56 protein-coding genes and 5 pseudogenes are annotated in these 49,317 nt (G+C 58.8%); 31 read left to right on the forward strand and 30 right to left on the reverse strand.

Going from position 1 to position 49,317, the window contains the following annotated elements:
• Nucleotides 1-35 precede the first annotated feature (35 nt).
• The 4 genes from ASG68_RS12965 (at nt 36) to ASG68_RS32370 (ending at nt 3,067) form a co-directional block, all read left to right on the forward strand.
• Nucleotides 36-1,205: an ATP-dependent DNA ligase gene (locus ASG68_RS12965; protein WP_244484215.1), complete on the forward strand. Its 1,170-nt coding sequence runs from the start codon at nt 36-38 to the stop codon at nt 1,203-1,205.
• A gap of 213 nt (nt 1,206-1,418) precedes the next feature.
• The gene (locus ASG68_RS12970; protein ID WP_062602016.1) at nt 1,419-1,694 is read left to right on the forward strand and encodes a YozE family protein; all 276 of its coding nucleotides are present in this window, start codon (nt 1,419-1,421) and stop codon (nt 1,692-1,694) included.
• 101 nt (nt 1,695-1,795) lie between these two features.
• Nucleotides 1,796-2,353 (forward strand): hypothetical protein, encoded by a 558-nt coding sequence (locus ASG68_RS12975; RefSeq protein ID WP_062602019.1) that lies wholly within the window; start codon nt 1,796-1,798, stop codon nt 2,351-2,353.
• A 540-nt stretch (nt 2,354-2,893) separates the two neighbouring features.
• Nucleotides 2,894-3,067 (forward strand): DUF2382 domain-containing protein, encoded by a 174-nt coding sequence (locus ASG68_RS32370; RefSeq protein ID WP_244484216.1) that lies wholly within the window; start codon nt 2,894-2,896, stop codon nt 3,065-3,067.
• Between the two features lie 293 nt (nt 3,068-3,360).
• On the opposite strand, the gene ASG68_RS12985 is transcribed toward ASG68_RS32370, so the two are convergent.
• The 9 genes and pseudogenes from ASG68_RS12985 to ASG68_RS13020 all read right to left on the reverse strand — a co-directional run bounded on the left by ASG68_RS12985 (nt 3,361) and on the right by ASG68_RS13020 (nt 8,543).
• Nucleotides 3,361-3,852: a pyridoxamine 5'-phosphate oxidase family protein gene (locus ASG68_RS12985; RefSeq protein ID WP_062602023.1), complete on the reverse strand. Its 492-nt coding sequence runs from the start codon at nt 3,850-3,852 to the stop codon at nt 3,361-3,363.
• A 71-nt stretch (nt 3,853-3,923) separates the two neighbouring features.
• Nucleotides 3,924-4,400, reverse strand: coding sequence for a DUF3833 family protein (locus ASG68_RS12990; RefSeq protein WP_062609799.1), 477 nt, complete (start codon nt 4,398-4,400; stop codon nt 3,924-3,926).
• Nucleotides 4,401-4,431: 31 nt separating this feature from the next.
• Nucleotides 4,432-4,587: a hypothetical protein gene (locus tag ASG68_RS31385; protein ID WP_156373646.1), complete on the reverse strand. Its 156-nt coding sequence runs from the start codon at nt 4,585-4,587 to the stop codon at nt 4,432-4,434.
• A 108-nt stretch (nt 4,588-4,695) separates the two neighbouring features.
• A complete protein-coding gene (locus tag ASG68_RS12995) occupies nt 4,696-5,061 on the reverse strand; it encodes a hypothetical protein (protein ID WP_062577338.1) in 366 nt (121 codons plus the stop codon).
• Between the two features lie 365 nt (nt 5,062-5,426).
• Nucleotides 5,427-5,550 (reverse strand): annotated as a pseudogene (locus ASG68_RS32375) (IS110 family transposase); the annotation flags it as partial.
• Nucleotides 5,551-5,893: 343 nt separating this feature from the next.
• Nucleotides 5,894-6,298, reverse strand: coding sequence for a VOC family protein (locus tag ASG68_RS13000; RefSeq protein ID WP_062602027.1), 405 nt, complete (start codon nt 6,296-6,298; stop codon nt 5,894-5,896).
• 331 nt (nt 6,299-6,629) lie between these two features.
• Entirely contained in the window at nt 6,630-7,373 is a 744-nt protein-coding gene (locus ASG68_RS13010; protein WP_062609801.1) for a hypothetical protein, read from the reverse strand.
• A 136-nt stretch (nt 7,374-7,509) separates the two neighbouring features.
• Nucleotides 7,510-8,085: an SMI1/KNR4 family protein gene (locus ASG68_RS13015; RefSeq protein WP_062602030.1), complete on the reverse strand. Its 576-nt coding sequence runs from the start codon at nt 8,083-8,085 to the stop codon at nt 7,510-7,512.
• A 149-nt stretch (nt 8,086-8,234) separates the two neighbouring features.
• Nucleotides 8,235-8,543 (reverse strand): hypothetical protein, encoded by a 309-nt coding sequence (locus tag ASG68_RS13020; RefSeq protein ID WP_062602032.1) that lies wholly within the window; start codon nt 8,541-8,543, stop codon nt 8,235-8,237.
• 160 nt (nt 8,544-8,703) lie between these two features.
• On the opposite strand from ASG68_RS13020, the gene dinB reads away from it, so the two are divergent.
• Nucleotides 8,704-9,792 carry a DNA polymerase IV gene (dinB, locus tag ASG68_RS13025; RefSeq protein WP_113569433.1) on the forward strand — a complete coding sequence of 363 codons (1,089 nt, stop codon included), beginning with the start codon at nt 8,704-8,706 and terminating at the stop codon, nt 9,790-9,792.
• A gap of 18 nt (nt 9,793-9,810) precedes the next feature.
• On the forward strand, nt 9,811-10,578 hold the full coding sequence (locus ASG68_RS13030) for an exonuclease domain-containing protein (protein WP_200943216.1): 768 nt from the start codon (nt 9,811-9,813) through the stop codon (nt 10,576-10,578).
• On the opposite strand, the gene ASG68_RS30640 is transcribed toward ASG68_RS13030, so the two are convergent.
• The 4 genes and pseudogenes from ASG68_RS30640 to ASG68_RS32390 form a co-directional block, all read right to left on the reverse strand.
• Nucleotides 10,494-11,153, reverse strand: coding sequence for an alpha/beta hydrolase (locus ASG68_RS30640; RefSeq protein ID WP_320416515.1), 660 nt, complete (start codon nt 11,151-11,153; stop codon nt 10,494-10,496). The two genes, ASG68_RS13030 and ASG68_RS30640, sit on opposite strands and share 85 nt — an antisense overlap.
• A gap of 78 nt (nt 11,154-11,231) precedes the next feature.
• On the reverse strand, nt 11,232-11,540 hold the full coding sequence (locus ASG68_RS32380) for a zinc-binding dehydrogenase (protein WP_244484221.1): 309 nt from the start codon (nt 11,538-11,540) through the stop codon (nt 11,232-11,234).
• A gap of 50 nt (nt 11,541-11,590) precedes the next feature.
• Nucleotides 11,591-11,929: pseudogene (locus ASG68_RS32870) on the reverse strand (zinc-binding dehydrogenase); the annotation flags it as partial.
• A gap of 56 nt (nt 11,930-11,985) precedes the next feature.
• The gene (locus ASG68_RS32390; RefSeq protein ID WP_244484217.1) at nt 11,986-12,192 is read right to left on the reverse strand and encodes a hypothetical protein; all 207 of its coding nucleotides are present in this window, start codon (nt 12,190-12,192) and stop codon (nt 11,986-11,988) included.
• Between the two features lie 271 nt (nt 12,193-12,463).
• Between ASG68_RS32390 and ASG68_RS13045 the strand changes: the two genes are divergently transcribed.
• Nucleotides 12,464-13,204: an SDR family NAD(P)-dependent oxidoreductase gene (locus ASG68_RS13045; protein WP_062609803.1), complete on the forward strand. Its 741-nt coding sequence runs from the start codon at nt 12,464-12,466 to the stop codon at nt 13,202-13,204.
• 556 nt (nt 13,205-13,760) lie between these two features.
• Here ASG68_RS13045 and scpB read toward each other — a convergent pair.
• On the reverse strand, nt 13,761-14,468 hold the full coding sequence (scpB, locus tag ASG68_RS13050) for an SMC-Scp complex subunit ScpB (RefSeq protein ID WP_062602038.1): 708 nt from the start codon (nt 14,466-14,468) through the stop codon (nt 13,761-13,763).
• 2 nt (nt 14,469-14,470) lie between these two features.
• Complete coding sequence (locus ASG68_RS13055) at nt 14,471-15,424, reverse strand: DUF1403 family protein (protein ID WP_062609861.1); 954 nt, start codon at nt 15,422-15,424, stop codon at nt 14,471-14,473.
• A 124-nt stretch (nt 15,425-15,548) separates the two neighbouring features.
• Between ASG68_RS13055 and ASG68_RS13060 the strand changes: the two genes are divergently transcribed.
• Both ASG68_RS13060 and ASG68_RS13065 read left to right on the forward strand, forming a co-directional pair.
• The gene (locus tag ASG68_RS13060; protein ID WP_062609805.1) at nt 15,549-16,694 is read left to right on the forward strand and encodes a site-specific integrase; all 1,146 of its coding nucleotides are present in this window, start codon (nt 15,549-15,551) and stop codon (nt 16,692-16,694) included.
• Nucleotides 16,695-16,859: 165 nt separating this feature from the next.
• Nucleotides 16,860-17,267 carry a hypothetical protein gene (locus ASG68_RS13065; RefSeq protein ID WP_062609807.1) on the forward strand — a complete coding sequence of 136 codons (408 nt, stop codon included), beginning with the start codon at nt 16,860-16,862 and terminating at the stop codon, nt 17,265-17,267.
• Here ASG68_RS13065 and ASG68_RS13070 read toward each other — a convergent pair.
• The 4 genes and pseudogenes from ASG68_RS13070 to ASG68_RS13085 all read right to left on the reverse strand — a co-directional run bounded on the left by ASG68_RS13070 (nt 17,259) and on the right by ASG68_RS13085 (nt 19,372).
• Nucleotides 17,259-17,498: a hypothetical protein gene (locus ASG68_RS13070; protein WP_062609809.1), complete on the reverse strand. Its 240-nt coding sequence runs from the start codon at nt 17,496-17,498 to the stop codon at nt 17,259-17,261. The two genes, ASG68_RS13065 and ASG68_RS13070, sit on opposite strands and share 9 nt — an antisense overlap.
• Before the next feature lie 58 nt (nt 17,499-17,556).
• Nucleotides 17,557-18,135: a cysteine hydrolase family protein gene (locus ASG68_RS13075; protein ID WP_062609811.1), complete on the reverse strand. Its 579-nt coding sequence runs from the start codon at nt 18,133-18,135 to the stop codon at nt 17,557-17,559.
• 118 nt (nt 18,136-18,253) lie between these two features.
• Nucleotides 18,254-19,083: pseudogene (nadE, locus tag ASG68_RS13080) on the reverse strand (ammonia-dependent NAD(+) synthetase).
• Between the two features lie 46 nt (nt 19,084-19,129).
• Entirely contained in the window at nt 19,130-19,372 is a 243-nt protein-coding gene (locus tag ASG68_RS13085) for a hypothetical protein (protein WP_062577381.1), read from the reverse strand.
• 114 nt (nt 19,373-19,486) lie between these two features.
• Here ASG68_RS13085 and ASG68_RS13090 point away from each other — a divergent pair, with 114 nt between their 5' ends.
• Nucleotides 19,487-20,020: a DUF4142 domain-containing protein gene (locus tag ASG68_RS13090; RefSeq protein WP_062609813.1), complete on the forward strand. Its 534-nt coding sequence runs from the start codon at nt 19,487-19,489 to the stop codon at nt 20,018-20,020.
• A 722-nt stretch (nt 20,021-20,742) separates the two neighbouring features.
• Here ASG68_RS13090 and repC read toward each other — a convergent pair.
• The 3 genes from repC to repA form a co-directional block, all read right to left on the reverse strand.
• Complete coding sequence (repC, locus tag ASG68_RS13095; protein WP_062609815.1) at nt 20,743-21,957, reverse strand: plasmid replication protein RepC; 1,215 nt, start codon at nt 21,955-21,957, stop codon at nt 20,743-20,745.
• Nucleotides 21,958-22,144: 187 nt separating this feature from the next.
• Nucleotides 22,145-23,176, reverse strand: coding sequence for a plasmid partitioning protein RepB (gene repB / locus ASG68_RS13100; protein ID WP_062577388.1), 1,032 nt, complete (start codon nt 23,174-23,176; stop codon nt 22,145-22,147).
• On the reverse strand, nt 23,173-24,435 hold the full coding sequence (gene repA / locus ASG68_RS13105; RefSeq protein WP_112405108.1) for a plasmid partitioning protein RepA: 1,263 nt from the start codon (nt 24,433-24,435) through the stop codon (nt 23,173-23,175). The genes repB and repA overlap by 4 nt, the downstream gene beginning before the upstream one ends.
• A gap of 336 nt (nt 24,436-24,771) precedes the next feature.
• On the opposite strand from repA, the gene ASG68_RS13110 reads away from it, so the two are divergent.
• From ASG68_RS13110 to ASG68_RS13170, 13 genes and pseudogenes are all read left to right on the forward strand, one after another.
• Nucleotides 24,772-25,395 carry an acyl-homoserine-lactone synthase gene (locus ASG68_RS13110; RefSeq protein WP_062609817.1) on the forward strand — a complete coding sequence of 208 codons (624 nt, stop codon included), beginning with the start codon at nt 24,772-24,774 and terminating at the stop codon, nt 25,393-25,395.
• A gap of 9 nt (nt 25,396-25,404) precedes the next feature.
• Nucleotides 25,405-26,383, forward strand: a pseudogene (gene trbB, locus ASG68_RS13115) (P-type conjugative transfer ATPase TrbB).
• Nucleotides 26,373-26,756 carry a TrbC/VirB2 family protein gene (locus tag ASG68_RS13120; protein ID WP_062609818.1) on the forward strand — a complete coding sequence of 128 codons (384 nt, stop codon included), beginning with the start codon at nt 26,373-26,375 and terminating at the stop codon, nt 26,754-26,756. Before trbB ends, ASG68_RS13120 begins: the two are co-directional and overlap by 11 nt.
• The gene (locus tag ASG68_RS13125; protein WP_062577398.1) at nt 26,749-27,048 is read left to right on the forward strand and encodes a conjugal transfer protein TrbD; all 300 of its coding nucleotides are present in this window, start codon (nt 26,749-26,751) and stop codon (nt 27,046-27,048) included. The genes ASG68_RS13120 and ASG68_RS13125 overlap by 8 nt, the downstream gene beginning before the upstream one ends.
• A gap of 10 nt (nt 27,049-27,058) precedes the next feature.
• Nucleotides 27,059-29,515: a conjugal transfer protein TrbE gene (locus ASG68_RS13130; protein ID WP_062609820.1), complete on the forward strand. Its 2,457-nt coding sequence runs from the start codon at nt 27,059-27,061 to the stop codon at nt 29,513-29,515.
• Nucleotides 29,487-30,290, forward strand: a complete 804-nt coding sequence (gene trbJ / locus ASG68_RS13135; RefSeq protein WP_062609822.1) for a P-type conjugative transfer protein TrbJ — start codon at nt 29,487-29,489, stop codon at nt 30,288-30,290. Before ASG68_RS13130 ends, trbJ begins: the two co-directional genes overlap by 29 nt.
• Nucleotides 30,287-30,487, forward strand: a complete 201-nt coding sequence (trbK, locus tag ASG68_RS13140) for an entry exclusion protein TrbK (RefSeq protein WP_062602065.1) — start codon at nt 30,287-30,289, stop codon at nt 30,485-30,487. Before trbJ ends, trbK begins: the two co-directional genes overlap by 4 nt.
• Nucleotides 30,481-31,662, forward strand: a complete 1,182-nt coding sequence (gene trbL, locus ASG68_RS13145) for a P-type conjugative transfer protein TrbL (RefSeq protein WP_062602067.1) — start codon at nt 30,481-30,483, stop codon at nt 31,660-31,662. Before trbK ends, trbL begins: the two co-directional genes overlap by 7 nt.
• A 19-nt stretch (nt 31,663-31,681) precedes the next feature.
• On the forward strand, nt 31,682-32,344 hold the full coding sequence (locus tag ASG68_RS13150; RefSeq protein ID WP_062609824.1) for a conjugal transfer protein TrbF: 663 nt from the start codon (nt 31,682-31,684) through the stop codon (nt 32,342-32,344).
• Between the two features lie 17 nt (nt 32,345-32,361).
• Entirely contained in the window at nt 32,362-33,174 is an 813-nt protein-coding gene (gene trbG / locus ASG68_RS13155) for a P-type conjugative transfer protein TrbG (RefSeq protein WP_062609827.1), read from the forward strand.
• Between the two features lie 3 nt (nt 33,175-33,177).
• Complete coding sequence (gene trbH, locus ASG68_RS13160; protein WP_062609829.1) at nt 33,178-33,618, forward strand: conjugal transfer protein TrbH; 441 nt, start codon at nt 33,178-33,180, stop codon at nt 33,616-33,618.
• A gap of 11 nt (nt 33,619-33,629) precedes the next feature.
• The gene (gene trbI, locus ASG68_RS13165; RefSeq protein WP_062609831.1) at nt 33,630-34,913 is read left to right on the forward strand and encodes an IncP-type conjugal transfer protein TrbI; all 1,284 of its coding nucleotides are present in this window, start codon (nt 33,630-33,632) and stop codon (nt 34,911-34,913) included.
• Nucleotides 34,914-35,198: 285 nt separating this feature from the next.
• Complete coding sequence (locus ASG68_RS13170; protein WP_062609833.1) at nt 35,199-35,903, forward strand: autoinducer binding domain-containing protein; 705 nt, start codon at nt 35,199-35,201, stop codon at nt 35,901-35,903.
• Between the two features lie 2 nt (nt 35,904-35,905).
• Here ASG68_RS13170 and ASG68_RS13175 read toward each other — a convergent pair whose 3' ends face one another.
• The gene (locus tag ASG68_RS13175) at nt 35,906-36,196 is read right to left on the reverse strand and encodes a transcriptional repressor TraM (protein WP_062609834.1); all 291 of its coding nucleotides are present in this window, start codon (nt 36,194-36,196) and stop codon (nt 35,906-35,908) included.
• Between the two features lie 286 nt (nt 36,197-36,482).
• On the opposite strand from ASG68_RS13175, the gene ASG68_RS13180 reads away from it, so the two are divergent.
• The 3 genes from ASG68_RS13180 to ASG68_RS13190 all read left to right on the forward strand — a co-directional run bounded on the left by ASG68_RS13180 (nt 36,483) and on the right by ASG68_RS13190 (nt 37,855).
• Entirely contained in the window at nt 36,483-36,731 is a 249-nt protein-coding gene (locus ASG68_RS13180) for a helix-turn-helix domain-containing protein (protein WP_062609836.1), read from the forward strand.
• Nucleotides 36,732-36,851: 120 nt separating this feature from the next.
• Nucleotides 36,852-37,484, forward strand: coding sequence for a DUF433 domain-containing protein (locus tag ASG68_RS13185; protein ID WP_062609838.1), 633 nt, complete (start codon nt 36,852-36,854; stop codon nt 37,482-37,484).
• Nucleotides 37,481-37,855, forward strand: a complete 375-nt coding sequence (locus tag ASG68_RS13190; RefSeq protein WP_062609840.1) for a DUF5615 family PIN-like protein — start codon at nt 37,481-37,483, stop codon at nt 37,853-37,855. Before ASG68_RS13185 ends, ASG68_RS13190 begins: the two co-directional genes overlap by 4 nt.
• Before the next feature lie 167 nt (nt 37,856-38,022).
• Here ASG68_RS13190 and ASG68_RS13195 read toward each other — a convergent pair whose 3' ends face one another.
• Genes ASG68_RS13195 through traA form a run of 4 tightly spaced genes read right to left on the reverse strand, consistent with a single transcriptional unit; the run spans nt 38,023 to nt 43,702 of the window.
• Entirely contained in the window at nt 38,023-38,643 is a 621-nt protein-coding gene (locus ASG68_RS13195) for a TraH family protein (RefSeq protein WP_062609842.1), read from the reverse strand.
• 16 nt (nt 38,644-38,659) lie between these two features.
• Entirely contained in the window at nt 38,660-39,823 is a 1,164-nt protein-coding gene (locus ASG68_RS13200; RefSeq protein WP_062609844.1) for a conjugal transfer protein TraB, read from the reverse strand.
• Complete coding sequence (gene traF / locus ASG68_RS13205; protein WP_082554015.1) at nt 39,813-40,379, reverse strand: conjugative transfer signal peptidase TraF; 567 nt, start codon at nt 40,377-40,379, stop codon at nt 39,813-39,815. The genes ASG68_RS13200 and traF overlap by 11 nt, the downstream gene beginning before the upstream one ends.
• Nucleotides 40,376-43,702: a Ti-type conjugative transfer relaxase TraA gene (gene traA, locus ASG68_RS13210; protein WP_062609848.1), complete on the reverse strand. Its 3,327-nt coding sequence runs from the start codon at nt 43,700-43,702 to the stop codon at nt 40,376-40,378. The genes traF and traA overlap by 4 nt, the downstream gene beginning before the upstream one ends.
• 254 nt (nt 43,703-43,956) lie before the next feature.
• On the opposite strand from traA, the gene traC reads away from it, so the two are divergent.
• The 5 genes from traC to ASG68_RS13240 all read left to right on the forward strand — a co-directional run bounded on the left by traC (nt 43,957) and on the right by ASG68_RS13240 (nt 48,243).
• The gene (gene traC, locus ASG68_RS13215; protein ID WP_062577436.1) at nt 43,957-44,253 is read left to right on the forward strand and encodes a conjugal transfer protein TraC; all 297 of its coding nucleotides are present in this window, start codon (nt 43,957-43,959) and stop codon (nt 44,251-44,253) included.
• A 4-nt stretch (nt 44,254-44,257) separates the two neighbouring features.
• On the forward strand, nt 44,258-44,473 hold the full coding sequence (gene traD / locus ASG68_RS13220; RefSeq protein WP_062609850.1) for a type IV conjugative transfer system coupling protein TraD: 216 nt from the start codon (nt 44,258-44,260) through the stop codon (nt 44,471-44,473).
• Nucleotides 44,460-46,463 (forward strand): Ti-type conjugative transfer system protein TraG, encoded by a 2,004-nt coding sequence (gene traG, locus ASG68_RS13225; protein ID WP_062609852.1) that lies wholly within the window; start codon nt 44,460-44,462, stop codon nt 46,461-46,463. Before traD ends, traG begins: the two co-directional genes overlap by 14 nt.
• A gap of 169 nt (nt 46,464-46,632) precedes the next feature.
• Complete coding sequence (locus ASG68_RS13230; RefSeq protein WP_413814013.1) at nt 46,633-47,058, forward strand: thermonuclease family protein; 426 nt, start codon at nt 46,633-46,635, stop codon at nt 47,056-47,058.
• Nucleotides 47,059-48,030: 972 nt separating this feature from the next.
• On the forward strand, nt 48,031-48,243 hold the full coding sequence (locus tag ASG68_RS13240; protein ID WP_320416516.1) for a WGR domain-containing protein: 213 nt from the start codon (nt 48,031-48,033) through the stop codon (nt 48,241-48,243).
• Nucleotides 48,244-48,284: 41 nt separating this feature from the next.
• On the opposite strand, the gene ASG68_RS31910 is transcribed toward ASG68_RS13240, so the two are convergent.
• The 3 genes and pseudogenes from ASG68_RS31910 to ASG68_RS31395 form a co-directional block, all read right to left on the reverse strand.
• Nucleotides 48,285-48,455, reverse strand: a complete 171-nt coding sequence (locus ASG68_RS31910) for a hypothetical protein (protein WP_200951804.1) — start codon at nt 48,453-48,455, stop codon at nt 48,285-48,287.
• Nucleotides 48,456-48,758: 303 nt separating this feature from the next.
• On the reverse strand, nt 48,759-48,923 hold the full coding sequence (locus tag ASG68_RS31915) for a hypothetical protein (RefSeq protein ID WP_200951805.1): 165 nt from the start codon (nt 48,921-48,923) through the stop codon (nt 48,759-48,761).
• Nucleotides 48,924-49,237: 314 nt separating this feature from the next.
• Nucleotides 49,238-49,317: pseudogene (locus tag ASG68_RS31395) on the reverse strand (DUF736 domain-containing protein); the annotation flags it as partial.

Consider the following 49,317-nt stretch of genomic DNA (forward strand, 5'->3'; position numbering starts at 1 on the left):
GTGCCTTGCGCTGCTGACCGGCAAGCCGCCGAAGGGTGACTCGCCAACCCGCCCTGCCCTTCGACCCGATGCCGGACAGGATAGAGCCGTGCCTTGCGCTGCTGACCGGCAAGCCGCCGAAGGGTGACGACTGGGCTTTTGAAATCAAGTGGGATGGATACCGGCTGGCGGCACACGTCGAGCCGACGAAGGTCCGGATCCTGACACGAGGTGGGCATGACTGGACGTCACGTTTCACCGGTATCGCCAACGCCGCGAGGAACCTTGGCGCGGCAACGATGATCCTYGATGGGGAAGCGGTCGTGCTTGATGACCAAGGCCGACCTGATTTCGGCGCGCTTCAGGCAGCGCTTGGCGGCCGAGGTGGGAAACGCGACGCCAGAGCGGATGGGGAAGCGGTCGTGCTTGATGACCAAGGCCGACCTGATTTCGGCGCGCTTCAGGCAGCGCTTGGCGGCCGAGGTGGGAAACGCGACGCCAGAGCAGCCATCTTCTACGCCTTCGATTTGCTCTACCTCGACGGCCACGACGTTTCGCGAATGGACCAGGCCGAACGCCGAATGCTGCTTGAGACTGYCCTGACAGACCCGGATGGTACGATCCGGCTTTCCGAGGAGATCGAGGCAGACGGTGAAGTGCTATTTCAAAGTGCTTGCGAGCACGGTCTTGAGGGYATCATTGCCAAGCATCGTCACCGACCATACCGATCGGGCCGGCAAGGCGATTGGCTCAAGATCAAATGCGTGCAGAGCGAGAGCTTCCTGGTGATTGGYTATGAACCGTCGACGACAATGCCAGGCGCGATTGCAAGCCTCCTGTTGGCGGCAAGGAAGGGTGACGGCCTTGTCTATGTYGGCTCTGTCGGGACCGGCTTCAAAGGCAGCGTGGCGCGGGAACTCAAAGCGCAGCTCGACAGTATTCGCGAGGCGAAACCGGCGGTACRCGCAAAGGCACAGGGCGYTGTCTATGCCCGACCGGAGTTGACTGCGGAGATTGAATTCCGCGCTTGGACCGGAGACGGCAAGCTGCGGCACGCTTCGTTCAAGGGCCTTCGTGAAGCTGCGGACCGCCGACCGGAGTTGACTGCGGAGATTGAATTCCGCGCTTGGACCGGAGACGGCAAGCTGCGGCACGCTTCGTTCAAGGGCCTTCGTGAAGCTGCGGACRCTTCAGCCATATATGAAATAACGACGAGTGACGAATAGCCCGGAACCTAAATTGGATTACGACAGTTCGACTGCTGACTGCCAAATTTCTCCCCGATTGTCAGGCAGTCATCTGGTAGGATATTCCCCCGCTTCGGCGGGGGTTTTTTCGTTCATCGTTCAACTCTGCAATGGCGAAGCTTAGTTATATTGCGGAACGTACCTAAGGAGTTACAGAGATTATATATTAGTAGCCTGTTTTTCGAGCATACGATGTCATTCAATGACTATTTGAAAAATCGCCAAACCTTCAACACACCGGCCGGTCATTTTACCCGCAGTGCTCGGCTAGATCCGAACATGCCCGATGCTTCCACCTGGCAAGATCTGAAGCAGTATCTTGAGGGTGACTCACTGCTGTCGACCAACCTTACCGCAGCCTACGAAGTGTGGATGGCTTATCAGAAATCATTGCAAAAGGTTGTGAAGCGAAGCCGCGGTCGTCCCCCGAAGAACGACAAACGACAGTCAAACGAAATTTGGGACTGACCCCACCTGAACGTGCGGCGCGGGCTAGACGGCGACCGGGGGTGATGTAATGTCGTCGAGCCGCGCGTCGCGGCGGATGCATACGCATAAGTGGCGTTTACATGAACTTTCCAATAGTCGCGACAGTCATATCCATGGTTCTCGGCCTCTCAGTGACCCGCCTCCTGACCGGCTTTGTCACCATTTTCCGTATCCGCAGGACGTCAAAAATTGACTGGGTGCCACTCGCTTGGAGCAGCGTCCTATTCATCATGCAGTTGCAGTATTGGTGGGCAATCAATCAGTTGTCGACGCTGCAACCGACGTTTTATTTCGGCGAATTCATCTTCCTTGTTCTGATGACCCTCATGCTTTTCCTGACAGCAGCGCTTCTCTTGCCCAGTCGTGGCGAGGACGAGGCTAATGGACTGCGCATTTATTTCGAGCAGGACGGGCGCTTCGCGCTGATCTCCTTGACTGCTTTTCTTGTTTTTGGGTTCCTTGTTAATGTCTTCGGCTTCAAAAGCCAGCTAGAAGCAGCTTGGGCGTTCACAGACATTCCGATGATCATCCTCCCCGCTACAGCGTTCTTTCTACGCGAGCGAAAATACTATGCTGCTATAGCCGCACTCTATCTCCCGTTGTGCGCTTTAGACGTCTGGATTTCGCTGACGTCGTAGATGCAAAGAGGCCAGGAAGCTTACTTGGCGGACAATATCGCATCATGTCTGTTTTTTGGTTCCAAAACCCGAGTGTGTTTATAAAGTTAGATGCATCGTGGGGCGGGTAGTAATGTACGCGTGTGCAATCAGAGTCCCAGGACCAAGAGACATTGCAATGCTGACGCCATGGCGGCCTTGGATGAATATATGCGGCTTCTAGCCTTCGGGTTACACGCCAGGGCAATTCATGTCACTCGAAAAGCATTCTGAACACGGCTCATTTACCTGCAGAGATGGCAAATACATCCGATGGATATCACGTGGCGCAAAGTAACGCGATAGCTCCGAGACTCGCCTCGCGCAGCAGCAGGTCGACGTAACACGTTTCCCTTCGATTCCGAGATCAACGAACCCCCCGAGATCCGCATCGAGGGTAACACCACCATCATTCCTGTCATCGAAGAGCGGCTCGCCAAGCGGCTGTTTCTTGTTGAGGAAGCGCAAATCCGTCGCCTTCCAGGACAGTACGATCTCGGCGAAGAGCGTCATGAGGAGGCGGTGGTCTCGAAGAAAGGGCGCGTCGCCGAGGAGATAGGCATCAACAAAAAATCGGCCGGACGCACTGAAACCATCAGCGACAGCGTCCGCAAGACGAAAGTGGAAGTTGATGATCATCGTATCGAACAGAGGCAGGATGGCTTCAGCCAGAGCCAGGGCTACAAGCGCACGTAATAGACATATCTGGAATCGAGATCACCAACCCGTCCGGAGCCGTAGTCGCTCTTGTGTCGGTCGAAGACGCTGCGATTAGTGAACTCGACACGAAATCGCCGGGATAGGTATCTTTAGCTATGTTGCCTGTCGGATAGCCTAGACATGCTAAAGGAGCTCGACCCGTTTTCGCGGAGCGCCCTTAGGACCCGTACGGTTACAACGCTCGACATCCGTATCGCAGCAGGTATTCGTCATGTTCGGGTGGTGAAGCCTCGATGCGCATCCGGCTAGGCGAATTCGAGGCCAGCACCTCATTTCAAGGTTACCTCCGCAACATTGTCTTTGTAATCCTGCTTTGGATCCGAACCGAGCAGCATCTTAATCCCAGCCCAAATGCTGGACCCGTCCTTCCAGATCTCCGCGCGTTCAGCATCGAAGCGAAGCAGCACGAGTTTCGGATCATCCTTGCCTCCTTCGTACCAGGCAGCGACATACCTGTTCCAGAGGCGGTCGATGACGACGCGCTCGTTATCGACAATAAGGTCGCCGTGAATGGCCGCAAATAAATCGTGCCCCTTGGATGCGAAGGTCGCGACGGCGCGGTGAGTAGCGGTGACCTGTTTGACAAGCTCGGATTCGGTGGAAGTGAAAAACCAGATTGGCCCGCCGTCGCGTTCGCCGTCGAGTTGAGCCGTCATCGGTCGAGTGTGACCTTCATCGACGCCAGCAAGTCCAAGCATGACCGTCATGTCGGATTTCAGTGCCTTCCAGAATCTCGCTTGCAGTTCCGGCTCATCGGTCATTGGCCTGTTCTCCTGTTTGGGTTTTCAACGATCTTGTGACCGCCTGGTAGGTGTTGCCTCAGTGGCGGTGATCAAATCTTCTGATAAAACGCGGACAGCCGCGCTACCTCGATGCCAAGTTTCGTCAGCGACGCGTGCGCGGCCATCACGGTTGGTTCGATCAGCCAGAACCAGTCTGTAAAGCCGAAGCTCGTCTTGGAACCATCTTTAGCGGGAACGGCGCGCGTGTACTTCCAATTGAAAGCACTCCCAGCCTGACTGCCTTGAGCCAGGCCTTCGATAAGGGATTCTCGTCCTTCGTAGTCGGCATCGGACCGCTTGATGATCGTCCAGATGAGCGTGTCCGTGTGGCCATCGTCGAATCTGTAGACCTCTTTCAGCGCGAGCGTATGCGCCTTCGGATCGTAGATGCCTTCTGCGTCGATCGTAAAACGGTTCTCGAAAGCACCGAAACGGCTGAGCGTCGTCCCCCATCCTTTCAGTTTTCCGTGAAAAAATTCCTCGAGCTTGAACACAGGCGTGGTCACGGCGAAATCTTCAATCTTCATGATATCTCCTGAGTTTGACTGACCCGACGTGTCACAGATCCTCGTCGCTGAGCAAGACGGGATTGCCGTCTTCTGTCAGCGCCGATAAACGTGCGTCCGCCGCCTCGCATAAAGCAATCAAGATCTCCGCCCTGGTCCAACCGACGAGATGCGCCTCTTCCTCGATGAGTTGGACCGCGTAGCTCATGGCTTGGCTACAGGACGCACTTCGATCGGGATGTCCTAGAGGTACGGGAGGAGGATCGATCATGGTGCAATTGACTTTGTGTGGGGGCGGAGATGGCGGCGATCGGGGTCAATGAATGCGACGCAACATCCTGCGATAGCTCCTCGCGTAAGGTTGACCGTCACGTCTACGAGAAGCCGAATAGACGACGAGAAGCGTGCCAAGCAATGCCGCCGCGACCGTCGCGATAGGATGGCTGGACACAGAAGAGCCTACGTCGCGTCGAACGCCTCTCATTCCCTTGCCGGCAAGGTGCCCTGCGGCCCGCAGTTTGGATTTCAAAGCTTCCACTTCGCTACGAAGCGCGGAAATCTGGTCCTCCGGCTCAAAATGTTTCTGGTCCTCGACGCCGACGGTTTGATGTGCGACGTCGATAACGGCCTTCGGAATCGGTTGACCGAGGTCGGGTTTCGTTTTGGGGTCCTGTGACGGCATTTTTTCCTCCAACGGATCGAGTTGTCTCTGAAACGCGTGAGGGAGCAGAATGATCCACCCCGCCGGCGCCGGCTCTACGTTTCCTGAAGCTCATCTTGGTGGCCCACCCCAAGGTCGATGTCGTGTTGGGTGTGTTTCGGCCCTTTGACTGCGTGGCTTAGTCAAGTCTGCTTTGTCCTTGTCGGGGTCATGGTCGTTTTCGAGGTCATGGCCTCATGATGATGTTCGGGTCGGATGCCTCAACGTGTGGAGCGCTGTGCAGTCGTAGCTGCCAGCAACCGAAACAACGAGGTCGCCGCAACCGCCGTCCCGGCGGGACATGACAGGTCTTGGACAGCCCTGCGATTTCGGATCAAGTTGAGTTCTCAGGCCGGCTCCTTAACCCATTGTAACGAGGTGCCATCCGTCCAAATGCAGTGCAGAATGACTGCCAGTTTTCGAGCGACCGCGAGCTTTCTTCATTCCATTGCGTTTGGCCAGTCGAAGGCCGTTCGCCGCTCACTGACCAGAAAACCAGCTGACGACATGAGAGGAAAGGCCATGACGAATCGGCCGCAGCCGAAAATGAAATCGGATATACGCGTGACACGAAAAGCAATACCGGACCTTGGGATGGGAATACGTTCCCCCTTCGGGGAAGCCCGACGATATCGTGAATGCTGGAACCCGCGACATTCGATGAGAGACCAAATGCTATCGGTCGTCTTGCCATCTTATCGATTGAGGCGGCTAAACGCATCGAGAGCGTAGCCGAAATCTCCCGCCTTTCGCCCACACGTCTTGCCGAGGGGCGTGTGCCACTGTAGCGCGATAAACTGGCGTTACCCGGTTGCTACGCCGCGCCGTTGATCTCGACGACGTTGTAATCTGGGTCGCGGAGGTAGAGCTGGGGAAAGCCCGCTAAGCCCGTCCGGAACACCAGCATGTGCTTCGGATCGCCAGCGGGCACGTCTGAGCTGAAGCCAAGGGCGCTCAGCCTTTCCAAAACGCCCTCGAAGTCATCGGCATTGAAAGCGAAATGCCAGTCGTTGCGGTCTATGGCGGCATTGCGCCGGAAACTTCCCCCGGGATGTACGACCAGATGTACTTGGTTCCGCCCGCACGAGAGCCAGGCTCCGCCAACCGGGAAGTCGGGCCGGCTGAGCTCTGTGAGACCGAACACATCGCGGTAAAACGGCAGTGATAGTTCCAGGTCGGATGTGATGATCGAAACGTGATGCAAGGCGAGGTCAGGCATGTCGGCTCCCCCATCGGTTAAGCGAGAAAAAGGTAACAGAAGCAGGCCATGGCATGCGCGATATCGTTTGCACCGCTCTCCATCTTTTGCCTCAAGCTGTCGGTAATCTTGACGCTCTCCTCTCGGCAGCGCTCGGCGTAGCCTTGGAAGTGGTGCAGTGACTTCGAGTGATCCGTGATGGCCCAGATGTGAGGAACCATCGACACCGCGCAATGCATTGCTTGAAGAGGTTTGAACCTTCGACCTGCCAATGCAGTTCACTCACCACTGATTTCATTTCTGATTAATTGAGCTTGTTCAGGTCGGACTGCTGGCCTTCGGCAGGAAAGCTTCATGCAAACACTAGCAAAATGTCCGGATGCGGCAGCTCGACGGTCTTCGGGCGGTAGGTATCAAGAAACGCAAGTGCCTCTCGGAAGTCTTCTTCGTCGGAGAACTCTCCCCGCATCTCCTTCAGATCGTCATCCGTCATCGCCCCATGCATCTGCGCCCAGATATCCTGCCCAAGCTTCCAGATGACAGACTTCTGTTCACCGGAAAGCGAAGCCGCGGCGTTCCTCCAAAACCGTGCCAGCTGCAGGCGATCGGCTCCCAACGTCAGCGTCGTGAAAAATTCCCCGTCGCACGTCAGATCTGCGTCCGCATAATGCCTGAAGCAGGTCTTATCCCAGTCGCTCAGCGGATGGGAAAGACGCCCCTCCAGCTTTTCCTCAAAACCGGTTTTCCGCATCGTGCTGCGGTAGCGGTTCAAAAGTTCCTCGCGCCAAAGTGAGGCGGATCGCGAAGCACCAAGAACATTTGCCAGATCCGGCCAGGTTCGCTCCCAGGCGTCGAGCTCAGGCAGAATTGTATCGGCATCGCACGGGAAAGTATTTCCCCACGTCTCGAAACCCGCCCTCACCTGCGGTCCAAGCGATCTCCCGACCCTGTCAAGCGCTGCCTGCCATAGTTCCCGCGAGGCATCGGGATCGAAATTGCTGGTCGTGACGGCTTTACGAAGCTCTTCTTGGAGAGCTGGAAAGTTTGCGCTTCGCAGACCGAGATCGGTCATCGCATCAGCGTCAATCACGTCCATGCTTGGCAGGACGACCAGATTCCGCCAAGCTCTACTCTCTGGCAATCGGTTAATCATCATTATCTCACGGCGCATCATCATAGAAAATTGACTTGTAGACGTTCACCCGTGGTCCAACGACCAGAGGGTGTTGCACTCATCCCTCCGCGGTCGCGCCTTCGAAGGTGCGTGGCAGCTTTTCATATCCCGAGCCGAGCAAGGTCTTGACATCGTCGGTCTGCGTTCTGCGAATGAACTCGATCAGGCTCGTTCCGGCGAAACGGATTGAGAGGCAGGCACGGTCGATGACGTGGAAATTAAACACGCCGTCCTTGTCGCGCCGCCAGCACAGGTATTCGCCATTGATGCTGTTGCCGTAGAAACGCAGGTCGTCGAAAAAGCTGGAGACGTTCTGGCTTTCTTCGTCATAAGGCTCGAGGCAATCGAGATCGCCAACCTCGGCGCCGTCTTCCCGAAGTTGATCAACCAGCCAGTGAACCTGTTCGTGGAGGGCGTCTCCGCGAACGACAAGCCCGCCATGGCCGAACATGTTGAACGGCATTTCGATGACGAAAAGGCCGTTGGTCGTGCCATAACCGAATGTCTCGGCGAAAGTCTTGTAGGACGGTGGCAGCGCCCCGATCTGCGCCTCGACTGCGGAGATTTCTTCGGCAGACGCTGTACGCGTAACGCTCGAACGATTGAAAAGTTGAGTGACGTCGTCGGTTATCACGAACTTTCTTCCACTTTCTGCTCTACCGCAAGACCATTCGGTACGATGCGCGAGTTGAGAGCATATCGGAAAAGCTCCAGGCCGCCTGCAAGGCCATTGGTGTATGGAGTTGGCGATCACGGCTGGACCTAGGAGCCGGCCCGGCTCGATCAACGCCCGGAAACCCGGATTGCGTCCAGATCACCAAAACTCCGCTGCACCGCTGCGATCTTGTCGGCCGCGATATCGGCCGACACCTCGATTTCACTTTCCAAAGGTGCATCAGTCCGCGCATCGCCATTGCTTCCGACGTCGCCGCCTGAAGGTGCGGATCCCGCAGAGTTTTCCGAAGCGACCGGCTGCACGAAAATATCGGGCCGGGAAACTCCATGTTGCTGCACAAGATGTTCAATCGCAAGGTCCGCGGCCTCGCGGGTCTTGAATGTCGCGCGGATGGTCGTGGTGCTATCGTCAGACATGAGTTTCTCCTGCGTTTTGGTCATCGTATACCAAACGTCGCTCGGGTCGGGTTGTTTCGGTACCAATGGAAAACTCAATCTGCACGGGTTGGATTCGCGCCGGGCGGCTGCTATGTTCTCTCTTTGTTTTCTTCTGCGTTGAACGACCCGCATGAACGTCATGACCGCACGATCCGCTCGCAAGATCATCCATCTCGACATGGATGCCTTCTACGCGTCGGTGGAACAGCGCGACAATCCGGAACTGCGCGGCAAGCCCCTCGCCGTCGGCGGAGCGGCTGCTCGTGGTGTGGCTGCCGCGGCAAGCTACGAGGCCCGCGAGTTTGGTGTGCGGTCAGCCATGCCGTCGGTGACGGCGGCTCGGAAGTGCCCAGAGCTGATTTTCGTGAAACCACGGTTCGAGGTCTATCGCGCCGTCTCGCAACAGATCCGCGAGATCTTCGCCGAATACACGCCGCTGATCGAACCGTTGTCGCTTGACGAAGCCTATCTCGACGTGACGGAAAATCTCAAGGGCATGCCTATCGCCACTGAGATCGCACTGGAAATCCGTGCGAACATAAAGGCCGTCACCGGTCTCAATGCATCGGCCGGCATCTCCTACAACAAGTTCCTCGCCAAGATGGCGTCGGACCTCAACAAGCCGAACGGCCAGGCCGTCATCACCCCTAAGAACGGACCGTCCTTCGTCCAAGGGCTCGCAGTCAAGAAGTTTCACGGCGTCGGCCCAGCCACCGCCGAGAAGATGCACCGCCTTGGCATCGAAACCGGCGCCGATCTCAAATCGAAATCGCTGCAGTTCCTGACAGAGAACTTTGGGAAATCCGGTCCCTATTTTTATGGCATCGCTCGCGGCATAGACGAGCGTCCTGTCCGGCCCGACCGGATCCGGAAATCGGTGGGCGCGGAAGATACGTTCGTCGACGACATCGACGATCTCGCTCTCGCAACCACCGAGCTAAAACCGTTGGCGGAGAAAGTCTGGTCGCATTGTCAGGCAAAATCGATCAGCGGCAAGACGGTGACCGTGAAGATCAAGTATTCGGACTTCACACAGGCAACACGAAGCAGGACGGGCACGTCTCCTGTCACGGGCATTGCTGAGATCATGGAGGCGGCATCGACGCTGCTTGCCACCGTCTATCCGTTCAAGCGTCCGGTTCGCCTGCTTGGCGTGACGCTCTCCTCACTGACCAACGATGAGACAGAGCATGACGAGGAACAACCGCAGCTCGATCTGGCTTTATGATCGGGTTCAACAAGAGGATTGATCAGGATCTCCGAAAGCCATTTACCCAGAGTTCGCGTCATCGATCTTGAGACCGGCGGCAATGGCCCGAACGATGTCTGCGAAATAGGTTGGCAGGATGTCGTTCTGGATGACGATGGCTTGTGGCTGGTGACCGAGGAGCGTGGAGCACTGCTGGTCAATCCCGGACGGCCGATGACACCGGATACAATTGCCGTGCATCATATCCTTGACAGCCAGGTGGCCGATGCGCCGTTCTGGAAGGAGATCGCCGCAAGTGTACTGCGACCTCCGGGGCGGCTGGTTGCGCTTGCGGCGCACCGGGCGGGCTTCGAACAGCGCTATTGCACGCCTCGCTTTACCGGCGGCACACCCTGGATCTGCACCTGGAAGTCTGCGCTGCGAGTCTGGCCCGAATTGCCGCGCTTTTCCAACCAGATGCTGCGCTACCAGCGCATGCCGGAGGGTCTCGTACATGAGATCGGCCTGCCGGCCCATCGTGCCCTTCCCGACGCCTACGTCACGGCGCATCATCTCCGCGACTTGTTGAATGCGACATCTCTGGATCAGCTCCTGGCCTGGAGCCGCGAACCCGGCCTACTGCCCCGCGTTCCCGCCGGCCCGGACCGCGGCAAAGGCTGGGATCGGATCTCTCATCAAGCACTTGAGGACTTCGCGCGTGATCGCGATATCGACGTCCGTTACAGTGCCGGGACGGAGTTGGCACGGCGCGGAGAACGCCAGGAAATGGAGCGGCTCGAACCTGCCCAGGGGACACTTCTGTGACGAAGCGATCTGACGACACCTCCTACCCGATAGAACCCGACGGCCTCCAGCAGCTCGGGATCGGTAATTCCAGCGGCCTTGGCCTCCGCGAGACTATCGGGAATCCAAGGATCTCGCCGCGGCTCGGCACCACGGGCCTGCGCAGTGCGCTCTGCTGCGACGTCCCGAAGGGTCTGACGGAAGTCGGGAAGCAGGCGACGCATCGCTTCGCCGATGTCGTTGGCAACGACCGTGCCTACCGCCTTGAAGCGCGGTTCGGTCTGGGCTGCCTTGATCGCGTATCCGCCGCCTGCGCAGATCCCGAGAAGCCTGATCCGCGCCTCGTCGATGTAGGGTAGTGTCGTCAGATGATCGACCGCGCAGTGAATGTCTTCGACGCGAACGGACGGATCTTCGAGATCACGTGGTTCACCGCCGCTCTCGCCCTGGTATGACGGGTCGAAGGTAAGCGCTATGAAGCCGTCTGCGGAGAGCCTTTCGGCGTATACGGCGCCGATCTGCTGCTTGACGCTGCTGCCCGGCGTCGAAAGGACGATCGCGGGATATCTGCCACCCTCGTCGAAGTCCGGCGGCAGGGGACATTGCCGACGACCTCGATATCTCTGTTCCTGAACGAAACCCGCTTGATCATACGGTGGCCCTTCTTTCTCTGTTCATGGGGTCATCACGACCCGCCCGAAGGGCCTGGCCGTTTCGGCGTATTCGTGCGCGTGCGCAGCGTCTTCGAGCGCGAAAGATCGGTCGATCGCGACGTCGATCTTTCCGGCTGCGGCGGCAGCAAGGAGATCGTCGACGCTGCCGTGCACCGAAGGCCGTTCGAAGATGGATCCCATAAATACCCCGTGCAGCGTCTGATTATTCTGCATCGGCAGCCATAGATCGACATCGAGCTTTCCGCCGCCAGCATTGCCAAGGAAGACGAGACGCCCTTCCGGTGCGAGCGCGGAAAGCGAAGCTTGCAAGTGGAGCCGACCGGGTCGATGGCCAGATCGACGCCCTTCCCATTGGTTAGTCGGCGCGCTTCTTCTACGACGTCGTACTGAAGTCGGTCGATGACGAAGGTGGCGCCGAGTTCAATTAGAGGGGCCTGCCTTTCGCTCCCGCTCGTCACCGCGATCACGGTCGCCCCTGCCCGCTTGGCGAGCTGTACCGCCGCGAGCCCTACGCCTCCAGCCGCAGCGTGAATAAGAATGGTTTCGCCCATCCCGATAGCGCCTCGGGAAACCACGCTGTGATAGGCGGATCCGAAGGAGATGGGCAGCGCGGCCGCCTTTGCGATATCCAGGCCCGCGGGCACCAGCCACGTTCGCGAAGCGGTGACAGCCCAAATTTCCGAGTGCGATCCCTGCATGCTGAAGGCGGCGACATTGTCGCCAACGGCACGGGTGGTCACGTCCTTGCCCACGCTCACGACGTGCCGGCCGCTGCATATCCGACCACCCACAGAGGGTTTACCTGTGACGTCGATCTGCGATTGATCAGATCTCCGCCTTCGATCGAGATCGCTTCCAGCCTTATGAGGACTTCGTTCGACCTGCAGACCGGATCAGGCACGTCGACGTATTTGAGCACAGACGGTGGTCCCGGATTGTCGTAGACGGCGGCCTTCATCATCACTCCATTCTTCAATCAACTTGTAGAGACATTTAGGTTGTCCGTGCTCCCGAAAAAGGGTTCGCCATCGGGAACGTCGTGTTGCGCGACCTGCAACGAGCGGGATCGGACGCGGTCGCCGTTCCCCACCGTGCAACAAGCTGTCACATTCATCGCCACTTCAACCGCTGCCCCATGGCCACGAAATAGGCGGGACATCCTGTCGGGCGCATCCGTATAGCTGCGGCTCTCCCGACTTCAAGACCGACGAAGAAGAAAGGAATCGACGCAAATGATCGATTTGAATGGAAAGCGTGCTTTGGTCACGGGCGGCTCGCGCGGTATCGGCGCGGCCATCGTGGAAGCGCTTGCGAAGAATGGTGCGGATGTGGCGTTCACCTATCATAGTTCGAGCGAGAAGGCCGTGGCGGTTGCCCGGTCCGTCGAAAGCCACGGCCGTCGAGCCGTCGCCATCCAGGCCGACAGCGCCGATCCGCAGGCGATCGCGCGGGCTGTCGAGGACGCCATGGCCTCGCTCGGTGGGCTGGACATCCTCGTCAACAGCGCAGCGATCGGCCATTCAGGCAACATCGCCGATCTGAACCTGGACGAATATCAAACACTCATGGACGTTAACGTAAGAGCGCCGGTGCTATTCGCAAAAGCGGTCATCCCGCATTTGCGCGACGGCGGCCGTATCATCACGATCGGTTCCGCGCTCGGCGAGCGGGTGCCCTTTCCCGGTGTAACGCCTTACGCCATGTCGAAGGCGGCACTGAAATCGTTCACGCGTGGCCTCTCGCGTGAGCTTGGGCCGTCCGGCATCACCGTGAACCTGGTGCAGCCTGGGGCGACGGACACGGATGCCAATCCGGCCGACGGCGCGGCTGCAGACTTCCAGCGAAGCCTGACGTCGCTCGGGCGCTACGGCGAGCCAAGGGAAATCGCGAATGCCGTGGTGTTCCTCGCAAGTCCCGCTGCGAGCGTCATCACAGGCGCAGCCCTCACCGCGGACGGCGGCGCGATCGCTTAAGCCACATCTTGATCAAGCATGGCCTTCGACGAAGAATGGCCATGCTCCTTAACAACGTCGGACATGAGCCAGCGCGAGAGAGCATCCAAACGACTCGCTGACGGTGCCAACCATGAAGTTCCTTCCCACGAATTAGAGCAGTCCCATAGAGCCCCAGGCAGACGTCGCTGCTCGACTGCCTCAACGAGGACGTTTGCCACGGAACGATCCGGCATGGAAAGAAACCTGCTTCACGGAACTTTTGTGCGCTGCAGCACTTATGGATAGTGAACCGCGAACGGACGCGACCATGTCAGACCTGAAGCTTGGTGAACCCATCCCAACAGGCATTCCCGGCATTGTGCCAGTCAATAGCGCGGAGGTACAAGACGCGGCCGAGGCGATCCTAAGGCTTTTAAAGAGGGCGTAGGCGGCGTCGCGGCCTCCTACTCCGACAGCCCCTTATTCGATCAGTTGCTGCTGTTCCCGATGAAGATCGGCCTCTCGATGGCGCTGGCCTCGACGGCGATGCTCGTCAGCCCGATCGCGATGACGAAGCGGCTGCAGACGACCGGCATCACTCAATAAAGGACGGTTCTTCGTCCGTGTCGCTTTCGCCGCCTTCCGAGGCGGGGATTTCGTTTTGAACCGCATGTCGACTGAGCAGGCCGGCGTCCTCAAGCGCTTCGATATCCGGCAGGTCGCGCAACGTCTCCATGCCGAAAGCGGAAAGGAAATGCTGCGTCGTCACATAGGTGTATGGCGCGCCCGGCGTCGGGCTGCGCGGCCCCGAGCCGATGAAACCCGCGCCACGCAAATTGCTGATCGTGTCGCGGCTGACTTCCTTGCCAAAAATCTTTGACAGCTCGCTGCGGGTGACTGGCTGGAAATATCCCACGGCCATCAACACCATCGCCTCGAACTCCGACAGGGCTGCAGTTCCTCCCCTTGTCGGCGCCGACGACGCGCGAATCGTCTCGGCGAACCGCGGCCGGGTTCGGTGCTGCCAGCCGCCGGCGACCGACACCAGCTCGTATGGTCGATCCCTCAGCTCCTCGATGAGATCATCGATCAGCAGATCGATGCTGCAATCTTTTCCCACCACCCGCGCCAGCATCTCGCGGCTGACCGGCTCGGCCGAGGCAAAGATCACCGCCTCAACCCGCATCATCCATTCCCGCCAGCGCATCTCGGCCGGGAACTGATCCAATTCGCGATCATAAAGGAGTACGTCTGCAGCGTTTGCCTTCCGACGAGACGGCTTGAGTGCAGGAGATCCGGCCATGATCACAACCCAAAAATTCGGAAGGAGGAGCGGCCGGAGAGTTCGCGCACCGCCCCGAAACTTTCCAGACGCTCGAACAGCCGGTTGGCCGCCCAGCGCGACAGTTTTGAGCCGGGCGCGGACGCCGGCACGGCATCCTCTGTCAGCAACCGGCGGATCACCGGCTCGGCGCCCTTCGTTCGTACCTTCGGGGCCACGGCCAGCAACTGCGCGGCGCGGCGATCGATCTCGACGGCGGACCGCAGCGCTGCCTCAACACCGTCGACCAGCGCCAGGCAGATCGCTTTCGGATAGCCCGGCTCGCCTGGTCGGACGCGACCGCGGCCATCGATGGTGCGGAACGCCGGACCAAGACGCTCGGGGAGTAACAGCGGGACAGGTCTTGGCCAGTTTAGTTTTTGCGCCAGCACGAGCTCGGCAAGACCAAGCGCCAAAACTTCGGCGTCCGGGCGAACGGCAGAGATCGCCGTTATCAGGTCCGCCACCGCGAAGGGTGCTGCTCGCCGGGACTGATTTGCAGAATTGACCATGTCGGGGATCGAGGCAAGGATGTTGTCCCACATCATCCCCAGCAGCGCGACAAGCTCCTTAACGAACGGTGTGGCAGGCGTCCCAGTCCGGCGCGTCACAATTCTTGTGGCCCAAAATAGCTTGCCGGCAGGGCCGGGATCGTTGCCCGCAGCCGTTAGCAGAACCGCGTCTCGCAGTGCCAGTTCGTCTTCGTTTCGGCCGACCATTTTGGCGGCGATGGAAGCGGATTTTAGGGCGAGACGATCGCGCCAGCAGCCGATCCACGGCGGATCGACGCGAATCAGATCGTCCAGCGATTTCAGAGCGATACCGGCGGCGAAGGCAGCGTCGGCTTCGGTGATATCGCGGCCGCGACAGGGCATCCACGCCGGTAGGCTGGGCGACCAGACAGGGGTGGTTGGAGGGGAGGGCGCGAGCGAATCCATGCCGACAAACATAAATCAAGTGCGCGGTTTGTACCAGAAATATCGCGCTTAACCGCACGGCCTGGGAGTAACATAAAATGTCCGATAATCTTGCATTATCGGACGTTTCCGTCATTATAGAGAAATGGGCCAAATCATCGACCAAAAGACCGAAATTCACGACCAGGAGACCTCAGCGCCGTCTATCAGCACAGCGTCCGGCGGTGATATTTCCGCGACGGAGGTGTCGGGCGACGGCCCCCTCCCCTCTCTTGTCAGCGAGGACCAGACGCCAGCCCATCTCGCCAGCCTCGCCGACCGCGCCCGCAGTTATGTGGAGGCCGCCAGCTCCGCCAACACGCGCAAAGCCTATGCCTCGGACTGGAAGCACTTTTCTTCGTGGTGTCGGCGGTCGAACCTCACTCCCCTCCCCCCGCATCCGCAAACCGTCGGGCTTTATATCACGGCCTGCGCTTCCGGCAGTGCCATTGGCACGCCTACAAGAGGTGCCAAGGCCAACTCTGTCTCAACCATCGAACGACGCCTCTCCTCGCTCAGCTGGAACTATTCACAGCGCGGACTCTCGCTTGATCGCAAGGACAGACACATTGCCACGGTGATGGCTGGCATACGCAACAGTCACGCGCGGCCTCCAGTGCAAAAGGAAGCGGCCATGGCTGAAGACATCATCGCGATGGTCGAGACGCTCGATCGCGGCTCTCTGCGCGGACTGCGCGACCGGGCTATGCTGCTCATCGGTTATGCCGGCGGTCTTCGGCGCTCCGAGATCGTTGGTCTCGATCTGAGAGCAGATCAGACGGAAGACGGCCGCGGCTGGATCGAGATTCTCGACAAAGGCATGCTTATCACTCTGCGCGGCAAGACCGGTTGGCGGGAGGTCGAGGTCGGCCGAGGTTCTTCCGACGCCACGTGCCCAGTCGCGGCCGTCGAGACCTGGATCAAGTTCGCCAGACTAGCGCATGGCCCTCTCTTCCGCCGCGTCACAGGACAGGGAAAGGCGGTTGGATCGGAACGATTGAATGACAAGGAGGTGGCCCGGCTTGTGAAACGATCGGCGAGCGCTGCCGGCGTTCGAGGCGATCTGAGTGAAATCGAGCGGGCTTTTAAGTTTTCCGGCCACTCGCTGCGAGCCGGCCTGGCCTCGTCGGCTGAGGTCGATGAGCGTTACGTTCAGAAACAGCTTGGGCATGTATCAGCTGAGATGACTCGCAGATATCAGCGGCGGCGTGATCGCTTCCGTATCAATCTGACCAAAGCTGCAGGGTTATAGCGCCCACCAAGACCTCCGCAAAAGTCGGACGCTAAACCCAAACTTTTCGGGAGAGTGCGACAAAGGTGAAAGGCTGCTTTCGGTCCGTAGCGGACTTCCAATCGCGCCCCTAGATGGCTAATCTTCGCCGAAGAATGAATGCGACCGTGACCATCAGGACGCTCAATGTCAGAAAGCTCGGACATCCACGTATTTACAGCTCTCTTCGCGACCAATGATGGGGCCTCTGCCTTCGGGCATCCTCACTGGGAACCGGAACCAAGTCAGGATGCTTCAGACGAGGAATACACGGCTTGGGAGGATCGAAACCCTATCTGGCCAATGAAGTCCGAGTTGGGCTGCTCTATCGACAACGATTTTGTTGAGATCATCTGGAAGAGCGGCGAAGAACCAGATTGGGAGTACCTCGTTTCGAGGATGGAGCTCACGCAGGTCGCGGAGATCAGACGCCAGACGGAGAAGGCAAATACCCTTGTCTTGATTGATCATACGGCCATTGAAGGCGGACCGCCAGAGTTCGGGTCCACCAGTCGGCTGACCTATCACGGGCGTTATAAAGCCTCTTCACAGTAATCCTCCCAGCGGGCCAACGCCTGTCGCTCTTACGCCAGATACACCTATCTCGTCGACATCGCCCAATTCGAGCACCATCCGCAGATCGAGTGGTGCCAAAACAGCAACATACGACGCGAGCATCGTCGAAAGGTCGTGAGCTCCGATCATGATGTCACTGAAGATGTTCGTCCCTCTCAGGAAAAGCTGGGTAAGGCGCTTGAGATCTATGATCCAGTTATTGATGAACACTAGTCCCCTGCCCCGTCAGCCAAGGAAAGAGTCTTCTACCCAACTGGCCTTCGCTCTCTCATGCGCGGCTCAAAAATCCCTCCGTCGGTAAGATCTCCAACTGCACGGAGAACCGATCACCTAGCAATTCAAGCGAAGCGTCATGGGTATCGTCCGCCCCACTGCAAACTGCGTCCTTTAGCAGAATGACACGATACCCCAGGTCTATGGCTCCAATGGCTGCTGCCAGAACACACACATCAGTTTCGCCGCCTGATATAGCAACGGTTTCAACCCCCTCCCCCGCCAGCACTCGGTGCAGTTCGCCGGTCGTCCACGGCGAATAGGTCATCTTGTCAAAGACCCTCGCGGGAGGAACCAACGCCTTTAGCGGCGGAATGAGGTCGACCATCTCCCGTCCGAGCCTTTCAAGGGTCATCGCGTCCCACTTTTCGTAGTAGCTCCGCCACATGCCGTGCATGTCCACTGCCCGCTTGGGCGGCACAAACCGTGAGAATACGGTCCTCTGCGGGTAGTGCTTTGCGATTTCCTCGATTTGGGGTGAGACATGTTGCATCCACGGCACATGCCATGGCGTGTCCTCCGCGAACATCCGCTGCATATCGATGCAAAGGTGGATCCAGTTATTCTTGTTCATCGCGTCCTCCGTCCGCCATGAACCTGTATCTTACGCAGGAGTTCCCTTTGCTGCACACGGGTTGATTTCGCGTCAGTCTTGAACACAAGCGCTTGCATTCGCAATCCGCAAAGACATGTTACGCCGACTCGGCAGCCGCGGCCACCGGCAGGGCACGCTTGTGCCCCGTCGCACGATACGTCCTTAGGATTCTTAGTCGCGACGCCTCGGCGATCGCCTTGCCTTCCAGGAAATTGTCGATCTCCTCATAGGTCACACCGTAAACGTCTTCGTCCGGACGAAGGGGCGCGTCGGATTCGAGGTCCGCAGTCGGGACCTTGAACACAAGTTCCGAGGGTGCTCCCATATGCTCGGCGATGGCTCTCACCTGACGCTTCGTCAAACCCGCAAGCGGCAATATGTCGGCCGCGCCGTCCCCAAATTGGTGAAGAACCCCATGAGGGCCTCTGCAGCCTGATCCGTTCCGATGACCAGACCACCAGTTGCGCCGGCCAAAGCATATTGCGCGATCATCCGCTGACGCGCCTTGATGTTACCGAGATGAAATTGTCTCCGGGCTGGCTCGACCAGATCCCCGCCTTCAACCATGACTGCATCGAGCATCGCGTCGGCGGCTGGCTTGATGTCGACTGTGACGACCCGATCCGGTCCGATTACCGCGAGAGCCCTTTGTGCGTCCGATTCGTCAGCCTGGACGCCATAGGGCAATCTGACAGCGATGAATTTGGCATCGTATCCATCAGCGCGGAGTTTTGAGACCGCCTTTTGCGCAAGGAGGCCAGCGGCGAGAGAATCGACCCCCCCGCTTATGCCCAGGACGAAACTCCGGCACGATGAATGGCGCAGATAGTCGCTCAGGAAGTAGGCGCGCTGTTCCACCTCGCGGTCCGCGTCGAAGTCGACGGTCACTCCGAGATCTACCGATATCGATTGCTGTTCTTCGTCCATTGGCACTCCCCTAAAGCGTTGTGCTATTGATGTTTGAGCACTTCTATCACAGCAGAGGCTGGTCTTGTTTCCAGTCGCGGTAGGAGGCCAGCTTTTGCCCGGGAAACCGGCGCTCGATTTCGTCTTCTACCAGCGCTATTCGGGAAAGCGTTTCCTCGCGGTCGTCGACATCATCCTCGCTATGTTTTTCAAGCGAGCTCATGGCGGCAAACACTTCATCGCTCGTCATCGCCTCAAGTCGAGATGCGAAATCCGAGACATCTTCCTGCAAAATATCTTGGGCGGTCATTGTAAGGCTCCTTCGTTTCGTTAGGAAACCGTAAGAGATTGAAAGTGTTCCCATGGCTTGGAACCATGCAGCGTCGCGTTGGTTATCGCGCCACTGCCAACAGGAGTCTTTCTTATGAAAAAAGGAATTATCCTCGCATCCATCCTTCTCGCCACCACCGGGTCCGCAGCATTGGCGCAGTCCACCGCCGAGAAAACCGGGGTCAACTCAGTCATGGGCGTTGCCCCCAAGACCGAAGATTTTGTGCTGGAGGCTGCAAGCAGCGACATGTTCGAGATCGAGTCCAGCAAGCTTGCCCTTGAGCGTTCAGACGAGAAGACAAAGGCGTTCGCACAGCAGATGCTAGCCGACCACCAGAAGACATCTGACGAGTTGAAGGCCATGGTGACGTCTGGCGAGGTGAAGGCCACCATCCCGACCGCCATGTCGTCCGCTCATCAGGGCATGCTCGACGACCTGAAGAAACTTCAGGGTGACGATTTCACCAAGCAATATAATTCTGACCAGGAAGACGTGCATGAGGATGCGGTCGACCTCTTCAAGCGCTATGGCGACGAAGGCGAGGATGCCGAGTTGAAGGCCTGGGCGGCAAAAACCCGACCAGCGCTCGAACACCATCTACAGATGGCAACGGACATGAACAAGTAACAACCCCTTGCTCGGATGGATCAGCCCCTTGTCGGAGTCATCAACTCCGACAGGTACGTCGTAGTATAATGGATAAGAATCTGGGCGCGTTTAGGTGAGGTCATCCACAATCCAATCGAGAACATATGGCTGGCTGCGGACGATCCCACCTTCATATCGAGATGCGTTGAGACCTGTTGGAGTCAACGCCCTTAGCCCCTACAACTCCAGCAAGGTGGGTGCGCGAGAAATCCTTTAGCCTATTCGCGGCCTCAAGATTGGCGAAGTTGTCATCGTGGTCGTCGACGCAATCGTGCACGAGGTGACATCAGCTTTCTGACTCGCCAGTTACAGCGGCCGCGTTGATCAGATGTAAATTCGAGCATTTTGCCATTGCACCGAAAAGCTCCGCGGGCGTGACTATGATTGTTTTGGTGGCGAAGCCCTCCCTTGTATTTTTGGCTTGCGCGGTGGCGGGCGTCCCGCTGTCTTCGTGAGGTCAAACGCTTTGGTCTTCGTCGCCCAAAACATCTTTTCCCCCAATTCTACTCGTATTGAATATGCGTTCCTTTATCGACAGACATTGGAGTGGTGTCGAGCTCTCTCCGGCGCATCTGTTCATAGTTCCTTTCACCCCCGCTTGCTGGCATCACGCCATTTGCTCTTACCAGGCCTAAGGTTGTGCTCACAAACCCTGACAGCTGTCAGGGTTTGTGAGCCGCTCGCAATTTCTCACCATTATTTCATCCTGCCTTAAATCCACCATCGCCGGCCCCTTTAACAAGCGCCATCAGCATCGGTCCAAGTGAAAATTCATCCCTTGCCGCCTTGCGTGTCAGCTCACGGAGATATCCTCCCGGGGAGGTTATGTGGCCTGTCCGCTCGAGGATACAACCGACCGCGGTGGCCGCATTTTCCGGCCCCATCACTTCACAGGCTTCCTGATAGGCTGATGGGCTGATGCCGAGCATTGACCGGACTACCACTGCGGCACCCATCAGGTCGCGCCAATTGCTGATCGTTCCGCCCGGCCCATACATGGCAATCTCGGGGCAGGCCCGCATAACCATGCCAAGCGGAAAATTCCGGATTGGCTGCCGCTTCGGCCGATTATCGACCACCGCCTTTGCGCCCTGCTCGTTTCTGGAGCTAGGTTCAAGTTCATTGATGGATTCGGTTTTTGAATTCTGTATGTGACGCCCATTGTGATCACCATTGGTGCTATTATTTTTGTTTTTCTGCTGTATTTCCAGTATGTTGACGATCTCTTGCTGCAAGAGCTCCATCTCGTCGAGGATTGAACTCACGTCGCCGAGTGTGGGAGACCGCGGAATCCTACCCACAAGGCCGATGTACGTCGCTTCGATGCTTTCCCAATTGCCCGACGCGCCTTCCTCGATCGCAGCAGAAATCAGCTTTCGAACGTCGCGCCGGCATATCGTCAAATTTTCCCTCGCCCGGCGGAGGGCGAAGCGATCGGAAACGACCCGCTGGGCCATCATCGCGAGCTCATCCACTCGGATGAGTAACGGCGATAGATCAAAGCCAAATGCGCTATCGATTGCACCCGCCTTGTCCTTGCGGGCGTAGCGCTTCCCGTTCGCGCTGTCCTTGCGAACGATTAGTCCGGCTTCGACGAGAAGCGACAAATGTCTGCGAAGCGTAGCGCCTGCGATGCCGTGCGCTCGAAGTGTCAATTGCGCGTTGGACGGAAAAACAATGAGCTGCGCATCTTGGCGCAATTCGTTGTCCGGATAGAAGCTCAGGAGTGCATCTAGGACAGCAAGGCTGCGATCCTGCAGCCCAAGCAGTTCCCTTGCTTCAGAGGCATCCCGAAAGACCTTCCATTTGTCCGCCGTCTTGCCTGGCTTGATTTCCCTAGTCTCGATTTGCCGCCTCACCAAGGCAAGCGTCATCGGCCGCCGCCCAAAGGGCGTCGTCACACTTCCAATCTGCATTTTTTCACCTTCAAAAAGGCAAAAGAAACATGCTCACCAAATTACGGTGCCAAAGACTCTTGACTGGGATTCGGGGAAATGCGATTCTCTAGTTGTCACACATGAGAGAGGCTTCCACGACGGCAACGTTGGGGGGCCTTTTTCTTTTGCGGTTCTTCCTTTCTTCACACTCAAACCTTGACAGCTGTCAGGGTTTCTCATTTCCCCGCAGACGGGCAAAACGCTCAGTAAGCGCTGGGAGCTCCGCCTCAACAAACTTTAAAAATTCAATTCCGAGTGAGCCCTCAGCCGAAATTCGAACCTCCTTAGAGCTCGACAACAAGGCACCGAGCTTCATCCCGGTATGATCCGTAATAGGGCTTGGCTCGGGACGACCAGTCGATGGCGGCTTGATGGCGTTCAACGCACGTTGAAACCTTTGATCGGAGGTCTCAGTCGTATCGCCCTTGTTAACGAGCGCTACCCGCAGCACATCAAGCGTTCCAGAGTTGCCCGCAACCGTCTTGGCAAGATCGAGCCAGCGGGGCCGTCCGATCTTCGGTGCCCGCCCAATGGCCTCGATTATATCTGCGGGAATCATCCTGTAGACATTCCGCATTCGTGCTAGTTCTGCATCTTCGATCGAAAGCGCCGCGTAGATATGCCGAGGCTTGATCCCCGCATCATCCATTCGCGAAGCAAAAAGCGCACGCTCGATCCAGGTCAAGTCTTGGCGACCCGCGTTTTCGATGCCTTGCGCGAGAACGAGGTCGAGGTCGGAAATCTCGACCTCGATTGCTCGAACGGGCTTGCCGATCTGCTTGGCAGCAAGCCAGCGGCGGTGACCATAGACAATCTGATACCGACCGGGTGACGACGGGTGCTTCCGGACCTGGACGGGAACCTTTTGTCCCTCAGTTTCAATCGACCGCTTGAACGCCTCAAAACTCGAGGCATCATCATCTGGCAGCCTGTCGGGGTAAGGGGAGGGGTCGATGAGGGAAGGATCCAACTCTCGAATAGCCCCGCCGCCAGACTCAACAAGATCCTTCAACCGGTCTCGTTCTGATCTGATGTCCTCAATCGCCCGATGGGCCGCGCCTACGACACCTGCCCCCACACGATTGCCGGACGACGGAGCCGGTGGGTCAGGCTGCTGATCGGTTGTCTGGCTGTTCTCAAGCTCAGCGGAAAGCAGTCCGAAGCTGGCGACAATCGATTTGCGAGGGGATTTGCTCATGCCCGCCCCCAGCTATCATTGATGAGGCGAATTATCGCCTCGTTCACAGCGTCTACGGCCTCCCGGGCGCGCTTTTGGGTATCGCGACCGATTTGTCCCATCTCAAGCTCGTATACCGAGCGTTTCGCTAGCCCGGCCGCCTCGACCGCCGTGCTTTCGATGGCGGTTGGCAACAGGACATCAGAGCCGAACAAGTGTCTAAGCATAGCAACGACCTGTGATTGGGGAGCGTCATTTGGGTTGTGCCGTGTTACCAAGTACCGAACGAAGTCTTGGTCCAACTGGGCGCCGCTCTCATTAAGGACACTAATAAGATCGCCCATCATGAGAAGAAATTGGCTCATCGATGCGACGTCCAGCATCGCTGGATGGACCGTTATGATCATGCTCGTCGCCGCATAGATCGCGCTCAGCGTTAAAAACCCGAGCGACGGCGGAGTGTCGAGAATCACCACATCGTAATCCGCCTCGACTTCAGAGAGAGCAAGCTTCAATCGCTCGAAGAAAATTGCGCCCGAGCTCGACTTGTTCGCCAAAATCCGTGGCGTTTCGTGCTCATACTCCATGACTTCCAGATTTCCGGGAATGAGGTCAATGCCATCGAAGTATGTCTTGCGGATAATATCGCGGATCGGACGGCGTTCGGTCTCATCGTAGCGCAGCGCGGCGTAGATTGTTTCATTTGACCCAACGTCGATCTCTGGCTGAGCACCAAACATAGCTGACAGGGATGCTTGAGGATCCAAATCCAATGCAAGGACGCGATAGCCGTGAAGCGCGAGATAATGGGATAGATGCACGCAAGTCGTGGTCTTTGCGCTGCCGCCCTTGAAGTTGGCGATTGCAATGACCTGGAGATGTTCGCCCGCGCGACGACGAGGAAGGAATCGCAAGGCGTCCACAGGTTTCTGCATCGCGAACAATTCACGCAATTCATTGATCTGGGCGAGCGTGTAGACGCGATGGTTATTATCCAATCTGCTGGGAACCGGTCCACGTCCTTCGGTGGACATGAGTTTCAGGGTGGAATCGGGTATAGACGTCAGCTTCGACACTTCGTTGGTCAGAAAGGGACGCAGGGTCTTTTCCGACTTTGGTGGATACATACGAGTTCTGAGCTGCTGCAATTGCCCCGACAGAAGCCCGGCATGGCGCATGATTTTGCTGCCGGCATCTTCCTTCGAGCCAACAACTGCTTCTACTCGGTTTGCTATCGCCATCTGTCCCTCTTGGCGGCTTTCTACCGGTTTACCGGCCATCGCCCGCCAAAGATAGAACACGATTCTCCCAACTGGTCCAGAAGTTTAGGGTTAATACAAAGTAATGGCTGGGGACAATCTGAACAAACTTGTACGGATTTTTTCTTTCCCGCTCCGGTAGTTAGCCTCAGATCTGGATCCCCTAGATCCCGGTTTGTTCCCCCGTGAATCCTACAAATCCGAACAGTATAACGGCAGGGAGATCAGGAGTTTTTTTCGCGCTACACTCATCATGAACAGCGACTCACGTCGCCACGCGCATGTTGAATCCTACAACTGCCCCTTGATACCAATCTGTGCTGATTTCTTCGCTGTCCAACAATGACGGAGAAAATCATGCAGGTTCTTGCGCTCTCAACGCCCCGGACGCTCCAGGAGGCGCATCTCCTACACATCCACTACCAGCTTCGTGCGCGGGTCTTTTCCGATCGCCTGGGTTGGGAAGTGGACGTAACGGCGGGGTGCGAGTCGGATGGTTTCGACGCGCTTCGGCCGACCTATGTTCTTGCCATCGCCGAGACTGGCCAACTGGCGGGGTGCGCGAGGCTCCTTCCTACACTTGGTCCAACAATGGTAGCCGACGTTTTCCCGTCGCTTCTCCCCGACGGTCAACTCAACGGTCATGCCGCGATGATCGAGAGTTCTCGTTTCTGCGTCGACACGGCCCTAGCGGAGGGGAGGGGGGACGGTTTCATCCATGAGGCCACACTGACTATGTTCGCCGGCATCATCGAATGGTGCTTCGCGAATGGCTACACCGAGATTGTCACTGTGACCGATCTCCGATTCGAGCGCATCCTTGCTCGCGTCGGATGGCCGCTGCGACGTCTGGGCGAGCCAAAGAAGATCGGCGTGACGATGGCCGTAGCGGGCACGCTGCCCGCCAATGCGAAGACGTTCCTCAGGCTCCGTCCTTCCAAGTACCGTTCCGAACTCAGCCCTCTCAGCCAGGCGGCGTAGGAGAAATCCGTGAACCAGCTTCGCTCTCATCCCAGGCTTGTCCGCAAACTTCAGGAGGCGCTCGGCGATCAGCTTTGTGTTGCTCTGGACGACGCGACTGTCGTCGAAATCATGCTCAATCCGGACGGAAAGCTGTTCATCGAACGCCTCGGTCACGGCGTTGCCCGCGCTGGCGAGATGTCATCCGCTGCCGCGGAGATGGTCATTGGCACAGTCGCGCACGCGCTTCAGTCAGAGGTCGACACGGAACATCCAATCATATCCGGCGAGCTGCCTATCGGTGGCCACCGCTTCGAAGGTCTGTTGCCCCCTGTTTGTAGCCAAGCCTGCCTTCACGATTCGACGGAGGGCATCGCGCTTCATTCCGCTCGAAGACTATGTTCGCACCGGCGTGATGACAGAATACCAGGCCTCGACGATCCGCAGTGCCATTTCCGCGAGGCTCAACATCATCATTTCCGGGGGAACAGGCTCCGGTAAGACGACGCTTGCGAATGCTGTCATCCACGAGATCGTCAAATCTGCGCCGGAGGATCGGCTCGTCATTCTTGAGGACACCGCGGAAATCCAATGCACGGCCGAAAACGCTGTTCTCCTCCATACCAGCGATACAATCGACATGGCGCGGCTCTTGAAGAGCACAATGCGGCTGCGTCCGGACCGGATCGTCGTTGGCGAAGTTCGCGACGGCGCGGCCCTGACATTGCTCAAGGCCTGGAACACCGGCCACCCGGGCGGCGTGGCGACAATTCACTCGAACACCGCCATGTCGGCGCTGCGTCGGCTTGAACAGCTGACAGCGGAGGCAAGCCAGCAGCCGATGCATGAGGTGATCGGAGAGGCCGTCGACCTGGTCATTTCAATTGAGCGGACGCCAGGGGGGCGGCTTGTTCGCGACATCATTCAAGTCGAGCGGTTCATCAACGGACGGTACGAGATCGAATCCGATCAGCTCACCGAAGAACAGGAGGCGCGCCATGTCGCGTAAGGATACCCTCATCGCCGCCGCACTCGTGGCGGCGCCAATCATTCTTGCCTCTGCCGCGCCGGCGCTCGCCAGTTCCGGCGGCAGCCTCCCATGGGAAGGGCCACTGCAGCAGATCCAGGAGTCGATAACCGGCCCGGTCGCGGGTGCGATCGCGCTTGCAGCCGTGGCCATTGCCGGCGGCATGCTCATCTTCGGCGGCGAGCTCAACGATTTCGCGCGGCGTCTTGTGTATGTCGTGCTCGTCGCCGGCATCCTGCTCGGCGCGACCAACATCGTCGGCCTGTTTGGCGCGACCGGCGCTTCGATCGGGCTGACGGACGAGCAGATCACCTCGATCGGTTCGAACGGAGGAGGGAAGGGAGAGCATGGCTGAGTCCCTCTCCGGCCTGCGGCGTAACCGCATCCACCGCGCGCTGTCGCGCCCGAACCTGCTGATGGGCGCCGACCGGGAGCTGGTGCTGATCACCGGTCTTGCAGCCGTGATCCTGATCTTCGTCGTACTGACGGTTTATTCGGCGATCTTCGGGGTCGCCGTCTGGGTCGTGATCGTCGGGCTGCTCCGGATGATGGCGAAGTCCGACCCCCATATGCGGCAGGTCTATATCAGGCACATTTCCTACAAGCCCTATTACAAGGCGACCACTTCGCCGTGGCGCCGGTATTGAGGTGGCGCCCATGGTAGCTCTCAAACGCTTCCGGGTGACCGGACCATCTTTTGCCGATCTCGTTCCCTATGCCGGGCTCGTCGACAATGGTGTCCTCCTTTTGAAGGACGGAAGTCTGATGGCCGGCTGGTATTTCGCTGGCCCGGACTCCGAAAGCGCGACCGACCTCGAGCGGAACGAGCTGTCGAGGCAGATCAATGCCGTTCTGTCGCGGCTCGGAAGCGGGTGGATGATCCAGGTTGAGGCCATCCGCATTCCGACGGTCGACTATCCCACAGAAGACCGTTGCCATTTCCCCGATCCGGTGACCCGCGCGATCGACGCTGAGCGGCGCGCGCATTTCGCGCGCGAGCAGGGGCATTTCGAGAGCAAGCATGCGCTGATCCTGACCTACCGGGCACTTGAGTCCAAGAAGACTGTACTCAGCAAATACATCTATTCGGACGAGGAGAGCCGGAAGAAATCCTACGCGGACACAGTTCTGTTCGTGTTTCGTAATGCGATCCGGGAAATCGAACAGTATCTCGCCAACACGCTTTCGATCCGGCGAATGGAAACCCGCGAAACGGTCGAAAGGGGAGGGGAGCGAACTGCCCGATACGACGAGCTGCTCCAGTTCGCCCGCTTCTGCATTACCGGCGAGAGCCATCCGATCAGGCTTCCCGATGTTCCGATGTATCTCGACTGGATCGCCACCGCGGAGCTTGAGCACGGACTGACACCGAAGGTCGAAAACCGCTTCCTCGGCGTCGTTGCGATCGACGGTCTGCCGGCCGAAAGCTGGCCCGGTATTCTGAACAGCCTAGACCTGATGCCGCTCACCTATCGGTGGTCGTCACGCTTCATCTTCCTTGATGCCGAGGAAGCCCGGCAAAAGCTCGAGCGCACGCGGAAGAAGTGGCAGCAGAAGGTCCGGCCGTTCTTCGACCAGATATTCCAGACACAAAGCCGATCCGTCGATCAGGATGCTATGACCATGGTGGCCGAGACCGAAGATGCCATCGCGCAGGCCTCGTCGCAGCTGGTTGCCTATGGCTATTACACACCGGTCGTCGTGTTGTTCGACAGCAATCGCGAGGCACTGCAGGAGAAAGCGGAAGGGGTCCGCCGGCTGATCCAGGCGGAGGGTTTTGCGGCGAGGATCGAAACGCTCAACGCCACCGACGCCTATCTCGGTAGCTTGCCGGGCAACTGGTATTGCAACATCCGTGAGCCGCTGATCAACACCAGCAATCTCGCCGACTTGATTCCGCTGAATTCGGTATGGTCCGGAAACCCGGTTGCGCCATGCCCCTTTTACCCACCGAATTCCCCGCCTTTGATGCAGGTTGCGAGCGGCTCGACAGCGTTTCGTCTGAACCTGCATGTCGATGATGTCGGCCACACGCTGATCTTCGGGCCGACCGGTTCTGGCAAGTCGACGTTGCTCGCCCTGATCGCCGCACAGTTTCGCCGGTACGAACATGCGCAGATCTTCGCCTTCGACAAAGGCAGTTCACTTCTGCCCCTGACGCTCGCAGCCGGTGGCGATCACTATGAGATCGGCGGCGACAATGCCGAAGAGGGGAGGGCGTTGGCCTTTTGCCCATTGTCCGAACTCAAAAGTGATGCCGACCGGGCTTGGGCGACGGAATGGATCGAGATGCTGGTCGGCCTGCAGGGCGTCACCATCACCCCAGATCATCGCAACGCTATCTCTCGACAGATCGGCCTGATGGCGAGCGCATCCGGTCGGTCGCTCTCGGATTTCGTCAGCGGCGTGCAGCTACGCGAAATCAAGGACGCACTGCATCATTACACCGTCGATGGCCCGATGGGCCAGCTCCTCGATGCGGAAGAGGACGGCCTCACACTCGGCGCCTTCCAGACCTTCGAGATCGAGCAGCTGATGAATATGGGCGAACGCAATCTCGTGCCGGTGCTGACCTACCTGTTCCGCAGGATCGAAAAACGTTTGGATGGGTCGCCGAGCCTGATCGTGCTCGACGAGGCGTGGCTGATGCTCGGCCACCCTGTATTCCGCGACAAGATTCGCGAGTGGCTCAAGGTGCTCCGCAAGGCGAATTGCGCCGTCGTTCTCGCGACCCAATCAATCTCCGATGCAGAACGATCCGGGATTATCGACGTGCTGAAGGAATCCTGCCCGACAAAGATTTGCCTTCCGAACGGCGCCGCCCGCGAGTCTGGGACGCGTGAATTCTACGAGCGCATCGGCTTCAACGAGCGGCAGATCGAGATCGTCGCGACCGCCATGCCGAAGCGCGAATACTACGTCGCCACGCCAGAAGGCCGGCGGCTCTTCAACATGTCGCTTGGGCCAGTCGCGCTGAGCTTTGTCGGCGCGTCGAGCAAAGAGGACCTTAAACGCATCCGCGGACTGAAATCCGAACATGGCCGCGACTGGCCGATCCACTGGCTTGAAACGAGAGGAGTTCACGATGCCGCATCGCTACTCAAGTACGTATAGATGGTTTGCATGCCTGGCGGCCGCCTCGCTCACGATCGTAACCGCAGGTCCGGTGCAAGCCGGGACAGCCACCGGCGCTGCGACGGAATGGACGCAGCTCGCCAACAATGCGCAGCTCGTAGATCTCATGAAAAGCTCCGGCATCCAGGTCGACAATCAGCTGACGCAGATCAGCCAGCTTGCAGAGCAGATCCAGAACCAGTTGAAGATCTACGAGAACATGCTGCAAAACACTGCGCAGCTTCCTGACCATGTCTGGGGGCAGGTCGAAAGCGACCTCAACCAGCTGCGCAGCATCGTCGACCAGGGAGAGAGCATCGCCTTTTCGATGGGGAATGCGGACGACGTTCTTCAGCAGCGCTTTCAGAGTTATGCCGATCTCAAGACGAATTTGCCTGATAACGCAACGTTCTCCTCAACCTACCAGTCCTGGTCGAACACCAACCGGGACACGATCGCCAGCTCGCTGAAAGCGGCTAGCCTCACGGCCGACCAGTTCGATAGCGAGGAAGATACGATGTCCTCGCTGCGGTCGATGTCCGAAACGGCTGACGGGCAGATGAAGGCTTTGCAGATCGGCCACGAGATCGCCGTTCAGCAAGTCGCGCAAATGCAGAAGCTGCGCGGTCTCGTCTCCCAACAGATGACAATGATGGGAACCTGGCTGCAGACGGAACAGACCGACAAGGACCTGGCGCAGGCGCGGCGGGAAAAGTTCTTCAACGCCGAGGTCAGGAGCGTTCCGGAAGGCCAGAAAATGGAGCCGCGTTGGTGAGCCGCTCCATCCTGATTGCCTTGCTGTTGGCAGTTGCCGCTGCATCATCTGCAGCGACAGTGCTGATCGTCAATTCCCGAAACACAGGAATACCTGCGCTCACCGAGGAGCAGCGCGCCGTCCGGGAAAAATTCTTCGGCTCCGACAAGGAACTGCCGCCGATCAAGGAAGGCCAGGAGATGCGCCCGAGATGGTGAAGGTAACTGTTGCGCGTTCTTTCCTGATTACAGGTCTCTTTTTCCTCGCCTATGCTGTTCCCGCATTCGCGCAGGAGGGGCAGGTCCTCACGGAACTGGAAAATCAGGTCTCCTCCGCTGCGAAGGGGTGGGAGACCACCATCATGGAGGCGGCGAAATCCCTATTCTGGATTCTCGCAACGATCGAGGTCGGCATTGCGGCCGTCTGGCTGGCGATCCAATCGGCCTCGCTGGACAGCTGGTTCGCCGAACTGGTGCGGCGGATCATGTTCATCGGGTTCTTCGCATTCGTTCTGACCCAAGGTCCGACCTTTGCGCGAGCGGTGGTTGACAGTCTTTTCCAGATTGGCGCCGGCACTGGTTCAGCGTCGCCCGCCGAAGTGTTCGATGCAGGCATCCGGGTCGCCTCGCAGATGTCGGAGCAGGCACAGTTCGGGGTGTTCGAAGACAATGCGCTTGCGATCGCGGCGGTGTTGGCGATGGGCATCGTCGTTATCTGCTTCTCACTGGTCGCAGCGATTTTCGTGTCGGTCATGGTTGAGATGTATGTCGGCCTGCTCGCCGGCATGATCATGCTCGGACTGGGCGGCTCTTCCTTCACGAAAGACTTTGCCATTCGATACCTCGTCTATGCCTTCGGCGTCGGCATGAAACTCATGGCCTTGGTGATGATCGCCAAGATCGGATCGAACGTCCTGCTTGGGCTCGCTCAAGCTCCGACTGCCTCGTCGGATCAGTTCGTCACAACCTTGGCCATCGCCGGTATTTCCGTCGTGGTTTTCATCATCGCCATGTACGTCCCGAACATCATCCAGGGCGTCGTCCAGGGCGCATCGGTTTCCGGAGGAATGGAAGCGATCCGCCACGGCGGGCAGGCGGCGTCTTTCGCCGCCGGTGCTGGCTTCCTCACCGCCGGAGCTGCCGGCGCGGGGTTTGCAGCGACTCAAGCTGCACGAGCTGGCGGTTCATCCGTTGCAGGAGCCGCTCTTCGCGGCGTGGGTGCGAGCTTCACTTCCGGCGCGCAAGCAGCCGGATCTGCCGCGAAGGAAAAGGCAATCGGCTCTCCCGGCGCTTATGCCGGGTCCATTCTCGGACTGGCCAATGCGAAGCTCGATGAACAGCGCGGCGGTCATAGCGGACCGAAGCCTCCTCCCGAACGCAACGACAAACCATAATCGAGCAAGGGAAGAATAAATGGCAGCGAACCGCACCCCGGAAAACCCGTATCTTGCCGCCCGTCAGGAATGGAGCGAACGCTATGGCTCCTATGTGAAGGCCGCAGCCGCATGGCGCATTGTTGGTGTCCTCGGTCTGGTTATGGCCGTCATCGGCTTCAGCTACGCGATGTATCTCAGCACCCAGGTCAGGCTCGTGCCTTACATCGTCGAGGTCGACAAGCTCGGAACTGCGGTCACGGCAGGTTTCCCCAAGCAGATCGAGTATGCCGATGTCCGCGTGGTGCGCTCCACACTCGGTAACTTCGTCACGAGCTTTCGCTCGATCACGCCGGATGCGGTGGTGCAGAAGCAATATATCGACCGCACCTACGCCCTTCTTCGCACGTCCGATCCGTCAACCGAGAAGGTCAACGCCTGGTTTCGAGGCAATTCTCCGTTCGAGAAGGCAAAGTCCTCGACGGTTGCCATCGAGGTCAACAACATCGTGGCGCTTTCGAACCAAACCTATCAGATCGACTGGACGGAATACGAGCGGGACCGCAAGGGCAAGGAAACCGGCACACGCCGTTTCCGCGGCATCGCAACGGTCGCGCTCACCGCGCCACAGGATGAGGCGACGATCCGCCTCAATCCGATCGGCCTCTACGTCCGGGATTTCGACTGGACAGCACAGCTTTAAGGGCAGGGATTCTTTCAATGAAAAAAACGGGATTGATCGCAGCCGCGGGCTGCTTCGCCGGACTCTTGCTTGCGGCGGGCGCGCAGGCGCAAAGCATGACGAGCAACGAGGTAAAAGGAACAAATCTTTCCAGAAAGTGGCGCGGCACGCCGGGACTGGTCACGACAGGTCCGGACGGAAAGGTCATCTTCCTGTTCGGCGAGACCCAGCCGTCCGTCGTCTGCTCTCCTCTACAGGTCTGCGACATCGAACTTCAGGGAGGCGAGATCGTTCGCGACGTCCTCGTCGGTGACACCGTGCGCTGGAAGGTAGAGCCGGCCACCTCAGGCGCGACGGGCGGACAGGCTATCCATCTGATCGTCAAACCATCGGAGCCAGATCTTCTCACCTCGATGGTCATCACCACGTCACGGCGAACCTATCATATCCAGCTCAAGTCCCATCCCAGCCAGTACATGGCGCGCGTTGGTTTCGAGTACCCCGAGGACACATCCACCAAGCTCGCCGACATCAATGCCCGTCTCGAAACCGGAGGCATTCCCGGCACGGCGCCGGACAAGCTGAACTTTTCCTATTCAATCAGCGGCGGTGCTTCGTGGAAGCCGAAGCGGGTCTATTCGGACGGGGTGAAGACCTACATTCAGTTCCCGAAGTCGATTGCCGGCCAGGATGCGCCGGTGCTCTTCGTCGTCTCGGGCGGCCAGAACCGCATCGTCAACTATCGCATGAAGAACAACATGATGACCGTCGACTATGCGATCGACAAAGCAATCCTCGTCTCCGGTGTCGGTTGGAGGCAGCAGAAGATCACCATCCGGCGGGGAGGCTGAACCATGCGGAAGCTGTTCGCATTCTTCATCGCCACCGCGCTGCTCTCCAGTTGCCAAACGACCGACGACGCACTCACCACCAGCTCAACCCCGCTCGCCGTCTCCGGACCCGTGGCAAGCGCGATCGCCGGTGACATGGCAAGCCGTCTGGCTGAGCAGATCGGTCCCGCCGGTGCTGCGACCACGATCAAATTGGAGAAGGACAGGTCGGAATTCGCGACCGCCCTCGAGGCGGCGCTGAAAGGGTGGGGCTATACGGTCGTCACCGACGGCAAGATCGCCAAAGACGTGAAGCCGGTTGAACTTGCTTATGCAATCGAGAGCTTCGACGGCGAAGTCTTTGCCCGAGTCTCGACACCTTCGATCGCTCTCGGGCGGGCTTATACGCCAACAGCCGCCGGCGCCACGCCGGCCAGTCCGCTTTCGATCATGCAGCGCAACTGACGGAGAGCAATATGGTCCAGTCGCTCCAACTTGGCGCGTCAGCTCAGGCCAACGATCAAAATGGCATGCGCCGACTCAACCGCCTGCCGATCATCGTCGCCATCATCGTCATCGTTCTGTTCGTCAGCGTCGTCGTGATTGGTCTGTCGCTACGGGGGCTTTCCTTCAATCGCGGCGACATCGAGGGGGCTTCCAACACCCCTGCGACCAGTTTCGGCGACCAGCTCAAACGGGGCGTAACTGACGGCATCATCGGCGAGCCAGAAAAGCAGGAGGTGTTTCAGCCAACGCCCGTCGTCGTGGAGAAGAAGGAAAAGCAGGAGCCCGTCGTCGAGCGCCGACCAGTTGAGCGACAAGACCGCCGACAAAGGCTCGAGTCCGAAGAGGAGTGGAAGGCTCGCCTGAAGCGCGAGCAGGATGAACAGTATATGCGCGAGGCGCAGCGGCAGCGGATGGCGCGTTTCCAGGCTCGTTCCGCGGCGCTCGATTCGCCGCAGAAGGTAGACATCTCCGATGTCGAGAAAGCTGCAAACTCCGCCAATGACAACGGCGGCCAGCCGAGAAATGCCGTGGCGAACAGCGCAACAGACCTTTATGCCGCCGCCATGAAATCCGGCCTGATGGGACAGAACGGCGATCAGAACGGGCAGACGTCGAAAGAGGATTTTTTCAATCAGGACATCAAGGATCTCGGCTATCTGCCAAACCAGGTCGTGCCGCAGATGTCACCCAATGAATTGAAGCGCGGTTCGGTCATCCCGGCGACATTGATCACCGGCCTCAATTCCGACCTGCCAGGCCGGATTACTGCTCATGTCAGCCAGAATGTCTACGATAGCGCAACCGGCTATCGTCTTCTCATACCCCAGGGAGCGAAGCTCTTCGGTCGCTACGATTCCAAGGTCTCATTCGGCCAGGAACGTGTTCTCGTCGTCTGGACGGACCTCATTTTCCCGAACGGATCTACCCTGCAGATCGGTGGTATGGCGGGCACAGACCCCGAAGGGTATGGCGGCTTCCAGGACAAGGTCGACCGCCATCTTTGGAGGACATTCGGTTCTGCAGCCCTGGTGGCAATCATCGGGACGGGTATCGATATGTCGATGCCTGAGAGTTCGACGCTGGCAACGCAGGATACAGCCTCCGACGCGGCACGGCGAAATTTTGCCGAGAGCTTCGGTCGTGTTGCGGAAGAGACGATATCGAAAAACCTGAACGTTCAGCCGACGATCAACATTCGTCCGGGCTACAAGTTTAATGTCCTCGTCGATCAGGACATCATTTTTCCGTCATAATATCGCGGCTAAATCGCGCAATCTGCCGGGCTCCCCCAAGCGCCGGGCAGATGCGCCAAATAATCCAGTGGCAAGAGTCATGTTTTATGTCTTTGGGACTTGGAATACTCGCTGCAGCTGAGTAAATCTGGTGGGCGCAACGACCGTTAGCATGCTTCGCGCCCAAAGGCGGGTGCGATTGCCATAGCAACAAACCAGTTGCCTGGCCGGCCAAGGCACCTCGATCTTTGCGACGCCAATATGGGCCATATCGGGGCTCGCAGCTGCTCAGTAGGAGACAAGCCAGTGGACGGTGACCTTCGCTCACTCATCGATATGACAGAGGCCGCGCACGACGAGCGCATGATCAAAAGTGCTTTAAAGACATTCACACACGCTTGTGGCTTTGAACGGTTTGCATATTTGCAGACCGAAGGGTCGGAGATCCGCACATTCAACTCTTATCCGGAAGAATGGCAGGGCGTTTATCTCGAAAGCCACTATTCCCGCATCGACCCGGTCGTTTGGGAAGCAAAGACCCGCATGGAGATCTTTCCGTGGACAGCAGACGATTGGCCTTCTCGTGGAACATCCGAACTCAGGCTGTTTCGCGACCAGGCGATCAATCACGGGATTCGCAGCGGGGTGACTATACCAGTCGAAGGCAGTTTCGGCTCGACGATGATGTTGACATTTGCATCGTCAGCCCAAACGGCTGATATTTCAAAACTTCAAGATTGCCAGAAAGCGATCCGTGCGGTTCTGGCGATCCACTACCGCCTGAAAATGCTTGCTGCGACCACAATTGTTCCGCCGAAGCGGTTGCTTTCACCAAGAGAGGCAATGTGCCTAAAGTGGGCGGCGAAGGGAAAAACTGCTCCAGAAACCGCGATCCTGACGGGCATCAATCCAAGGACAGTGCAGCACTACCTGGATAAGGCGCGAGAGAAGCTCGAAGCGGCGACCGTTCCCCACCTCGTTGCGATCGCCAAGGACCACGGCCTGTTATAGCGTCAATTGTCGACATCTGGGGCAACATCAGGGACGTACCCGAGCGCATCGATGATTTCCGAAAGTTCTTCTTGCTGGGCCGCGGACTTCTCTTGGCGCGCGGTATATTCTCGCTGCAAGCTCTCGAGTACGGCGCTCGACACTGCGGGATCAGATGAAGCGCGGGTCCACTCTTCGTAGACAGCTTCGTCGGCAACAATAAGCTGGCGGTGCTCTTTGATCGCAGCGATCGCCAGAGCCTCCAGTTCTGACTCTTGCATCGAATTGTAGCGAGATGAGCCCACATCGTTCATCCGCTTCTCCCTGACTTCACTCTCTGCAGCCCCGACCTAAATCTGCGGGCTAATTGTATCGGTTGGCCGCCACTACAGTACCACTGACCGTCATCCATCTAAGATTTCTGGAGGCGGGGCAACTGCATCCTGTACGATTTCATCACGCGTCTCGCCAACGACGTTGAAGCGGTGCACGGATCTGGACGACGCTGTCTTGCACATTTGCTCATAGGACACGGCCTTTCCTCGAGTTGTAGAGAATACTCCGTGGTAGAATACTCATCAAGCCGCTGTTCTCTCGATCATGGAAATTCGAGAGGTATTTGCGCGAAATTTGCGATCTGTACGGCATGCTAAAGGCTTGTCCCAGGAGGAACTCGCGCATCGCGCGGACATCGATCGCACCTACATCAGTTCGCTAGAACGTAGCGTCTACAATGCAAGCATCGATGTCGTTGACCGTTTGGCGACGGTCTTGGGAATTGAAGCTTGTGAGTTGCTGAAGCGGCCCCCGGAAGAGCCACAGATGCCAACCGCCGAGCTTGATGATTAAGACAAGTTGTCTTTCGAACCGCCCGATTCATGCCCTGCCGGCAATGATAAGAATTCATTTGTGCCAGCCACATTGCGAATTTCTCGCGCATCATATATATTCTTTTTAAGGAGAATAATTATGGCTGCAGCACTTCGCGAATACACACCCACTGAGGCTGCTGCCGTGAGTGAGATCGGCATTAAGGCGGTCCACAACGCAATCGACAAACGGATCATTGGAAGCCCCTCTACCAACCACCGAAGCCGTGCGATCACTGACGACGATCTGTTGCGCCTGAAGCTCTGGTTCGGCGTCGGCTCGATCCTTTCCGCCGAACGCCGGAAGCGTCTCTTTGCCGCCATCGACGAAAATCCTGAAGCGGACACGGTCAGAGCGGACGACTATTTGATCGTCGACGTCGCGAGAGCGCGGGAGCATTTGGCCGCACGTGGCGAAGCGCTCAGGGAAGCGGACAAGATCATACACAGCGTGAAGGGCGTGGTTGGCGGCGAGCCGGTCTTCAAAGGCACGCGCGTTCCAGTCCGAACAATCGCTGCGATGAAATTGCAAGGCGCTGCTACGGACGAGATCGTCGAGGGCTATCCGGCTCTCACTGCGCGCATGGTGGACCTCGCCGAAATCTGGGTAGCAGCTCATCCTGCCCGTGGGCGGCCGCGAAAGCTGTCGGAGCAGGGATTGAGCGTGAAATCAGTGAAGCGCTTGCCCTTTAGAAGGGCCGGCACCAAAGAGCCATCGAGCACGGCCTCGTGAAGTTTCTCGTCGATGAATGCCTGCACACATCTCTCGTGGCTGTGGCTCAAGAGCACGGCCACGATTGCTTCCACGTCAATTGGCTGGGCCTGAGCGGCGAGACCGATTGGGATCTGATGCCTCGGATCATCGCGGAAGACTTTACCTTCGTGACGAACAACGCCCGTGACTTCAGGAAACTTCATGCGCGAGAGGATCTGCACGCTGGCCTGGTGATCATAGTGCCGCAGGTTCTGCCGGTGCAGCAGCGGGAATTGTTCACGCTCGTTCTTCAGGAACTCGCCGCTTCTCCAGATCTCGTGAACGAGGTGATCGAGATTGCCATCGAAGAGGGCGAGGCACTGCTGACGCGGTATGCATTACCAGAGTAAACACAATTCCCGCCAATTGCGACAGATCGATCCGAGTCCCGGTGCGCCGACGCAATATATCTGGCTCACACTAATTTCATGCGTTGGAAACACACTACTTTGATGCTTTCGGCCCCACGCTGCGATTTCGATCATCGAACATCCCTCAAGGGAAGAAGACCTCAGCGCTACGGCTGACCACCGATGCGAGATAAGTTTACCCGTATCCCAGTAGCGCCAATTGTCTTTTCGTCCACGGATTCTGCGTCAGTCTGCAGGGGAACCCCGCCATCGACCGTATCCGCCTCCGATTTATCGGCCTGCAGTTCCTTTTGGTTGCCTAGTCCCCCGCCCGGATCCTCCGCCTGAAACACGCTCACACCCTCAAACTCACCAGTCTTCCACGCGTAAATCGCATCCTCGAAAATCTGCGGGAAGACGTCTTTGCTCGGGGGGTTGCCATACCATTTCGCAACGATCCTGAGGACCTTGGCGAACATCGCCGTGCCTTTGCGCAGATTTTGGCAGGCATCGACAAGGTCGGGTTCCAGATCCACCAGTTCCTTCACTCCCACGCCAGCGGGGAACTGGGTCAGTCCAACGCGAACGACGGCCTGACCAGCGTATTGGCGAACGATCGCCATCGCCTCCTCAGTCGATGCGGCCTTCGGAACGAGGATCAATCGGCCACCCGATTTGACGGTAACGGCGAGGGGATCAGGCGAGCCCGCGGCCATCACGAACTGTTCGATGATCGCGGGCTTCAGGGAAGGGTCTGCGCATTCTTTTATCAGGGCGGCGTCGAGCATGGTGTCTCCTCTTCTCTCAAGTGTTGAAGGCAATGACGAGCGGCTTTGCGAAGAGCTTTGCCCATGCGGTGGTGGTGGCGCGCTGAATGGCAACGATCGACGTCCCTTCGGTCCACCAGCCGTTCCCGACGGCAACGACAAAATCCGGATCGTGGAGCATGGACTGGAGGATCGGCCAAACGATCAATTGCTCGTAGCAGATCAGCGGTGCTGCCCGGCTGGTACCGATCGACACGACGGGGTTCGCAAAGAAATCTGCCCTGGCGCCGCCGCTCTCCCCGAGCCAGGACCGCCACGGCTGCCACATCGAGCCGGGCACCGGCATGCGTTCGCGATAGAGAATGTGGCTGCCCTTCCTGTCGATCGCGACGAGGACATTGTCATAGCCCCTAGCGTCGAGCAGCACGGCGCCAGCGATGACCGTCGCATTGCCGTCGCGGAGGATGCCTGTCCAAAGCCTCTCCACGGTCGGCGTCCAGAAACCGAGCGCACTTTCCGGCAGCACCACATAGAGGGCGCCATCGCTGGCCACGCCACGCACCGTTGCGATCATGTCACGCTGGCGTTGAAGACCGGCGTCTCGGCCGAGCGAAACGCCCAACTGCAGATCGACGCCGCGCCAGGCTTCCGCTAGTTTCGGATCGGTCCAGAAAGCGGCGGACCACAGCCAAAAGCCAGTCAAGGCGATGGCGACAGCTGGCCAAAAGCGGGTTACGAGACCCGCAAGGCCAGCTGTCATGAAGCCAAGTCCCCACCATCCCCATCCCGGAAACAGAACACCCGCGGCTGTGACGGGATGCGCCCAGCCCGTGATGCCGAACGGCGGGATGGCCATGATGACGGCCGCAAGGAGATAGCGGAACGGACGAGTGCCAGCCTTCTTCGTCCAGAAGATGGCATGCACGATGACAAAGCTCATGGACGCACAAAGCCAGAGCAACAAGCCCGGCCAGATATTGGACGAATAGAATGCAGCCACGCCTTGCGGCAGCCCCCGTGAGGCGGCTAGGAAGTATCCGGCCGAGACAAGCGCCGCCAGCAATCTCGTCCGCGACAGCGACCAAAGAATGGGAAACCCCATCGCGACCGGCAATAGAGTCACATGGCCGCTCCACGCCATCACGCCGATCGCGATCGAAGCGGACATCAGCAACGTCGACCGAATGTACTCACGGCGCATAGGTGAGTACCTCCTGCGCCAGGCCGAGAACACCGGAGGCGGGCACTGGACCGAAATATCGGGAGTCGTAGGAGCTGGGGAACGCGGAATGCAGGAAGACAAATCCTGGCGGGACAATGCCACTCGGAAACCGAGACAATGGCCGACCAGTTCCATCTCGTGATGCGAGACTGGAAGAGGAAACCTCCCGACCCTCCACGGTCACGTTGGCGCCGATTTCGACATGCTGTCCTGCGACGGCGATCACCCTCTTGATCAGCGGCGCGACACCGCCCGGGCAGGAACCGGAACGGAGATAGCCACGCGCTCGTGCCTCCCGCATTTCCGCCATTGCCGGTAGGCAGATGAACACCAGGTCATTGACAACAACGCGGCGATAGAGCGGAGCAATGCGCCACAGGCCGAGTGGCTCGCTCGGTGTCAGATTGATGCGGTAACCGCCGGCGAGGGCTGTGCCAATCGCCAGTATGGCGACCAACGCGGCTATCAAAATGATCCCGGCGGCTCGTCGTTGCTGCGCGGTCATCGCCCGGCGCGTTCCAGCTCCCGCCGTCATTTCAGCGAGAGTCCTTGGCTCCTGGTTTGCCGCAGCGTCTCGGCTTGCTTCAGCGCCTCGGTCGTTCGTTCATGAGCGACAAGTTGTTGGACCGTACGCATGGAATTCCACGCAGATTGGACCTCCGCCTTCTGGCCTGCCGTCATGCCTGCTGTGACGGTCTCGAATGTCTTGCCATCAGTATCTTTTGCCGCCAGTGGCAGGAACGTCCGTTCTCCGAAGCGCTCGGACACAGCCTTGGCAAAACCGTCGAGTTCGGCCTTCACCATCTTGTCGGCCAAAGCATATTCGAGGCCAGCCGGGAGATCGTTGCGATCGATCGCATCACGAACGCGTTCGAGCGTTTGCTTGGAAGATGGGGAGAGCGCCGGGATATCGACAGAAACCTTGAGCCGGACCGCGCGCTCCTCCGTCTCATGTTTCAATTCGGCCTCGGCCCGCTCACGCAGGTAACGTTCAAGATTTCGGGCGAGCGCCGGCACGTTGGCGATGGCTTTTTCCCGGTCCTGCCTGTCGGCACGGCTGGCGAGAACACCCGTCTTGCCCTTCAGCGCACCGAAGCTTTCGGGGGCGCCGGCGACCTTCGCGAGGGTGGAGTGCGCGACCGACTGGTCCTTGACCATGGCGTCGACATTGATCGCCTTGAAGGCGGCTTCCGGCTGCGCGTAGACGAGGTGGAAGCGGGTCGAGACGTCCTCCCATTGTTTCTTCAGACCGGGATCGGCAGCGAGCTTATCTTCAACAGCCTGCTCGAGCGATTTCGGGAAAGTGGTGATGCGTGATACCATGGGCTTGGCCTCCTTGATCGGATCCTGGATTGGGGAGTTTTTGAAGCTGCCGACGAAGCCAAGTTTCATTGCAATAGCGGCGAGACGAACGCCGAGATCGACCAGCTTCTGATTCTGCCGGATGGTCCATTCGAGGCGATCGCGAGCGACCGTCCGGGCGACATTCATGAGATGCAAACCTCGCGTCTCGGCGAAGCGCAGCGCTCGGCCGTAGAACGACGCCTTCTCATAATCGAGGGTCGTCTCCTTGGCGTTTCGGCGCGACAGGATCGGGATGAGGCCGCCGGATTTGGCGAAGGAGCGACTGCCGTAATAGACGGCGAGATCCTCACGATGGCGGGTCATAGCCACATAGGTAAGATGCCGGTCCAGGGAGAGGGAAGCAAGCACCTTAACCCGGTCGACGGTCGCGCCCTGGCTCTTGTGGATCGTCGTCGCATAGCCGTGATCGAGATTGTTGTAGAAGCGCTGCTCGATTGCGACCTGGCGGCGGTGTTCGCCTTCGCCAACCTCGGCAACAATCCGGCCGGGAGCGGCCTCAAGTACCTTTGCCAGCATGCCGTTCTTGACGCCAAGGCTGCCTTCGTTCTTGAGGAACACGATCTGGTCGCCGGTCGCGAACATGCGAATTCCATCCTCCGTCTTGAACGCAAATCCGTCTGCGACGACGCCGCGTTCGACCAGCTTGGCGCGCGCCATATCGTTGAGCATTCGGACGTCGCGGCGAAGGTGTGCGAGGATCAGGCTAGTCTTCGAAGGGTCGTAGTCCAGGTCCCAAGCCGCGATCAGGCTTTCGACGGCCTCGTCCTTCAGTCTCAAACCGATCAATCGACCATGAGCGGTGTAGGCATCGACAGCCTTGCGGACATTGCCACGCGCGAGATCGAGCGAGGCATCACGCATCCATTGCTGGCGCTGGCGATAGATTGTCTCGAGTTCTGCATAGCCGATACGATCGGCAATGGCGCGGAAGGCGGCGCCCGCCTCGATCGGTTGAAGCTGTTCCGGATCGCCGACAAGGACGAGCTTGGCGCCGGTCCTGGTCACGGTTTCGACGAGCAGCGCCATCTGGCGTGACGACACCATGCCGGCCTCGTCCAGCACGAAGACGCATCTGTGGTCGAGCTGATTGCGACCCTGGTTCCAGCGAAGCTCCCACGATGACAACGTGCGAGATTGGATGCCCGCCTCCTTCTCCAGTCCTTCGGCGGCTTTGCCAGCCAACGCTCCGCCGACCACACGATAGCCGGCCGCTTCCCACGCCTCGCGCGCAGCCTTCATCATCGTGGTCTTGCCGGCCCCTGCGCGGCCGACGACGGCGGCGATCCGCGTGGCCTCACCGACATGCTCGATCGCCGTTCTCTGCTCATCCGACAGACGGGCATGACGCGCAAAGGTCCCCTGCAGCACCGCCTCACGGACGCCATGGGAGGCGCGACCGGAGAGCCAGATCGCGCGGTTGGCCATCTCTGCCTCAAGCCGGATCATCTCGCGCGTGGTGTATTTCGCCGGCGACCGAACGCCGGTCGCGAGATCGATCCGCTCGCGCTCGAGCCGCAGCGCTTCCGGGCTCTGCAGGATCCTCACCATTAGACTTTGGAACAGAGCGGCATCGTCGACATAGCGATACAAGACCTTCGCAACATCGCGTTCGTCAAAGACGCTCTTCTCCCGCGTGATCAGGTCGAGCACGATCTCCGGACGGCGCTGGATGCGGCGGGCATTCTCGCCGCGGCGCTGCTCCTGAAGCTCGACGCGTTCGCGCTTGGGGAGCGAGGTCTCCTGCCTCTGATCGGTCTGCTCAGCCTTGCGCTCGATGGCTTTGGCGCCCACGCCGAGGTGAATGGTTGGCTCGAGGTCGATACCCTGCTTTTCGAAGGAGCGACCATCGATGCGGATATCCAGGCTGGCAAGCGCCAGATGTTTGTTCTGGCAGGCAAACCAACCATCGCGAAACACATTGAAATCTTGCACGCTACCGGCCCACAGCTGATAAACGATCTTGCCGGCGTCATTTCGGAGTGGTTTGCCATCCGGGCTGAGCACCGCGACCTTCTTCGAACCGAAACCGTCTTCGGTGAGCGGCCGCAACGTGGTCATGAGGTGGACGTGAGGATTGCCTGGCGCGTCGTGATAGACCCAGTCCGCGACCATGCCCTGCGCGGTGATGTGCCGCTCCACAAAGTCGCGCATGAGCGCGATGTTCTGCTCGGCCGTCAGCTCGATCGGCAGGGCGATCGTGACATCCTTGGCAAGTTGAGCGTCTGATCGTTTCTCGAAGTCTTCGACCTTGTTCCAGAAGGTCTCGGACGCCCCGGACACCGACCGGTCGGCGATCATCGAACGAAGCCATTCCGGCGCGTCGTCAGGGATCACGAACTCCTCATGCAGGAGCCCCTGCTTTCGCGTGTAGTCGATCGTCCGGGCTTCCCGCTCAAACTCCATCTTGGCGCAGTGCCGGTAGGCCGCCGACAGGACGGCGCTGCGGCCGGAGCCACGGGCGACGACGCTGACGGAGAAGTGAGGGACGGCCACGGCGGAATTCTTTCCCGGTTGCGAACGAAATCAATGGGTTCGTCGGGAGCGGGAGGCCTGATCAGACCTCAAGCAAGGGCGTCGCGTCAGCGACGTATAATTGCGCCCTTGGAAGCCGCTCCTTCGGAACGGCCGGGATCATTCCCGAAAGCATCGCCCTTGGCGATTGTAGGATTCACAGTAATGCGTTCCGCACTCTGTTCCGAAAAACTGGGTTCGAAAGACAAGCTTTCTCACCCAGGAGACGATTGGACATGAAGAAGCCATCCTCGAAAATCCGCGACGAAATCGTCAAGCTGCAGGAGCAGCTCAAGATCGCCGAGACACGGGAAGCCGAGCGGATCGGCAGGCTCGCGCTCAAGGCCGGCCTTGGCGAGATCGAGATCGACGAGGCGGAACTTCAGGCAGCGTTTGAGCAACTGACCAAGCGATTTCGCGGAGGGCAGGGCGCTACGACCGGAGGGAAGAAAGGCGCCGGCGACAGAAGCGGAGAAGCGTCGACCCCGGCGGACGCGTCTGGCGCGGGTGCGGGCAGCGTTGGCGAGGCTTGAGCGTATGGCGAGGACGATGACATCCGATGCCCGCAAGAAGGACACGCGCGAAAAGATCGAACTCGGCGGCCTGATCGTCAAGTCCGGGCTCCGGTACGAGAAGCGCGCACTGTTGCTTGGCGTGCTGATCGATGCAGCCCGCCGCATCAAGGGTGACGATAGCGAGCGGTCCAGGCTCACTGCAATCGGCGTGGAGGCCTTCGGCAATGACGATCAATAGGATTGCGCTCGTCATAGTGCCATGGACGCTGATGATCCTGGTCGTCATCGGAATGACCGGGATCGAGCAGTGGCTTTCAGGCTTCGGAAAGACCGAGGCCGAGCGACTGGCATGGGGACGGGCGGGGATCGCATTGCCCTATGTAGCCAGTGCGGCGATCGGATTTCTGTTCCTGTTCGCGAGCGCCGGCTCGATCAACATCAAGCAGGCAGGCTGGGGCGTCGTTGCGGGATGCATCGAGACGATCCTGATCGCGGCTATACGCGAAACGATGCGCCTTGCCGGTTTCATGACGGTGCCGCCGGCCGACAAGACGATCTTCGCGTTTCTCGATCCAGCAACAGCGATCGGAGTGGGCGCAGCGTTCATGTGTGCCTGCTTCGCACTCCGCGTTGCGCTCATCGGCGATGCGGCCTTCGCACGGGCCGAGCCGAAGCGCATTCAGGGCAAGCGGGCGCTCCATGGCGAAGCGGATTGGATGAAGCTCACAGAGGCGGCAAAGTTGTTTCCCGATACTGGCGGTATCGTCATCGGCGAGCGTTATAGGGTCGACAAAGACATTGTCGCAGCACAAGCGTTTCGCGCCGACGGCGCCGAGACATGGGGCGCCGGTGGCAAGTCGCCGTTGCTGTGCTTTGATGGCTCCTTCGGCTCGTCGCACGGGATCGTTTTTGCCGGTTCCGGCGGTTTCAAGACAACGTCGGTAACGATCCCAACGGCGCTCAAATGGAGCGGCACGCTGATCGTGCTCGATCCATCGAACGAGGTCGCACCGATGGCCTCCGCGCATCGCGCCGGAGCGGGGAGGGACGTGTTCGTCCTCGATCCAAGGAAGCCGGACGTCGGCTTCAACGTCCTGGACTGGGTCGGCCGTTTTGGAGGTACGAAGGAAGAGGATATCGCCTCCGTCGCGTCATGGATCATGAGCGACAGCGGAGGCGCGCGCGGAGTCCGTGACGACTTCTTCCGGGCGTCAGCTCTTCAGCTCCTCACGGCGCTCGTCGCCGATGTCTGCCTATCCGGCCACACGGATGAGAAGGAACAGACGCTTCGGCAGGTGCGCATGAATCTCTCGGAGCCGGAACCGACATTGCGCAAGCGGCTGCAAGACATCTACGACAATTCCGGCTCGGATTTCGTGAAGGAGAATGTCGCAGCCTTCGTGAACATGACACCGGAAACTTTCAGCGGCGTCTATGCCAATGCGGTCAAGGAGACGCACTGGCTTTCCTATCCAAACTATGCCGCCCTCGTGTCTGGCAAGAAATTCTCGACCAGCGACATCGCAGCCGGCAACACGGACGTCTTCATCAACATCGACCTCAAAACGTTGGAGACCCATTCCGGTCTTGCGCGCGTCATTATCGGCTCGTTTCTGAATGCGATTTACAATCGCGACGGACAGATGAAGGGGCGCGCCCTGTTTCTCCTCGACGAGGTTGCACGCCTCGGCTATCTCCGGATTCTTGAGACGGCACGTGACGCAGGACGCAAATACGGGATCACGCTCACGATGGTCTATCAGTCGATCGGCCAGATGCGCGAGACCTATGGAGGCCGCGACGCGGCGAGCAAGTGGTTCGAGAGTGCCAGCTGGATCTCGTTCGCCGCGATCAACGATCCGGAAACCGCTGAGTACCTATCTAAACGCTGCGGCATGACGACGGTCGAGATCGACCAGGTCAGCCGCAGTTTCCAAGCGAAAGGGTCGTCACGAACGCGCTCGAAGCAGCTCGCGGCACGACCGCTGATCCAGCCGCACGAAGTTCTGCGCATGCGGGCGGACGAACAGATCGTCTTCACGGCCGGCAACGCGCCCCTCAGATGCGGCCGCGCCATCTGGTTCCGGCGTGAAGATATGAGGGCCTGCGCCGGCGAGAACCGGTTTCATTCGATGGGTGGAAGAGGGAAGAAAGCTTCGAATTCGACACCTGCGGTAAACACCGATGAAACCAAACCGACTGTAACGTCTGCCGGCGAAGAGGGATAAAAGCTTGGTGCAAAAGAACGTCATACCGTTCAGGAAAATTCGGAAGGTCGCGAACAATCGCGCCGGCTTCAGCGCGTCGCGCTCGACGCCGGGTCGTCACCGTCCCGATCGCGGCAGAGGCATTCCGACCGCGATTGTCTGGGCCCTGGTGATCGGCGCCGCCGGTTGGCTGTATCTCGATCGCAGCGGCCATCTCGACAGCATCGCAGCCTTCGCCAGAACGCCGGGGCAAGATACGCTTTCTGCGCCATTCGTGTTGTGCAGCGACAGCCATCGGACGAATTGCGTCGTCGATGGCGACACCTTCTGGTTCGGGGGCGAGAAAATCCGCATCGCCGATATTGATACGCCTGAACTCAGCCCGCCCCGCTGCGAGGCTGAACGGCTCAAAGGTGAGGCGGCAAAATCCCGTCTGCTGTCGTTGCTCAACGCTGGAAAATTCTCGCTTGCGGCCGGGTTCCGTGACGAAGACAAGTACGGCCGTAAACTTCGAACTGTGTCTCGCGCAGGCAATTCGCTGGGCGGTATTCTGATCAATGAAGGGCTGGCGCGATCGTGGGACGGAGCGCGACACGGATGGTGCGGGGGCCAATGACAGCTATCTCCTTTCATGGCCGTTCCGACCGGTCGGTCCGGCTGGAACACCTCACATGAAAAGGCAAAGACCAGAGGCGGAAAGCCGCTCTCGTCTCGACCTCAATCGCCCGGGTCAAAAGGCTCCTTGTCCTCAAGGCCGATATGCTATCGTTTGTCGGACCACCGGGAGGGGGGGGTAAATCTCATCACCGCCGAAATGCGCGATGACGATCTTGTCGCCCTCGTGGAACAAGCGGAAATCCACCATATTGTCGATTGCCCAAAGCAGCGACGCAGACAGAAACTCGCGCGAGATTTCCTTGGGGAGATGAACTTCAGCATCGAAGCTGCTGCGCAAATGTTCAATCGCGGTCGGCTGCCGATCCGCAGTTTCCGGTCTTCGCTAACCAGCTGTGTGATTTGATGCTTTGTCATTAGCGTCTCCTTTCGTTTCTGACAAAAGGGTCCGCACCTTAGCCCGTGAGGGGTCAGGGACCGCGGAACGCGGCCGCTGTGCGGCGAGCGGAGGAGCCGATTTTCTTTGTGCCGCTTGCGGTGCAGGGAACATTGGAGGGGGCCGCGATGTCCTCGACGCCGTAACGGCGGGTGCAAAATGGGAGGTCAGAAAGAGATAGAACCGCGTCCTGAAGGGACGCGACCGCTTGCCATCTCCGATGGCCATGAGGCCTTTCAGCTGTCGCCGGACAACGACATTTGGCAGAGGCATGCTTATTGCTGCGAGAGGATCATGACCCGATCGGGCAGGAGACCGCGTGCGGGCTCCGGTCGCAGCGCGACTAGAGCCGTGCGCCGTCGGCGCCTCGCCCGAACCCCACTCTTCACGGAAATGAATCGGTCGCAGTTGTTCGATTCACATATGTCGTTGGACGCTCTGGCCGTGATCGGCGACTCTATGAATATGGTCACGCAACCCTACCAGCTCTACATCGAGCGAACTGACGCCGCGAAGAACATGGCCCGTTTCTACGCCATGCAGATTTCCACGTCTCTGTTCGGAGAAACCTGTCTGATACGTCGATGGGGGAGGATCGGGACCTTGGGGCAAATGAGGATCCATCATTTCGGGCGGGAGGAAGAAGCGGTCAGACTGTTCCTCAACCTGACGCGGCAGAAGAGGGCCCGTGGCTATCGACCGCGGACTATTGCGCAGCGTTCCCTCAGCCAGGAACAACAGCATCGATAGCCCGAATGAACACGAGAGGCCACTGAGGCGGCCCCGGCGCGTCATTCGCGCAGGTTCCAGTGGTCTCGAACGACCTCGATCTCGATGAAGAACGGGATCTTGATCGCGAGCTTCAGCCCGAGCTTTCCTTTGCGGAAGAAGTGACAGATCACCTTGCCGAGATTACCAAGCCGGCGGCCGGTGGCTGCGAGAAACTTTGCGAGTCGTTGCATGGTGGGTTCTCCTTTCTAATTGCTGGTATCGCGGGGATCAAAAGCAGACCTCGAAGGAGGGCCGCACCGGAACGGTCGAAGCGCGAGCGGAGAACCTGGAGCCGCCTGAGTTTTGATTGCGCGAGGAGCCGCATGCGGCGGGGAAAATTCTGGTGGCGCAAGGTTGCGGCGTGACGCAAGGGCTGCAACATCCCTGATGTAGATGGCCGCCCTGTCGAAAGGAGAGATGCGACAGCTCGATGTTCCTCAGCGGCAGTCGCTGGAATCGGGACAGGCTGATCTTTGAATAAGAGAAAAGCCGCCTCAGAAGGGCGGCTCGGCCTCGATGGCGCCGACCTGCTCGGCCAGTTGCACGGCGAGTTCGGCCTGGGCGAGTTCGAGCTCGACCTCGATCCGGCGGCGCTCGGCCGCATCGCATGCGTTGTTCAGCTCTGCCCGCAGTTCTTCGATGTGCTGTTCGATCGTCATGGTCTCATCTCCTTGAGTTCGTGAAAGACGAGTTCGCGGGGCGGGACGGGATGGCGGGGTCAGGGATCGCAACGCGACCGCCGGAGGCGGCGGGTGGGGGAACCGATTTCGTGTTGGCGCCACAGGCGGCGGCGCGAAGTTGGGGGTACCGCTCGTCCTTGATGCCGCCGGCCCGACCCGGCACCATCGGGCGATCTGAGCGGCTATCCCCGTTTCCATATGGCACCGAAAAGCCGGAACCTGGCTCGATGCCTGGTCCCGGCTTCTCACTTTGACGGGAGAGGCCCCGCCGGATGGGCGGAGCCTCGAGGACCTCAGTCGCGGTTGGGGCGCGACCAGATCAACTGCAGGCCGTCTTCGCCTTCGACTTCGGCCAGCGTGGCGTAGATCGGAT

It is taken from the genome of Rhizobium sp. Leaf453 (assembly GCF_001425605.1).
Lineage (GTDB): Bacteria > Pseudomonadota > Alphaproteobacteria > Rhizobiales > Rhizobiaceae > Pararhizobium.

Excerpts from the sequence above, each read along its gene's own strand:
- ASG68_RS12970 (WP_062602016.1), top strand. The coding sequence starts at position 1,419 with ATGTCATTCAATGACTATTTGAAAAATCGCCAAACCTTCAACACACCG.
- ASG68_RS13010 (WP_062609801.1), bottom strand. The coding sequence starts at position 7,373 with ATGGACGTGATTGACGCTGATGCGATGACCGATCTCGGTCTGCGAAGC.
- repB (WP_062577388.1), bottom strand. The coding sequence starts at position 23,176 with ATGAGCAAATCCCCTCGCAAATCGATTGTCGCCAGCTTCGGACTGCTT.
- ASG68_RS13150 (WP_062609824.1), top strand. The coding sequence starts at position 31,682 with ATGGCAGCGAACCGCACCCCGGAAAACCCGTATCTTGCCGCCCGTCAG.
- ASG68_RS13075 (WP_062609811.1), bottom strand. The coding sequence starts at position 18,135 with ATGAACAAGAATAACTGGATCCACCTTTGCATCGATATGCAGCGGATG.
- scpB (WP_062602038.1), bottom strand. The coding sequence starts at position 14,468 with ATGGCCGGATCTCCTGCACTCAAGCCGTCTCGTCGGAAGGCAAACGCT.
- ASG68_RS13085 (WP_062577381.1), bottom strand. The coding sequence starts at position 19,372 with ATGACCGCCCAAGATATTTTGCAGGAAGATGTCTCGGATTTCGCATCT.
- ASG68_RS13020 (WP_062602032.1), bottom strand. The coding sequence starts at position 8,543 with ATGTCTGACGATAGCACCACGACCATCCGCGCGACATTCAAGACCCGC.
- ASG68_RS13000 (WP_062602027.1), bottom strand. The coding sequence starts at position 6,298 with ATGCCTGACCTCGCCTTGCATCACGTTTCGATCATCACATCCGACCTG.
- trbJ (WP_062609822.1), top strand. The coding sequence starts at position 29,487 with ATGCCGCATCGCTACTCAAGTACGTATAGATGGTTTGCATGCCTGGCG.
- ASG68_RS13120 (WP_062609818.1), top strand. The coding sequence starts at position 26,373 with ATGTCGCGTAAGGATACCCTCATCGCCGCCGCACTCGTGGCGGCGCCA.
- ASG68_RS13180 (WP_062609836.1), top strand. The coding sequence starts at position 36,483 with ATGGAAATTCGAGAGGTATTTGCGCGAAATTTGCGATCTGTACGGCAT.
- ASG68_RS12995 (WP_062577338.1), bottom strand. The coding sequence starts at position 5,061 with ATGCCGTCACAGGACCCCAAAACGAAACCCGACCTCGGTCAACCGATT.
- ASG68_RS12990 (WP_062609799.1), bottom strand. The coding sequence starts at position 4,400 with ATGAAGATTGAAGATTTCGCCGTGACCACGCCTGTGTTCAAGCTCGAG.
- ASG68_RS13240 (WP_320416516.1), top strand. The coding sequence starts at position 48,031 with ATGCAGATTTCCACGTCTCTGTTCGGAGAAACCTGTCTGATACGTCGA.
- ASG68_RS13110 (WP_062609817.1), top strand. The coding sequence starts at position 24,772 with ATGCAGGTTCTTGCGCTCTCAACGCCCCGGACGCTCCAGGAGGCGCAT.
- ASG68_RS13200 (WP_062609844.1), bottom strand. The coding sequence starts at position 39,823 with ATGCGCCGTGAGTACATTCGGTCGACGTTGCTGATGTCCGCTTCGATC.
- trbH (WP_062609829.1), top strand. The coding sequence starts at position 33,178 with ATGCGGAAGCTGTTCGCATTCTTCATCGCCACCGCGCTGCTCTCCAGT.
- traF (WP_082554015.1), bottom strand. The coding sequence starts at position 40,379 with ATGACGGCGGGAGCTGGAACGCGCCGGGCGATGACCGCGCAGCAACGA.
- ASG68_RS13125 (WP_062577398.1), top strand. The coding sequence starts at position 26,749 with ATGGCTGAGTCCCTCTCCGGCCTGCGGCGTAACCGCATCCACCGCGCG.
- ASG68_RS13055 (WP_062609861.1), bottom strand. The coding sequence starts at position 15,424 with ATGGATTCGCTCGCGCCCTCCCCTCCAACCACCCCTGTCTGGTCGCCC.
- repA (WP_112405108.1), bottom strand. The coding sequence starts at position 24,435 with ATGGCCGGTAAACCGGTAGAAAGCCGCCAAGAGGGACAGATGGCGATA.
- ASG68_RS31915 (WP_200951805.1), bottom strand. The coding sequence starts at position 48,923 with ATGACGATCGAACAGCACATCGAAGAACTGCGGGCAGAGCTGAACAAC.
- ASG68_RS13045 (WP_062609803.1), top strand. The coding sequence starts at position 12,464 with ATGATCGATTTGAATGGAAAGCGTGCTTTGGTCACGGGCGGCTCGCGC.
- trbG (WP_062609827.1), top strand. The coding sequence starts at position 32,362 with ATGAAAAAAACGGGATTGATCGCAGCCGCGGGCTGCTTCGCCGGACTC.
- traD (WP_062609850.1), top strand. The coding sequence starts at position 44,258 with ATGGCGAGGACGATGACATCCGATGCCCGCAAGAAGGACACGCGCGAA.
- ASG68_RS13090 (WP_062609813.1), top strand. The coding sequence starts at position 19,487 with ATGAAAAAAGGAATTATCCTCGCATCCATCCTTCTCGCCACCACCGGG.
- ASG68_RS31385 (WP_156373646.1), bottom strand. The coding sequence starts at position 4,587 with ATGAGCTACGCGGTCCAACTCATCGAGGAAGAGGCGCATCTCGTCGGT.
- ASG68_RS12985 (WP_062602023.1), bottom strand. The coding sequence starts at position 3,852 with ATGACCGATGAGCCGGAACTGCAAGCGAGATTCTGGAAGGCACTGAAA.
- ASG68_RS13060 (WP_062609805.1), top strand. The coding sequence starts at position 15,549 with ATGGGCCAAATCATCGACCAAAAGACCGAAATTCACGACCAGGAGACC.
- ASG68_RS31910 (WP_200951804.1), bottom strand. The coding sequence starts at position 48,455 with ATGCAACGACTCGCAAAGTTTCTCGCAGCCACCGGCCGCCGGCTTGGT.
- ASG68_RS32390 (WP_244484217.1), bottom strand. The coding sequence starts at position 12,192 with ATGATGAAGGCCGCCGTCTACGACAATCCGGGACCACCGTCTGTGCTC.
- trbL (WP_062602067.1), top strand. The coding sequence starts at position 30,481 with ATGGTGAAGGTAACTGTTGCGCGTTCTTTCCTGATTACAGGTCTCTTT.
- dinB (WP_113569433.1), top strand. The coding sequence starts at position 8,704 with ATGACCGCACGATCCGCTCGCAAGATCATCCATCTCGACATGGATGCC.
- ASG68_RS13195 (WP_062609842.1), bottom strand. The coding sequence starts at position 38,643 with ATGCTCGACGCCGCCCTGATAAAAGAATGCGCAGACCCTTCCCTGAAG.
- traC (WP_062577436.1), top strand. The coding sequence starts at position 43,957 with ATGAAGAAGCCATCCTCGAAAATCCGCGACGAAATCGTCAAGCTGCAG.
- ASG68_RS13130 (WP_062609820.1), top strand. The coding sequence starts at position 27,059 with ATGGTAGCTCTCAAACGCTTCCGGGTGACCGGACCATCTTTTGCCGAT.
- ASG68_RS12975 (WP_062602019.1), top strand. The coding sequence starts at position 1,796 with ATGAACTTTCCAATAGTCGCGACAGTCATATCCATGGTTCTCGGCCTC.
- trbI (WP_062609831.1), top strand. The coding sequence starts at position 33,630 with ATGGTCCAGTCGCTCCAACTTGGCGCGTCAGCTCAGGCCAACGATCAA.
- repC (WP_062609815.1), bottom strand. The coding sequence starts at position 21,957 with ATGCAGATTGGAAGTGTGACGACGCCCTTTGGGCGGCGGCCGATGACG.
- traG (WP_062609852.1), top strand. The coding sequence starts at position 44,460 with ATGACGATCAATAGGATTGCGCTCGTCATAGTGCCATGGACGCTGATG.
- ASG68_RS13175 (WP_062609834.1), bottom strand. The coding sequence starts at position 36,196 with ATGAACGATGTGGGCTCATCTCGCTACAATTCGATGCAAGAGTCAGAA.
- ASG68_RS13065 (WP_062609807.1), top strand. The coding sequence starts at position 16,860 with ATGTCAGAAAGCTCGGACATCCACGTATTTACAGCTCTCTTCGCGACC.
- ASG68_RS13185 (WP_062609838.1), top strand. The coding sequence starts at position 36,852 with ATGGCTGCAGCACTTCGCGAATACACACCCACTGAGGCTGCTGCCGTG.